Annotated in this window: 58 protein-coding genes and 3 pseudogenes (1 of these 61 running past the window's edge); 57 read left to right on the forward strand and 4 right to left on the reverse strand. The window is 40.8% G+C overall.

Annotated features, from left to right (window positions below):
• Positions 1-118: 118 nt before the first annotated feature.
• A complete protein-coding gene (locus tag B7695_RS02415; protein ID WP_033676213.1) occupies positions 119-1,750 on the reverse strand; it encodes a Na/Pi cotransporter family protein in 1,632 nt (543 codons plus the stop codon).
• 303 nt (positions 1,751-2,053) lie between these two features.
• On the opposite strand from B7695_RS02415, the pseudogene B7695_RS11770 reads away from it, so the two are divergent.
• From B7695_RS11770 to dnaJ, 14 genes and pseudogenes are all read left to right on the forward strand, one after another.
• Positions 2,054-2,116 (forward strand): annotated as a pseudogene (locus B7695_RS11770) (YSIRK-type signal peptide-containing protein); the annotation flags it as partial.
• Positions 2,117-2,407: 291 nt separating this feature from the next.
• Entirely contained in the window at positions 2,408-7,327 is a 4,920-nt protein-coding gene (locus tag B7695_RS02420) for an endo-beta-N-acetylglucosaminidase (RefSeq protein WP_419991785.1), read from the forward strand.
• An 89-nt stretch (positions 7,328-7,416) separates the two neighbouring features.
• Positions 7,417-8,613 (forward strand): phosphoglycerate kinase, encoded by a 1,197-nt coding sequence (locus tag B7695_RS02425; RefSeq protein ID WP_001096743.1) that lies wholly within the window; start codon positions 7,417-7,419, stop codon positions 8,611-8,613.
• Between the two features lie 135 nt (positions 8,614-8,748).
• The gene (locus B7695_RS02430; protein ID WP_000119915.1) at positions 8,749-9,276 is read left to right on the forward strand and encodes an FUSC family protein; all 528 of its coding nucleotides are present in this window, start codon (positions 8,749-8,751) and stop codon (positions 9,274-9,276) included.
• 76 nt (positions 9,277-9,352) lie between these two features.
• Entirely contained in the window at positions 9,353-9,709 is a 357-nt protein-coding gene (gene glnR, locus B7695_RS02435; protein ID WP_000659548.1) for a transcriptional repressor GlnR, read from the forward strand.
• Positions 9,710-9,745: 36 nt separating this feature from the next.
• Positions 9,746-11,092: a type I glutamate--ammonia ligase gene (gene glnA, locus B7695_RS02440; protein WP_084889554.1), complete on the forward strand. Its 1,347-nt coding sequence runs from the start codon at positions 9,746-9,748 to the stop codon at positions 11,090-11,092.
• 120 nt (positions 11,093-11,212) lie between these two features.
• A complete protein-coding gene (locus B7695_RS02445; RefSeq protein WP_050392678.1) occupies positions 11,213-11,533 on the forward strand; it encodes a PadR family transcriptional regulator in 321 nt (106 codons plus the stop codon).
• Positions 11,533-12,120 carry a DUF2812 domain-containing protein gene (locus tag B7695_RS11705; RefSeq protein WP_084889605.1) on the forward strand — a complete coding sequence of 196 codons (588 nt, stop codon included), beginning with the start codon at positions 11,533-11,535 and terminating at the stop codon, positions 12,118-12,120. Before B7695_RS02445 ends, B7695_RS11705 begins: the two co-directional genes overlap by 1 nt.
• A 34-nt stretch (positions 12,121-12,154) precedes the next feature.
• Entirely contained in the window at positions 12,155-12,667 is a 513-nt protein-coding gene (locus tag B7695_RS02455; RefSeq protein WP_084889555.1) for a DUF2812 domain-containing protein, read from the forward strand.
• 160 nt (positions 12,668-12,827) lie between these two features.
• Complete coding sequence (hrcA, locus tag B7695_RS02460) at positions 12,828-13,862, forward strand: heat-inducible transcriptional repressor HrcA (RefSeq protein WP_084889556.1); 1,035 nt, start codon at positions 12,828-12,830, stop codon at positions 13,860-13,862.
• A 26-nt stretch (positions 13,863-13,888) separates the two neighbouring features.
• Positions 13,889-14,413 carry a nucleotide exchange factor GrpE gene (grpE, locus tag B7695_RS02465; protein WP_084889557.1) on the forward strand — a complete coding sequence of 175 codons (525 nt, stop codon included), beginning with the start codon at positions 13,889-13,891 and terminating at the stop codon, positions 14,411-14,413.
• A gap of 368 nt (positions 14,414-14,781) precedes the next feature.
• Positions 14,782-16,605, forward strand: coding sequence for a molecular chaperone DnaK (dnaK, locus tag B7695_RS02470; protein ID WP_000034667.1), 1,824 nt, complete (start codon positions 14,782-14,784; stop codon positions 16,603-16,605).
• A 215-nt stretch (positions 16,606-16,820) separates the two neighbouring features.
• Positions 16,821-17,453 carry a DJ-1/PfpI family protein gene (locus B7695_RS02475; RefSeq protein WP_084889558.1) on the forward strand — a complete coding sequence of 211 codons (633 nt, stop codon included), beginning with the start codon at positions 16,821-16,823 and terminating at the stop codon, positions 17,451-17,453.
• A gap of 196 nt (positions 17,454-17,649) precedes the next feature.
• The gene (gene dnaJ, locus B7695_RS02480; RefSeq protein ID WP_001066289.1) at positions 17,650-18,786 is read left to right on the forward strand and encodes a molecular chaperone DnaJ; all 1,137 of its coding nucleotides are present in this window, start codon (positions 17,650-17,652) and stop codon (positions 18,784-18,786) included.
• Positions 18,787-18,811: 25 nt separating this feature from the next.
• Here dnaJ and B7695_RS02485 read toward each other — a convergent pair whose 3' ends face one another.
• Complete coding sequence (locus B7695_RS02485) at positions 18,812-19,099, reverse strand: hypothetical protein (protein WP_000777754.1); 288 nt, start codon at positions 19,097-19,099, stop codon at positions 18,812-18,814.
• Positions 19,100-19,108: 9 nt separating this feature from the next.
• Positions 19,109-19,519 (reverse strand): HIT family protein, encoded by a 411-nt coding sequence (locus B7695_RS02490; RefSeq protein WP_084889559.1) that lies wholly within the window; start codon positions 19,517-19,519, stop codon positions 19,109-19,111.
• 67 nt (positions 19,520-19,586) lie between these two features.
• On the opposite strand from B7695_RS02490, the gene B7695_RS02495 reads away from it, so the two are divergent.
• Positions 19,587-20,318, forward strand: coding sequence for an ABC transporter ATP-binding protein (locus B7695_RS02495; protein WP_084889560.1), 732 nt, complete (start codon positions 19,587-19,589; stop codon positions 20,316-20,318).
• On the forward strand, positions 20,315-21,364 hold the full coding sequence (locus B7695_RS02500; protein WP_084889561.1) for an ABC transporter permease: 1,050 nt from the start codon (positions 20,315-20,317) through the stop codon (positions 21,362-21,364). The genes B7695_RS02495 and B7695_RS02500 overlap by 4 nt, the downstream gene beginning before the upstream one ends.
• Before the next feature lie 61 nt (positions 21,365-21,425).
• Here the strand turns inward: B7695_RS02500 and B7695_RS02505 are convergent, their stop codons facing one another.
• Positions 21,426-21,755 carry a helicase BlpT gene (locus tag B7695_RS02505; RefSeq protein WP_084889562.1) on the reverse strand — a complete coding sequence of 110 codons (330 nt, stop codon included), beginning with the start codon at positions 21,753-21,755 and terminating at the stop codon, positions 21,426-21,428.
• Positions 21,756-22,050: 295 nt separating this feature from the next.
• Between B7695_RS02505 and B7695_RS02510 the strand changes: the two genes are divergently transcribed.
• The 41 genes and pseudogenes from B7695_RS02510 to B7695_RS02725 all read left to right on the forward strand — a co-directional run.
• Positions 22,051-22,788 carry a response regulator transcription factor gene (locus tag B7695_RS02510; protein ID WP_049546811.1) on the forward strand — a complete coding sequence of 246 codons (738 nt, stop codon included), beginning with the start codon at positions 22,051-22,053 and terminating at the stop codon, positions 22,786-22,788.
• A 13-nt stretch (positions 22,789-22,801) separates the two neighbouring features.
• Positions 22,802-24,151 (forward strand): sensor histidine kinase, encoded by a 1,350-nt coding sequence (locus tag B7695_RS02515; RefSeq protein ID WP_084889563.1) that lies wholly within the window; start codon positions 22,802-22,804, stop codon positions 24,149-24,151.
• Between the two features lie 128 nt (positions 24,152-24,279).
• Complete coding sequence (locus B7695_RS02520) at positions 24,280-24,576, forward strand: hypothetical protein (RefSeq protein WP_235230875.1); 297 nt, start codon at positions 24,280-24,282, stop codon at positions 24,574-24,576.
• An 850-nt stretch (positions 24,577-25,426) separates the two neighbouring features.
• Complete coding sequence (locus B7695_RS02535) at positions 25,427-25,831, forward strand: hypothetical protein (RefSeq protein ID WP_049505115.1); 405 nt, start codon at positions 25,427-25,429, stop codon at positions 25,829-25,831.
• 71 nt (positions 25,832-25,902) lie between these two features.
• Complete coding sequence (locus B7695_RS02540; RefSeq protein ID WP_192855714.1) at positions 25,903-26,286, forward strand: immunity protein; 384 nt, start codon at positions 25,903-25,905, stop codon at positions 26,284-26,286.
• A 36-nt stretch (positions 26,287-26,322) separates the two neighbouring features.
• Positions 26,323-26,533: pseudogene (blpZ, locus tag B7695_RS02545) on the forward strand (immunity protein BlpZ).
• Between the two features lie 68 nt (positions 26,534-26,601).
• The gene (locus B7695_RS02550) at positions 26,602-27,213 is read left to right on the forward strand and encodes a CPBP family intramembrane glutamic endopeptidase (RefSeq protein ID WP_084889567.1); all 612 of its coding nucleotides are present in this window, start codon (positions 26,602-26,604) and stop codon (positions 27,211-27,213) included.
• Positions 27,214-27,374: 161 nt separating this feature from the next.
• Entirely contained in the window at positions 27,375-28,169 is a 795-nt protein-coding gene (gene ccrZ / locus B7695_RS02555) for a cell cycle regulator CcrZ (protein ID WP_049524267.1), read from the forward strand.
• Complete coding sequence (gene trmB, locus B7695_RS02560) at positions 28,166-28,801, forward strand: tRNA (guanosine(46)-N7)-methyltransferase TrmB (protein ID WP_001266094.1); 636 nt, start codon at positions 28,166-28,168, stop codon at positions 28,799-28,801. Before ccrZ ends, trmB begins: the two co-directional genes overlap by 4 nt.
• Before the next feature lie 125 nt (positions 28,802-28,926).
• Entirely contained in the window at positions 28,927-29,406 is a 480-nt protein-coding gene (gene rimP, locus B7695_RS02565; RefSeq protein ID WP_001808916.1) for a ribosome maturation factor RimP, read from the forward strand.
• Between the two features lie 43 nt (positions 29,407-29,449).
• Positions 29,450-30,586, forward strand: coding sequence for a transcription termination factor NusA (nusA, locus tag B7695_RS02570; protein WP_000032285.1), 1,137 nt, complete (start codon positions 29,450-29,452; stop codon positions 30,584-30,586).
• 21 nt (positions 30,587-30,607) lie between these two features.
• Entirely contained in the window at positions 30,608-30,901 is a 294-nt protein-coding gene (gene rnpM, locus B7695_RS02575; RefSeq protein WP_000857562.1) for an RNase P modulator RnpM, read from the forward strand.
• Positions 30,894-31,193: a YlxQ-related RNA-binding protein gene (locus B7695_RS02580; protein ID WP_001041390.1), complete on the forward strand. Its 300-nt coding sequence runs from the start codon at positions 30,894-30,896 to the stop codon at positions 31,191-31,193. The genes rnpM and B7695_RS02580 overlap by 8 nt, the downstream gene beginning before the upstream one ends.
• Positions 31,194-31,209: 16 nt before the next feature.
• Positions 31,210-34,011 carry a translation initiation factor IF-2 gene (gene infB, locus B7695_RS02585; RefSeq protein ID WP_084889568.1) on the forward strand — a complete coding sequence of 934 codons (2,802 nt, stop codon included), beginning with the start codon at positions 31,210-31,212 and terminating at the stop codon, positions 34,009-34,011.
• Between the two features lie 250 nt (positions 34,012-34,261).
• Entirely contained in the window at positions 34,262-34,612 is a 351-nt protein-coding gene (gene rbfA, locus B7695_RS02590) for a 30S ribosome-binding factor RbfA (protein WP_001273601.1), read from the forward strand.
• A 147-nt stretch (positions 34,613-34,759) separates the two neighbouring features.
• On the forward strand, positions 34,760-35,539 hold the full coding sequence (locus tag B7695_RS02595) for a hypothetical protein (RefSeq protein ID WP_084889569.1): 780 nt from the start codon (positions 34,760-34,762) through the stop codon (positions 35,537-35,539).
• A gap of 1 nt (position 35,540) precedes the next feature.
• Positions 35,541-35,723 (forward strand): hypothetical protein, encoded by a 183-nt coding sequence (locus B7695_RS02600; protein ID WP_084889570.1) that lies wholly within the window; start codon positions 35,541-35,543, stop codon positions 35,721-35,723.
• 265 nt (positions 35,724-35,988) lie between these two features.
• A complete protein-coding gene (locus B7695_RS02605) occupies positions 35,989-36,222 on the forward strand; it encodes a DUF1858 domain-containing protein (RefSeq protein WP_000368739.1) in 234 nt (77 codons plus the stop codon).
• Positions 36,222-37,556 (forward strand): DUF438 domain-containing protein, encoded by a 1,335-nt coding sequence (locus B7695_RS02610; RefSeq protein WP_084889571.1) that lies wholly within the window; start codon positions 36,222-36,224, stop codon positions 37,554-37,556. The genes B7695_RS02605 and B7695_RS02610 overlap by 1 nt, the downstream gene beginning before the upstream one ends.
• A 9-nt stretch (positions 37,557-37,565) precedes the next feature.
• Positions 37,566-37,820 (forward strand): DUF1912 family protein, encoded by a 255-nt coding sequence (locus B7695_RS02615; RefSeq protein WP_000119706.1) that lies wholly within the window; start codon positions 37,566-37,568, stop codon positions 37,818-37,820.
• 95 nt (positions 37,821-37,915) lie between these two features.
• Positions 37,916-38,311, forward strand: a complete 396-nt coding sequence (locus B7695_RS02620) for a helix-hairpin-helix domain-containing protein (protein WP_000038635.1) — start codon at positions 37,916-37,918, stop codon at positions 38,309-38,311.
• A gap of 282 nt (positions 38,312-38,593) precedes the next feature.
• Positions 38,594-39,172: a flavin reductase family protein gene (locus B7695_RS02625; RefSeq protein WP_084889572.1), complete on the forward strand. Its 579-nt coding sequence runs from the start codon at positions 38,594-38,596 to the stop codon at positions 39,170-39,172.
• The gene (locus tag B7695_RS02630) at positions 39,159-39,719 is read left to right on the forward strand and encodes a GNAT family N-acetyltransferase (protein ID WP_084889573.1); all 561 of its coding nucleotides are present in this window, start codon (positions 39,159-39,161) and stop codon (positions 39,717-39,719) included. Before B7695_RS02625 ends, B7695_RS02630 begins: the two co-directional genes overlap by 14 nt.
• Positions 39,719-40,297 carry an AAA family ATPase gene (locus B7695_RS02635; RefSeq protein WP_084889574.1) on the forward strand — a complete coding sequence of 193 codons (579 nt, stop codon included), beginning with the start codon at positions 39,719-39,721 and terminating at the stop codon, positions 40,295-40,297. The genes B7695_RS02630 and B7695_RS02635 overlap by 1 nt, the downstream gene beginning before the upstream one ends.
• Positions 40,290-42,938, forward strand: coding sequence for a valine--tRNA ligase (locus B7695_RS02640; protein WP_084889575.1), 2,649 nt, complete (start codon positions 40,290-40,292; stop codon positions 42,936-42,938). Before B7695_RS02635 ends, B7695_RS02640 begins: the two co-directional genes overlap by 8 nt.
• A gap of 18 nt (positions 42,939-42,956) precedes the next feature.
• The gene (locus B7695_RS02645) at positions 42,957-44,396 is read left to right on the forward strand and encodes a deoxyguanosinetriphosphate triphosphohydrolase family protein (RefSeq protein ID WP_084889576.1); all 1,440 of its coding nucleotides are present in this window, start codon (positions 42,957-42,959) and stop codon (positions 44,394-44,396) included.
• A 120-nt stretch (positions 44,397-44,516) separates the two neighbouring features.
• Positions 44,517-44,642, forward strand: a pseudogene (locus B7695_RS02650) (DNA (cytosine-5-)-methyltransferase); the annotation flags it as partial.
• An 81-nt stretch (positions 44,643-44,723) separates the two neighbouring features.
• Positions 44,724-45,509: a Fic/DOC family protein gene (locus B7695_RS02655; protein WP_084889577.1), complete on the forward strand. Its 786-nt coding sequence runs from the start codon at positions 44,724-44,726 to the stop codon at positions 45,507-45,509.
• 253 nt (positions 45,510-45,762) lie between these two features.
• Positions 45,763-48,441, forward strand: a complete 2,679-nt coding sequence (locus tag B7695_RS02660) for a TOTE conflict system archaeo-eukaryotic primase domain-containing protein (RefSeq protein WP_084889578.1) — start codon at positions 45,763-45,765, stop codon at positions 48,439-48,441.
• A gap of 36 nt (positions 48,442-48,477) precedes the next feature.
• Complete coding sequence (locus B7695_RS02665; protein ID WP_192855718.1) at positions 48,478-48,639, forward strand: hypothetical protein; 162 nt, start codon at positions 48,478-48,480, stop codon at positions 48,637-48,639.
• Between the two features lie 199 nt (positions 48,640-48,838).
• Positions 48,839-49,426, forward strand: a complete 588-nt coding sequence (gene rpoE / locus B7695_RS02670) for a DNA-directed RNA polymerase subunit delta (protein ID WP_000418409.1) — start codon at positions 48,839-48,841, stop codon at positions 49,424-49,426.
• Between the two features lie 238 nt (positions 49,427-49,664).
• Positions 49,665-51,272, forward strand: coding sequence for a CTP synthase (locus B7695_RS02675; protein ID WP_084889580.1), 1,608 nt, complete (start codon positions 49,665-49,667; stop codon positions 51,270-51,272).
• Between the two features lie 120 nt (positions 51,273-51,392).
• Positions 51,393-52,466: an N-acetylmuramoyl-L-alanine amidase family protein gene (locus tag B7695_RS02680; protein ID WP_192855715.1), complete on the forward strand. Its 1,074-nt coding sequence runs from the start codon at positions 51,393-51,395 to the stop codon at positions 52,464-52,466.
• 204 nt (positions 52,467-52,670) lie between these two features.
• Complete coding sequence (locus tag B7695_RS02690) at positions 52,671-52,970, forward strand: DUF4651 domain-containing protein (RefSeq protein ID WP_084889581.1); 300 nt, start codon at positions 52,671-52,673, stop codon at positions 52,968-52,970.
• Positions 52,967-53,284 carry a thioredoxin family protein gene (locus B7695_RS02695; protein ID WP_084889582.1) on the forward strand — a complete coding sequence of 106 codons (318 nt, stop codon included), beginning with the start codon at positions 52,967-52,969 and terminating at the stop codon, positions 53,282-53,284. Before B7695_RS02690 ends, B7695_RS02695 begins: the two co-directional genes overlap by 4 nt.
• Positions 53,285-53,299: 15 nt before the next feature.
• The gene (gene ytpR, locus B7695_RS02700) at positions 53,300-53,926 is read left to right on the forward strand and encodes a YtpR family tRNA-binding protein (protein WP_084889583.1); all 627 of its coding nucleotides are present in this window, start codon (positions 53,300-53,302) and stop codon (positions 53,924-53,926) included.
• A 41-nt stretch (positions 53,927-53,967) separates the two neighbouring features.
• Positions 53,968-54,729, forward strand: coding sequence for an SDR family NAD(P)-dependent oxidoreductase (locus B7695_RS02705; protein ID WP_084889584.1), 762 nt, complete (start codon positions 53,968-53,970; stop codon positions 54,727-54,729).
• Positions 54,730-54,804: 75 nt separating this feature from the next.
• Positions 54,805-55,200: a single-stranded DNA-binding protein gene (locus B7695_RS02710; RefSeq protein WP_000282439.1), complete on the forward strand. Its 396-nt coding sequence runs from the start codon at positions 54,805-54,807 to the stop codon at positions 55,198-55,200.
• A gap of 155 nt (positions 55,201-55,355) precedes the next feature.
• A complete protein-coding gene (gene groES, locus B7695_RS02715; protein ID WP_000917323.1) occupies positions 55,356-55,640 on the forward strand; it encodes a co-chaperone GroES in 285 nt (94 codons plus the stop codon).
• A gap of 15 nt (positions 55,641-55,655) precedes the next feature.
• Complete coding sequence (groL, locus tag B7695_RS02720) at positions 55,656-57,278, forward strand: chaperonin GroEL (RefSeq protein WP_084889585.1); 1,623 nt, start codon at positions 55,656-55,658, stop codon at positions 57,276-57,278.
• 137 nt (positions 57,279-57,415) lie between these two features.
• On the forward strand, positions 57,416-57,671 hold the start of the coding sequence (locus B7695_RS02725) for an epoxyqueuosine reductase QueH (RefSeq protein WP_084889586.1). The gene runs 512 nt beyond the window's last position; the window shows 256 of its 768 coding nt (coding positions 1-256); it begins with the start codon at positions 57,416-57,418; its stop codon lies off the right edge, out of view.

A 57,671-nucleotide genomic window follows, 5' to 3' on the forward strand; every position in this document is an offset into this window, starting at 1 on the left:
AAACACAAAATAACCGAGGAATTCGCTCAAATTAATGAGCGATTCCTCGGTTTTCACTTTATTAAAAGTAAGAGACCTATTTTTTCAGTGGACTCTATTCAGGATAGCTTCTTGGCTCTTAGATTTGTTCAGCAATGACCTTCTCAGCTAGATTCATAGCATGGTCTGATACACGAGTGTAGTGGGAAACAATATCGATAAAGTTGACCCCAGCTTGCGTTGAACACTCGCCCTTGTTGAGGCGTTTGATGTGAGTCTTTCTGAGAACACGTTCCATATTGTTGATTTCTTTATGGCGTTCAATCAGACTTTGCGCTTTTTCGATATCATTGTTTTCCACGCTATCAAGAGCATCCTTGATAAAGCCAGTGGTTTTTTGATAGATATCAGCTAGTTCTTGCAAAGCAGCTTCAGAGAACTCAACATTTTTACGTTGAAGGTAGTCAGTCAGATTGATTAGGGCTTCTGCATGGTCCCCAATCCGTTCCAAATCACGGGATGAATCAAGAATGTTGGTCAGTACTTCACTTTCTTTCTGGCTAAGGGCTTCGCTTGAAAGAGTAATAAGGTAACGAGTCAATTTTTCATCAATGGTATTGATTGCTTCTTCTGTCTTGTGGCCTTTTTCAGCAACCTTTTCATTGAGGTCAATGATGTAGTTGTATGAAAGGTCAAAGGCTTTGGAAGCATAATTTCCCAAGTGAAGGAGTTCTTTCTTGGCATTTCCGAGAGCGATTGATGGAGCTTGTTTAATCAAATGCTCATCAAGATAAAGTGGCTCGTACTTGACAACTTCATCTTCACCAGGGATGAGCTTGGTTACAAAGTAAGCCAAGGCTCCGATGAATGGAAATTGTACAATGGTGTTACTTACGTTAAAGGCACCGTGAGAGAAGGCGATGGTCATCTCAGGTGAGAGGTGAAGGAGTGCTTGGAAGTACTCAATCATTGACGTAAATGGGCCTAATAAGATTAAGCAAAGAATAGTCCCTAAAACGTTAAAGGTAACGTGGGTTGCAGCAACACGTTTCGCAGAGACATTGGCTCCAGCTGCTGCGATGATAACTGTTAGGGTTGTCCCGATATTATCCCCGAAGAGAACTGGTAGCGAACCTTTAAGGTCAAGGAACCCACCTGCATAGAGACCTTGCAAAATCCCGATTGTCGCAGAAGAAGCTTGGATGAGAACGGTAATCACTGCACCGGCAAAAACTCCCAACACAGGATTTTGTCCCAAGGTTACCATGTATTCCTTGAATTGTGGTAAATCTTTAAGAGGGCTCATACCGGCACTGATGAGGTTGAGGGCGTAGAAGATTCCTCCTACACCAAACAGGATGCGTCCGATATTGTTTGCTGTTCTGTTTTTTGTAAAGAAGAGGAACATGGTTCCAAGGAAAATCAGGGGTAAAGCATACTCACCAAGCTTGAAACCGATGATAAAGGAAGTAACGGTGGTTCCGATGTTGGCTCCCATGATAATTCCGATAGCCTGTCTAAGAGTAAGAAGACTAGCACTGACCAGTCCAACAGTGATAACTGTAACCCCTGTACTTGACTGAATCAGGGCAGTTACGACAATCCCGACTAGAACACCTAAAAAGGGATTGCTGGTGTACTTGTCAATGTAAAAACGAAGGCGGTCTCCAGCAGCTTGTTGCAAACCGTCTCCCATGGTCTTGATACTATATAAGAATAGTCCCAGACCACCTAAAAAGTGAAATAAAATTTCCTGCCAATTAATGGACATTTCTTTTTCCTCCGAAAAATAATAACGGAATTTCTCCTATTCTATTTTAAAGGATAAAAGTAATTCTAACAAGTGTTTAGATGAAATTTTAGAAAGAAAATTCCTTAGAATGGGCCTTAATTATATTAATTTTACCGATTTCTAACCTAGATATAGGTATTTCCTTTTATATATTGACATTTAAAAGAAATATTTTAAAATGAGGGAGGAATTATCTTGGTCCCTGTGATTGGGATAAAAAATTTATAAAGAAAGTTAAGCGCTTTCTTTTATGCAATAAAATTAATCTTTTAGGAGGAGAAAATGAAGAATCCATTTTTTGAAAGACGTTGTCGTTACAGTATTCGTAAGTTATCAGTAGGAGCCTGCTCGCTGATGATTGGGGCTGTTTTATTTGCTGGTCCAGCCTTAGCAGAAGAAACTGCAGTTCCTGAAAATAATGGAGCCAATACAGAGCTTGTTTCAGGAGAGAGTGAGCATCCAACTAATGAAGCTGACAAGCAGCATGAAGGAGAACATGCTAGAGAAAATAAGCCAGAAAGGGCAGAAGGAGTAGCGACAGCATCTGAAACTGCTTCGCCAGCAAGCAATGAAGCTGCGACTACTGAAACCGCAGAAGCAGCTAGCGCAGCTAAACCAGAGGAAAAAGCAAGTGAGGTGGTTGCGGAAACACCATCTGCAGAAGCAAAACCTAAGTCTGACAAGGAAACAGAAGCAAAACCTGAAGCAACTAGCCAAGGGGATGAGTCTAAGCCAGCAGTAGAAGCTAATAAGATTGAAAAAGAAGTTCAGCCAGATGTCCCTAAAAATACAGAAAAAACATTAAAACCAAAGGAAATCAAATTTAATTCTTGGGATGAATTGTTGAAATGGGAACCTGGAGCTCGTGAAGATGATGGTATTAATCGCGGGTCTGTCGCCCTCGCTTCACGTCGGACAGGTCATTTGGTCAATGAAAAAGCTAGCAAGGAAGCAAAAGTTCAAGCCCTATCAAACACCAATTCTAAAGCAAAAGACCATGCTTCTGTTGGTGGAGAAGAGTTCAAGGCCTATGCTTTTGACTATTGGCAATATCTAGATTCAATGGTCTTCTGGGAAGGTCTCGTACCAACTCCTGACATTATTGATGCAGGTCACCGTAACGGGGTTCCTGTATATGGTACACTCTTCTTCAACTGGTCTAATAGTATTGCAGATCAAGAAAAATTCGCTGAAGCTTTGAAGCAAGACCCAGATGGTAGCTTCCCAATTGCCCGTAAATTGGTGGATATGGCCAAGTATTATGGCTATGATGGCTATTTCATCAACCAAGAAACAACTGGGGATTTGGTTGAACCTCTTGGAGAAAAGATGCGCCAGTTTATGCTCTATACCAAGGAGTATGCTGCTAAGGTAAAACATCCAATCAAGTATTCTTGGTACGATGCCATGACTTATAACTATGGACGTTACCACCAAGATGGTTTGGGAGAATACAACTACCAATTCATGCAACCAGAAGGAGATAAGGTTCCAGCAGACAACTTCTTTGCTAACTTTAACTGGGATAAGGCTAAAAATGATTACACTATTGCAACTGCCAACTGGATTGGTCGTAATCCTTATGATGTATTTGCAGGATTGGAATTGCAACAGGGTGGTTCCTACAAGACCAAGGTCAAATGGAATGACATTTTAGATGAAAATGGCAAATTACGCCTTTCTCTTGGTTTGTTCGCTCCAGATACCATTACAAGTTTAGGAAAAACTGGTGAAGATTATCATAAAAATGAAGATATCTTCTTTACAGGTTACCAAGGGGACCCTACTGGTCAAAAACCAGGTGACAAAGATTGGTATGGTATTGCTAACCTAGTTGCAGACCGCACGCCAGCAGTAGGCCATACTTTTACTACTTCCTTTAACACAGGTCATGGTAGAAAATGGTTTGTAGATGGTAAGGTTTCTAAGGATTCTGAGTGGAATTACCGTTCAGTTTCAGGTGTTCTTCCAACATGGCGCTGGTGGCAAAAATCAACTGGTGATAAGTTGAAAGCAAGCTATGATTTTGAAGATGCTTATAATGGTGGAACTTCTCTCAAATTTGCAGGGGATCTTTCAGGTGCGACCAAGCAAGATGTGAATTTGTACTCTACTCGTTTGAAGGTGACAGATACAACCAAATTGCATGTTGCCCACAAAGGAGGCAAAGGTACCAAGGTTTATGTAGAATTTGCAACCAAGAAAGATTACACCTACGGTGATGAAGCTGCCCGTAAAGAATTGACAGTTTCAGATAACTGGACTACCGATGATTTTGATTTGAGTGCCTTGGCAGGTAAAACAATTTACGGTATTAAACTCTATTTTGAAAACGACAAAGACTTAAAAGGCTATCAATTCAATCTAGGTCAATTGACCATCAGCAATAATCAAGATGCTCCTCAGGCCCCAACTACAGTAGCTGTAGCCAAACAAGTCCTTAAAAATGCCCAAGAAGCGGAAGCAGTTGTGCAATTTAAAGGCAACAAGGATGCAGATTTCTATGAAGTTTACGAAAAAGATGGAGACAGCTGGAAATTACTAACTGGTTCATCTTCTACAACGATTTATCTACCAAAAGTTAGCCGCTCAGCAAGTGCTCAAGGTACAACTCAAGAACTGAAGGTTGTAGCAGTCGGTAAAAATGGAGTTCGTTCAGAAGCTGCAACCACAACCTTTGATTGGGGCATGACTGTAAAAGATACCAGCCTACCAAAACCACTAGCTGAAAATATCGTTCCAGGGGCAACAGTTATTGATAGCACTTTCCCGAATACCGAAGGTGGAGAAGGTATTGAAGGTATGTTGAATGGTACCATTACCAGTCTTTCAGACAAGTGGTCTTCTGGACAGTTAAGTGGTAGTGTGGATATTCGTTTGACCCAGCCACGTACAGTTGTTAGATGGGTGATGGACCATGCTGGAGCTGGTGGAGAATCTGTAAACGACGGTTTGATGAACACCAAAGACTTTGACCTTTATTATAAAGATGCGGATGGTCAATGGAAATTGGCTAAGGAAGTTCGTGGCAATAAAGCCCATGTTACAGATATTACCCTTGATAAACCAATCACAGCTCAAGATTGGCGCTTGAATGTTGTCACTTCTGACAATGGAACTCCATGGAAGGCGATTCGCATCTATAACTGGAAAATGTATGAAAAGCTTGATACTGAGAGTGTCAATATTCCGATGGCCAAGGCTGCAGCCCGTTCTCTAGGCAATAACAAGGTACAAGTTGGTTTTGCGGATGTACCAGCTGGAGCAACCATTACCGTTTATGACAATCCAAATTCTCAAACTCCGCTTGCAACCTTGAAGAGCGAAGTTGGAGGAGACCTAGCAAGTGCACCATTGGATTTGACAAATCAATCTGGTCTTCTTTACTATCGTACCCAGTTGCCAGGCAAGGAAATTAGTAATTTCCTAGCTGTTTCCGTTCCAAAAGATGACAGAAGAATCAAGTCAGTCAGCCTAGAAACAGGACCTAAGAAAACAAGCTACGCCGAAGGGGAGGATTTAGACCTTAGAGGAGGTGTTCTTCGAGTTCAGTATGAAGGAGGAGCTGAGGACGAGCTTATTCGCCTAACTCACGCGGGTGTATCAGTATCAGGTTTTGATACGCATCATAAGGGAGAACAAAATCTTACTTTACAATATTTGGGGCAACCGGTACATGCTAATTTATCAGTGACTGTTACTAGTCAAGATGAAGCAAGTCCGAAAACTATTTTGGGAATTGAAGTAAGTCAGGAACCGAAAAAAGATTACCTAGTTGGTGATAGCTTAGACTTGTCTGAAGGACGCTTTGCAGTGGCTTATAGCAATGACACTATGGAAGAACATTCCTTTACTGATGAGGGAGTTGAAATTTCTGGTTACGATGCTCAAAAGACTGGTCGTCAAACCTTGACGCTTCGTTATCAAGGTCATGAAGTCAACTTTGATGTTTTGGTATCTCCAAAAGCAGCATTGAACGATGAGTACCTCAAACAAAAATTAGCAGAAGTTGAAGCAGCTAAGAACAAGGTGGTCTATAACTTTGCTTCACCAGAAGTAAAAGAAGCCTTCTTGAAAGCAATTGAAGCAGCTGAACAAGTGTTGAAAGACCATGAAACTAGCACCCAAGATCAAGTCAATGACCGACTTAATAAATTGACAGAAGCTCATAAAGCTCTGAATGGTCAAGAGAAATTTACGGAAGAAAAGACAGAACTTGATCGCTTAACAGGAGAGGCTCAAGAACTCTTGGCTGCCAAACCAAACCATCCTTCAGGTTCTGCCCTAGCTCCGCTTCTTGAGAAAAACAAGGCCTTGGTTGAAAAAGTAGATTTGAGTCCAGAAGAGCTTGCGACAGCTAAACAGAGTCTAAAAGATCTGGTTGCCCTATTGAAAGAAGACAAACCAGCAGTCTTTTCTGATAGTAAAACAGGTGTTGAAGTACACTTCTCAAATAAAGAGAAGCCTGTCATCAAGGGCTTGAAAGTAGAGCGTGTTCAAGCAAGTGCTGAAGAGAAGAAATACTTTGTTGGAGAAGATGCTCATGTCTTTGAAATAGAAGGTCTAGATGAAAAAGGTCAAGACGTTGATCTCTCTTACGCTTCTATTGTGAAAATTCCAATTGAAAAAGATAAGAAAGTGAAGAAAGTCTACTTCTTACCTGAAGGAAAAGATGCAGTAGAATTGGCTTTTGAACAAACGGATAGTCATGTCATCTTTACAGCACCACACTTTACTCATTATGCCTTTGTTTATGAATCTGCTGAAAAACCACAACCTGCTAAACCAGTAGAAAAAGTTATTTCAAGCAAGGAACCAGCTGAAGGTGTCAAGAATTTGGTTGTGGATACTCCGAAATTAGAAGTTGAAGAGACAAGTATTGCCTTCGAACACCAAGAACGTCCAAATCCAAATCTTACAGTCGGTCAACGGCAACTTGTCCAAGCAGGAGTTGAAGGACAAATTCGCCGTTTGATTGAAGTAGATAGTCAAGGCAATCGTACGCTTCGCGCTACAGAAGTTTTGAAAGAAGCAAGCCCTGAAATCGTAGAAGTAGGTACTGGTCTCATTCCTGCCAATCCAGCACCACAAAACACAGACCTTCCAAAACCTACTAATCAACCGGCTTCTGATCAACAAAAGGCTCCTAAATTGGAAGTTCAAGAGGAAAAGGTTGCCTTTGACCGTCAAGAGCATGAAAATGCCGAGATGCTAGTTGGGGAACAACGAGTCATCATACAGGGACGAGATGGTCTATTAAGACATATCTTTGAAGTTGATGAAAACGGTCAGCGTCGTCTTCGTTCAACAGAAGTCATCCAAGAGGCGATTCCAGAAATTGTTGAAATTGGAACAAAAGTAAAAACTGAACCAGCAGTAGCGCCTACACAAGAAAAACCAGCCCAAAATACAGCAGTTAAATCAGAAGAAGCAAGCAAACAATTGCCAAATACAGGAACTGCTGATGACAATAAAGGCCTAATAGCAGGATTGGCAAGCCTTGGTCTTGCTAGTTTAGCATTGACATTGAAACAGAAAAAAGAAGATGAAGATTAAATATCGAAAAATCTTGTGAAATCTTTCCTTATATTTCCAAAGTGTGATATAATAGTTTCGAATAAAATAAATAAAGGGGTTTTTGTAACATGGCAAAACTTACTGTTAAAGACGTTGACTTGAAAGGTAAAAAAGTCCTCGTTCGTGTGGACTTCAACGTACCATTGAAAGATGGCGTAATCACTAACGACAACCGTATCACAGCAGCTCTTCCAACTATCAAGTACATCATCGAACAAGGTGGACGTGCAATTCTTTTCTCTCACCTTGGACGTGTGAAAGAAGAAGCTGATAAAGCAGGTAAATCACTTGCTCCTGTAGCTGCTGATTTGGCTGCTAAATTGGGTCAAGACGTTGTTTTCCCAGGTGTCACTCGTGGTGCTGAATTGGAAGCAGCTATCAACGCTCTTGAAGATGGACAAGTTCTCTTGGTTGAAAACACTCGTTATGAAGATGTTGACGGCAAGAAAGAATCTAAAAACGATCCTGAACTTGGTAAATACTGGGCATCACTTGGAGATGGTATCTTCGTAAACGATGCATTTGGTACAGCTCACCGTGCACACGCATCTAACGTTGGTATCTCAGCAAACGTTGAAAAAGCAGTTGCTGGTTTCCTTCTTGAAAACGAAATTGCCTACATCCAAGAAGCAGTTGAAACTCCAGAACGTCCATTCGTGGCTATCCTTGGTGGTTCAAAAGTTTCAGACAAGATCGGTGTTATCGAAAACTTGCTTGAAAAAGCTGATAAAGTCCTTATCGGTGGTGGTATGACTTACACATTCTACAAAGCACAAGGTATCGAAATCGGTAACTCACTTGTAGAAGAAGACAAATTGGATGTTGCGAAAGCTCTTCTTGAAAAAGCAAATGGTAAATTGATCTTGCCAGTTGACTCAAAAGAAGCTAACGCATTTGCTGGCTACACTGAAGTGCGTGACACTGAAGGTGAAGCAGTTTCAGAAGGCTTCCTTGGTCTTGACATCGGTCCAAAATCTATCGCTAAATTTGACGAAGCTTTGACTGGTGCCAAAACAGTTGTATGGAACGGACCTATGGGTGTATTTGAAAACCCAGACTTCCAAGCTGGTACAATCGGTGTGATGGACGCTATCGTGAAACAACCAGGCGTGAAATCAATCATCGGTGGTGGTGACTCAGCTGCCGCAGCAATCAACCTTGGTCGCGCAGACAAATTCTCATGGATTAGTACGGGCGGAGGTGCATCAATGGAACTTCTCGAAGGTAAAGTTCTCCCAGGACTTGCAGCCTTGACAGAAAAATAAGATTTCATAAATAAATCAAAGATGAGAGGGATGAAAGTTCCTCTTTTCTTTTGCTTAAAATAAAAACGCTTCCTCTCAACTATTGCTCATAAAATCAGCCAATTTATGATAAAATGGAAATAGAAAGTTGAGATTATGAGTTATTTTAAAAAATATAAATTCGATAAATCCCAGTTCAAACTTGGTATGCGAACCTTTAAAACAGGTATTGCTGTTTTTCTAGTTCTCTTGATTTTTGGCTTTTTTGGCTGGAAAGGTCTTCAAATCGGTGCTTTGACAGCCGTTTTTAGCCTGAGGGAGAGTTTTGATAAGAGTGTCCATTTTGGAACTTCGCGTATTCTAGGAAATAGTATCGGTGGCCTCTATGCCCTGGTCTTCTTCCTATTAAATACCTTTTTCCACGAAGCTTTTTGGGTGACCTTGGTTGTTGTTCCCATTTGCACCATGTTAACCATTATGACAAATGTAGCCATGAATAACAAAGCAGGAGTTATTGGTGGTGTAGCAGCTATGTTAATCATTACCCTATCGATTCCGAGTGGAGAGACAATTTTGTACGTGTTTGCGCGTGTATCAGAAACTTTCATGGGAGTTTTTGTCGCAATTCTCGTAAATTACGATATTGATCGTATTCGGCTCTTTTTAGAGAAAAAAGAAAAATAATGTTACATTTTATAACATTATCAATTGACGTTTGTCTTTTTTTAGACTATAATAGACAGAAAGAAGGAAATTGTAAATGAAGGAAAAAGAATTTCGCCGAAATATGGCTGTTTTTCCTATCGGCAGTGTTATGAAGTTGACCGATCTATCGGCGCGTCAGATTCGTTATTATGAAGATCAAGAGTTGATTAAGCCTGATCGAAATGAAGGGAACCGTCGCATGTATTCCTTGAATGACATGGATCGTCTACTTGAAATCAAAGATTATATCTCTGAAGGTTATAATATCGCTGCCATTAAGAAAAAATATGCTGAACGTGAAGCGAAATCCAAGAAAGCGGTGAGTCAGACTGAGGTGCGTCGTGCACTTCATAATGAACTCCTCCAACAGGGTCGCTTTGCTTCAGTACGGTCACCTTTTGGTCGCGGTTAGGTAACCGCAAGTAGTCATACATTAAGGAGAAAACTCATGCCAATCACAGCTGCAGATATTCGTCGTGAAGTCAAGGAAAAAAATGTTACCTTTATCCGTCTCATGTTCTCAGATATTTTGGGAACCATGAAAAACGTCGAAATTCCTGCTACAGATGAACAGTTAGATAAAGTCTTGTCAAACAAGGCTATGTTTGATGGATCTTCTATTGAAGGTTTTGTGCGTATCAATGAGTCGGATATGTACTTGTACCCTGACTTGGATACATGGACAGTCTTCCCTTGGGGAGATGAAAATGGAAGTGTTGCAGGTTTGATCTGTGATGTCTATACAACAGAAGGTGAGCCATTTGCAGGGGACCCTCGTGGTAATTTGAAACGTGCTCTTCGTCACATGGAAGAAGTGGGATTCAAATCCTTCAATCTTGGGCCAGAGCCAGAATTCTTCCTATTTAAGTTGGATGAAAATGGAGACCCAACACTTGAAGTGAATGACAAGGGTGGCTACTTTGATTTGGCGCCTACTGATCTTGCGGACAATACACGTCGTGAGATTGTCAATGTCTTGACCAAAATGGGATTTGAAGTAGAAGCGAGTCACCACGAGGTTGCGGTTGGACAGCATGAGATTGACTTTAAGTACGATGAAGTTCTCCGTGCTTGTGATAAAATTCAAATCTTCAAACTTGTTGTTAAAACCATTGCTCGCAAACATGGTCTTTACGCAACCTTTATGGCAAAACCAAAATTTGGTATTGCTGGATCAGGTATGCACTGTAATATGTCCTTGTTTGATGCAGAAGGAAACAATGCCTTCTTTGATCCAAATGATCCAAAAGGAATGCAGTTGTCAGAAACGGCCTACCATTTCCTTGGCGGTTTGATTAAGCATGCCTACAACTATACTGCCATCATGAACCCAACAGTTAACTCATACAAACGTTTGGTTCCAGGTTATGAAGCACCTGTTTACATTGCTTGGGCTGGTCGTAACCGTTCGCCACTTGTACGCGTGCCTGCTTCACGTGGTATGGGAACTCGTCTTGAGTTACGTTCAGTGGATCCGATGGCAAACCCATACATCGCTATGGCGGTTCTTTTGGAAGTTGGTTTGCATGGTATTGAAAATAAAATCGAAGCACCAGCTCCTATCGAAGAAAATATCTACATCATGACAGCAGATGAGCGCAAGGAAGCTGGTATTACAGACCTTCCATCAACCCTTCACAACGCTTTGAAATCTCTGACTGAAGATGAAGTTGTCAGAGCAGCTCTTGGAGAACATATTTATACTAGTTTCCTTGAGGCCAAACGAATCGAATGGGCAAGTTATGCAACCTTCGTTTCACAATGGGAAATTGATAATTATTTAGACCTTTACTAATACTAATATAGAAGAAAGATTGCCTGAGGGTGGTCTTTTTTTCTTGTATTTTATATCGAGGTGTGATATATTTTATATAACGAAGTGCGATATATCGAACTGGATAGGAGGTGCTTATAAATGGAATTAACGGATAAGATTCGTCGAGTTTATCTTCCGATGACGGAAACAGGCTTTTATATCTTGTTCTGTCTGCAAAAGGAAGGTCATGGTTATAGTATTACGCAAAAGGTCAAGGAGATGACAGATTCGCAAGTCTTGATTAGTCCTGGGACTATGTATGGAACCTTGTCAAAGATGGAAAAGGATGGTTTGATTTCCTTTGTCCGCGAAGAGGAAAAACGGAAAATCTATCAGATTACAGACTTGGGACGAAAAGTCTTAGATATTGAATTGAAACGTATTGAACGGCTCTATAGAAACAGTCTGGAGGGAAGATGATGGAAAAGAAGGTTGTTTATAGAATTGCTACCATTGCGGATTATGATAGAGAGGCTTTATATTTTAGAAAAATGCATGCTAAGGGCTGGAAACTTAGAAAAGTAAGCTACTCTATCTTATTGTTTGCAGTTAAGTATACCTTTGAAAAGTGTCAGCCTGAGCAAGTGTCTTATCAGTTGGATTTTTACCCAATGAAAAAATCAGAGAGATCCTCCTATTTACAACTATTTAAAGACTGTGGCTGGGAGCATATTACAGACTTTAATAGTTTTTCCTATTTTAGAAAAGCGCATTCTGAAATTGAATCGGATGCAGAATTTGAAATTTATAATGATGCGTTCGGGAAGTTGGCTATGGTCAAACGGATTTTAATAATTCGGATGATTCCTATTTTGCTTCTCTTTTTGCTTATCTTTTCAGCTCTACTACCGGTTTTCTCAAAGTTTGTCAGTGGAGGTAGTTCTTTCAGTTGGGACATGTTTTTGATTGTCTTAATAGATTTTGTTTTATTGATAATTCTTGCGATTCAGATTTCTTATATTCTTTGGAGATTGTTTCAAAAGTGGAAAGAATTATCTCGCAAATGAAATCATACATGTTTTCTAATTTGGAGGTCAAACAATGAAAAGCAAACTACAATTTCGGGTCTTCACTATTCTTGATTTGGACAAGAAAGAAGAATATTTACATGAGATGCATTTGAAAGGTTGGAAATTTAAATCGAATCGTTTTGGCTTTTTCTATTTTGACCAATGTCAACCAGACGATGTCATCTACTGTATCTATGATTCTAGATTTCTTAAAAAGTATAAGCATGAACTGCAAGATTTTAGAGATAGAGGTTGGGAATTGATAGAAACAGGTTTTTGTTCAATTTTTCGTAAACCGGCTTCTGATTTACTTCCGGAGGATCAAGTCTATATGAGTAAGGGGCTTAGATGGGAAGTTATGCGGTCTAGACTTCGTTCCTGTACAGCTACTTTCTCGGGTGGTCTTGTTGTTTGTATGAGTGTATTTAAAGAAGAGCTTTCTATGTCTTTCTTCATTATTTTTCTTTTATATGCTTTTATGATTTCTTATCTAATCCATGGTTTTTTCAGACTTAAAAGGAAATACAAAATGAATGGAAGGTAAGGTTCTAGGTCTTTAGACTGATTTTTAGCACTCTTGATAAAAGAGTGCTAATTTTTTGAGTTTTTATCTTGACATTCTCTTCTAAGGGTGTATAATAGAATCATGAGTTAGCACTTGAGTGTATCGAGTGCTAATTGATCAGACAGAGAGGAGTGATGAGATGGTTACAGAGCGTCAGCAGGATATTTTAAATCTGATTATTGACATCTTTACCAAAACGCACGAACCTGTCGGATCCAAAGCCTTGCAAGAGTCTATTAACTCTAGCAGTGCAACTATTCGTAATGATATGGCGGCTTTAGAAAAGCAAGGTTTGCTTGAGAAGGCTCATACTTCAAGTGGTAGGATGCCAAGTGTTGCTGGTTTTCAGTACTATGTGAAACACTCACTGGATTTTGACCGACTGGCTGAAAATGAGGTTTATGAGATTGTCAAAGCCTTTGATCAGGAATTCTTTAAGCTAGAGGATATTCTGCAAGAGGCTGCTAATCTATTAACAGACTTGAGTGGCTGTACGGTAGTGGCACTGGATGTTGAGCCCAGCAGGCAACGTTTGACAGCCTTTGATATCGTTGTTTTGGGGCAACATACAGCCTTGGCGGTATTCACCCTAGACGAGTCTCGAACGGTTACCAGTCAGTTTCTGATTCCAAGGAACTTCTTGCAGGAAGATTTGTTGAAACTGAAGGCAATCATTCAGGAACGTTTCCTCGGTCACACCGTTCTAGATATTCACTACAAGATTCGGACGGAGATTCCGCAGATTATCCAGCGTTACTTCACAACTACGGACAATGTCATTGATCTTTTTGAACACATCTTTAAGGAAATGTTCAACGAAAACATTGTGGTGGCAGGCAAGGTCAATCTCTTGAATTTTGCCAATCTGGCAGCTTATCAGTTCTTTGACCAACCGCAAAAGGTGGCCTTGGAGATTCGTGAGGGGTTGCGTGAGGATCAGATGCAAAACGTCCGTGTTGCGGACAGTCAAGAGTCCTGTCTAGCAGATTTGGCGGTGATTAGTAGCAAGTTCCTCATTCCTTATCGGGGAGTTGGAATTCTAGCCATTATTGGTCCAGTCAATCTGGATTACCAACAGCTAATCAACCAAGTCAATGTGGTCAACCGTGTTTTGACCATGAAGTTGACAGATTTTTACCGCTATCTCAGCAGTAATCATTACGAAGTACATTAAGATTGAAATCATTAAAGGAGGCGAACATGGCCCAAGATATAAAAAATGAAGAAGTAGAAGAAGTTCAAGAAGAGGAAGTTGTTGAAACAGCTGAAGAAACAACTCCTGAGAAGTCTGAATTGGACTTGGCAAATGAACGTGCGGATGAGTTCGAAAATAAATACCTTCGTGCTCATGCAGAAATGCAAAATATCCAACGCCGTGCCAATGAAGAGCGTCAAAACTTGCAACGTTATCGTAGCCAGGACTTGGCAAAAGCAATTCTCCCTTCTTTGGATAACCTAGAGCGTGCACTCGCAGTTGAAGGTTTGACAGACGATGTCAAAAAAGGATTGGAGATGGTGCAAGAGAGCTTGATTCACGCTTTGAAAGAAGAAGGAATCGAAGAAATCTCAGCTGATGGCGAATTTGACCATAACTACCATATGGCAATCCAAACTCTCCCAGCAGACGATGAACATCCAGCAGATACCATCGCCCAAGTCTTCCAAAAAGGCTACAAACTCCATGACCGCATCCTACGCCCAGCCATGGTAGTTGTTTACAACTAGGCAATTCTGACGGTAGCTAAAGCAACTCGTCAGAAAACGGCAATCGCTATGGCGTTTGCCTAGCCTCCTTACTAACTCGTCGTCGAAATAAAATCGATTTCGACTCCTCGTGTCGTAATTTACATAATAGAAAACTTGTCCGAAACGACACTAAACTATGAAGAAAGATAAAAAAGTAGTTCAGCTTTGCAATAGTGAGCGAAGCGAACCAAAGACGATACTCTTCGCCGTGGCGCTATTTGCGCAAACTTTGAGACCTTAGGCTCAAAGTTTAGTCAAAGAGATTGACGAAGTCAAGCTCTGACGGCGCCGCCACTTAAGAAGAGTATCAAAAAGAAAAAAGAAGATAAATTTAAGGAGAAAAACACATGTCTAAAATTATCGGTATTGACTTAGGTACAACAAACTCAGCAGTTGCAGTTCTTGAAGGAACTGAAAGCAAAATCATCGCAAACCCAGAAGGAAACCGCACAACTCCATCTGTAGTATCATTCAAAAACGGCGAAATCATCGTTGGTGATGCTGCAAAACGTCAAGCGGTCACAAACCCAGATACAGTTATCTCTATCAAATCTAAGATGGGAACTTCTGAAAAAGTTTCTGCAAACGGAAAAGAATACACTCCACAAGAAATCTCAGCTATGATTCTTCAATACTTGAAAGGTTATGCTGAAGACTATCTTGGCGAAAAAGTAACTAAAGCAGTTATTACTGTTCCAGCTTACTTCAACGATGCTCAACGTCAAGCAACAAAAGATGCTGGTAAAATTGCTGGTCTTGAAGTAGAACGTATCGTCAACGAACCAACTGCAGCCGCTCTTGCTTACGGTTTGGACAAGACTGATAAAGAAGAAAAAATCTTGGTATTTGACCTTGGTGGTGGTACATTCGACGTCTCTATCCTTGAATTGGGTGATGGTGTCTTCGACGTATTGTCAACTGCAGGGGACAACAAACTTGGTGGTGATGACTTTGACCAAAAAATCATCGACCACTTGGTAGCAGAATTCAAGAAAGAAAACGGTATTGACTTGTCTACTGACAAGATGGCAATGCAACGTTTGAAAGATGCAGCTGAAAAAGCGAAGAAAGACCTTTCTGGTGTGACTTCAACTCAAATCAGCTTGCCATTTATCACTGCTGGCGAAGCTGGACCTCTTCACTTGGAAATGACCTTGACTCGTGCGAAATTTGACGATTTGACTCGTGACCTTGTAGAACGTACAAAAGTTCCGGTTCGTCAAGCCCTTTCAGATGCAGGTTTGAGCTTGTCAGAAATCGATGAAGTTATCCTTGTTGGTGGTTCAACTCGTATCCCAGCCGTTGTAGAAGCTGTTAAGGCTGAAACTGGAAAAGAACCAAACAAATCAGTAAACCCTGACGAAGTAGTTGCTATGGGTGCTGCAATCCAAGGTGGTGTCATCACTGGTGATGTCAAAGACGTTGTCCTTCTTGACGTAACACCATTGTCACTTGGTATCGAAACAATGGGTGGTGTCTTCACAAAACTCATCGACCGTAACACAACAATTCCAACATCTAAATCACAAGTCTTCTCAACTGCAGCAGACAACCAACCAGCCGTTGATATCCACGTTCTTCAAGGTGAACGCCCAATGGCAGCAGATAACAAGACTCTTGGACGTTTCCAATTGACAGATATCCCAGCTGCACCTCGTGGAATTCCTCAAATCGAAGTAACATTTGACATCGACAAGAACGGTATCGTGTCTGTTAAGGCTAAAGACCTTGGAACTCAAAAAGAACAAACTATTGTTATCCAATCTAACTCAGGTTTGACTGACGAAGAAATCGACCGCATGATGAAAGATGCAGAAGCTAACGCTGAAGCAGATAAGAAACGTAAAGAAGAAGTTGACCTTCGTAACGAAGTAGACCAAGCAATCTTTGCGACTGAAAAGACAATCAAGGAAACTGAAGGCAAAGGCTTCGACGCAGAACGCGACGCTGCCCAAGCTGCCCTTGATGACCTTAAGAAAGCGCAAGAAGACAACAACTTGGACGAAATGAAAGCAAAACTTGAAGCATTGAATGAAAAAGCTCAAGGACTTGCTGTGAAACTTTACGAACAAGCCGCAGCAGCGCAACAAGCTCAAGCAGGAGCAGAAGGCGCACAAGCAACAGGAAACGCAGGCGATGATGTCGTAGACGGAGAGTTTACGGAAAAATAAGATGCAAAGCCCGTTAAAACCTCACAGTGAAAATAGGAAATCTGACGCAGAAACTTTAGTTTCTAGAAAGATTTGTCTTTTTCACCAAGAGGTTAGGGCGTGCTCGATTTAGCATTACTAGTTTGATTTTTAAAACTCGAACGTCGTAATGATAAGAAGAAATCCAGAGGTTGCAACCCAGCCTCTGTTTTTCGGTAAAATAGAGGATGTTGCGTATGAAAAAAATACTTTGTATCATTTATCCTAATTTTTCTCTTTATGAGATAACCACTTTAACGAGTACTTTAGCTCTGTCTTTTGACATCACGATTGATTATGTAGCTTCAGAACATTCGATGGTGGTCTCTGAGGATGGTTTGTCCTGTCAACCGACGAAAACATTGGATCAGATCCGTATAGAAGATTATTCTTGTGTGATTTTGCCAGGAATGGTAAATATAGGTCCTGCTCTACAAGATGAGAAATTGATTTCGTTTTTGAAAGGTCTCGATGAGCAAGATGTCTTAATTGCCGCCATTTCTTCAGCGCCTCTTTTATTGGCGAAGGCAGGCTTGTTGAACGACACGAAATTTACAGGTGGAATTTGGCAAAACTTCTTTGATTATTTTGAATTTCTTCCACGTGAGAATTTCCAACCCAAACTGGTTGTGCAAGATAAAAATATCATTACGGCTATAGGCTTTGCGCATCAAGAGTTTGCAAGAAAAGTGATTCTCGGTTTAGGGTTGGCAGAGAATATGGACAACTATTTTAAAGAACAGAACGAGTATGCTGAAGAGGATTTGATATTTACTCTATCAGATGAAGAGTTTAATCAAGTGAAGCAGAGTATAGAAAACAGCCTCTAAAAATTTACATGAAAATTATAGAAAGGAACAAAGGTGTTCGTAACTGAACACGGGTTCCCAAATTTCTTACTTAATATAACAGAAAGGAATTGAACCCGACCTAAATTCTCGGAAAAAAGATAAATCTGCCTAGGAGCATCGCTCCAGCGTCAGATTTCCTATTTTTCAGTCGAATTTTACGGTCTTGGTATCTTGTATGAACAATACTGAATTTTATGATCGTCTGGGGGTGTCAAAAAACGCTTCGGCAGACGAGATCAAAAAGGCTTATCGTAAGCTTTCGAAAAAATATCACCCAGATATCAACAAGGAGCCTGGTGCTGAGGACAAGTACAAGGAAGTTCAGGAAGCCTATGAGACTTTGAGTGACGACCAAAAACGTGCTGCCTATGACCAATACGGTGCTGCTGGAGCCAACGGTGGTTTTGGTGGAGCTGGTGGTTTCGGCGGTTTCGATGGGGCAGGAGGCTTCGGTGGTTTTGAGGATATTTTCTCAAGTTTCTTCGGCGGAGGCGGTGCTTCACGCAATCCAAATGCTCCTCGTCAGGGGGATGATCTCCAATACCGTGTGAATTTGACCTTTGAAGAAGCTATTTTTGGAGCTGAAAAAGAGGTTAAGTACAATCGTGAAGCAAGCTGTAGTACATGTAATGGCTCCGGTGCTAAACCAGGAACAAGTCCAGTCACTTGTGGACGCTGTCATGGCGCTGGTGTTATTAACGTCGATACGCAGACTCCGCTTGGTATGATGCGTCGCCAAGTAACCTGTGATGTCTGTCATGGTCGCGGAAAAGAAATCAAAGATCCATGTACCACTTGTCACGGAACAGGGCATGAAAAACAAGCCCATAGTGTACATGTCAAAATCCCTGCTGGTGTGGAAACAGGTCAACAAATTCGCCTAGCTGGTCAAGGTGAAGCTGGCTTTAATGGTGGACCTTATGGTGACTTGTATGTAGTGGTTTCTGTGGAAGCCAGCGACAAGTTTGAACGTGAAGGAACTACTATTTTCTACAATCTCAACCTCAACTTTGTCCAAGCAGCTCTTGGTGATACAGTTGATATTCCAACGGTTCACGGTGATGTTGAATTGGTTATCCCAGAGGGAACTCAGACTGGTAAGAAATTCCGTCTACGTGGAAAAGGAGCTCCGAGCCTTCGTGGTGGTGCAGTTGGTGACCAATACGTTACCGTTAATGTCGTAACACCGACAGGGTTGAACGATCGTCAAAAAGCAGCTTTGAAAGAATTTGCAGCTGCAGGTGATTTAAAAGTCAATCCAAAGAAAAAAGGCTTCTTTGACCATATTAAAGATGCCTTTGAAGGAGAATAAAGCAAAAAGAGCCGTCGGGCTCTTTTTACTTATCTTCGATTTCCTGTGTTTCTTTGATAACAGCTAGTCTAGTCTGGATATCTTTTTCCAAGACTTTAAACTTGTAAGTCAGGTCTTCTTGGTATTCCTTGATGAGTTCTTTTTGCTGGTCAATGATTTGCAGGCTGTTTTGGATAATATCCACATCGTCCTTGATAGCTTGAACGCGGTCAGTGGTATTCAAGACTTCATCTGTGATGGTTTGGCGATTTTTTGTGACCAGATAACTTCCTGCTGCAGCTCCTGCAAATAGCAGTAGATTAGATAATTTCATGGCAACTCCTTAGGCGTTTTTGATAGTTTCAGCAACTTGAGCAAGTTTGTCAAAGTCTGGTTCGTGGGCGATAAAATCAATCTTGAGGTCATCGTCCGCACTGTAGCGAGGCACGAGGTGAACGTGGGTATGAAAGACTGTTTGTCCTGCGATTTCTTCACAGTTAGCAATGATATTCATACCAGCAGCTTTGGTAGCTGTCATGACTTTTTGAGCCACTTTTGGTACTTGGGCAAAGAGTTGGCTGGCGCTAGTAGCGTCCATTTCCAAAAGATTGCGATAGTGTTCTTTTGGCACGACCAAGGTATGCCCTGGTGTCACTTGAGAGATATCAAGAAAGGCAAGAACCTGCTCATCTTCATATACTTTTGAAGCAGGAATTTCCCCTGCAATGATTTTACAAAAAATGCAATCTGACATAAAATCTACCTCTACTGTATTGAATTTTGATATAATATAGCTACATTATACCAGATTTGGAGAAAATATGTTAGAAATTAAAAACCTGACAGGTGGCTATGTTCATGTCCCTGTCTTGAAAGATGTGTCCTTTACTGTTGAAAGTGGGCAGCTGGTCGGTTTGATCGGTCTCAATGGTGCTGGGAAATCGACGACCATCAATGAAATTATCGGTCTCTTGACACCTTATAGTGGCTCCATCAATATCAATGGTTCGACCCTGCAAGAAGATGCGACTAACTACCGCAAGCAAATTGGCTACATTCCTGAGACGCCTAGTTTGTATGAGGAATTGACCCTCAGAGAGCATATCGAAACAGTTGCCATGGCTTATGGTATCGAGCAGAAAGTGGCTTTTGATCGAGTAGAACCTTTGTTAAAAATGTTCCGTCTGGACCAGAAATTAGACTGGTTCCCTGTTCATTTTTCAAAAGGGATGAAGCAAAAGGTCATGATTATCTGTGCTTTTGTGGTGGATCCGAGTCTCTTTATCGTGGATGAGCCTTTCCTTGGTCTTGATCCGTTGGCTATTTCTGACTTGATTCAGCTTTTGGAGTTGGAAAAGCAAAAGGGTAAGTCCATTCTCATGAGTACCCACGTGCTGGATTCAGCGGAAAAGATGTGTGATGCCTTTGTCATTCTTCACAAGGGAGAGGTACGTGCTAAGGGAAATCTCCTGCAACTGCGCCAAGCCTTTGATATGCCTGAGGCTAGTTTGAATGATATTTACTTGGCTCTGACCAAAGAGGAGGAGCTATGAAAGACTTGTTTTTAAAGAGAAAGCAGGATTTTCGTAAGGAGTGTCTTGGTTATCTGCGCTATGTTCTCAATGACCACTTTGTCTTGTTCCTGCTTGTCTTGCTGGGGTTTTTAGCCTACCAGTACAGTCAACTCTTACAAGATTTTCCTGAAAATCATTGGCCTATCCTTTTATTTGTAGGAATTACGTCTGTTTTACTGTTGCTTTGGGGAGGAATTGCCACCTATATGGAGGCTCCAGACAAGCTCTTTCTCTTAGTCGGAGAAGAGGAAATCAAACTCCATCTCAAACGTCAAACTGGCATTTCCCTAGTCTTTTGGCTCTTTGTCCAGACCCTTTTCTTGCTTTTATTTGCGCCCTTATTTTTGGCGATGGGTTATGGCTTGCCTGTCTTCCTAATCTATGTGCTTTTATTTGGGGTAGGGAAATATCTGCTCTTTCGTCAAAAGGCCAGTAAATTTTACACTGAAACTGGACTGGACTGGGACTATGTTATTTCCCAAGAAAGCAAGCGTAAGCAAGTCTTGCTTCGTTTCTTTGCCCTCTTTACGCAGGTAAAGGGAATTTCAAACAGCGTCAAGCGTCGTGCCTATCTGGACTTTATCCTAAAGGCTGTTCAGAAGGTGCCTGGAAAGATTTGGCAAAATCTCTATCTGCGTTCTTATCTGCGAAATGGAGACCTCTTTGCGCTCAGTCTTCGTCTGCTCTTGCTTTCCATACTGGCGCAGGTCTTTATCGAGCAAGCTTGGATTGCGACAGCAGTGGTGGTTCTCTTTAACTACCTCTTGCTCTTCCAGTTGCTGGCCCTCTATCATGCCTTTGACTACCAGTATTTGACCCAACTCTTTCCGCTGGACAAGGGGCAAAAGGAAAAAGGCTTGCAGGCGGTAGTCCGAGGATTGACCAGTTTTGTTTTACTTGTGGAATTAGTTGTCGGATTGATTACCTTCCAAGAAAAACTAGCCCTTTTAGCCTTACTGGGAGCTGGTTTGGTTTTACTAGTCTTGTATTTACCTTATCAGGTCAAACGTCAGATGCAGGATTAATCTTGCCTATATTACACTAAAAAAGAAGTTGAGTTCAGTTTATCTCAGCTTCTTTTATTTTCTACAGGATAATGGTTGGTCCGTAGAGACTCAACTTGGTCTTGACTTGGTCAAAGTGGAAGCGGTCATAGGCCCGCCAAGCGGCGCGAGTAGGAGCATCTGGATCAAGAGCGCTGAGGCCCATGAGAAGACTGGAAGTCTGGTAAAATTTTTCCAGTTCAATCAAGACTCGATTATCCACAGTCTCAACCTTGGCTAGAAAACCAAGAATAGAGTTTAATTGCTCCTGAAAGCGGACGTCGTCAGCAGTTGCCTGTTTGCATGCTTGGTAGGCTTTGTTTAAGTCAGTAATCAAAGTCTGAGCTCTTTTGATAGGGTCTGTATCTGTCATGAGAATTCCTCCTCTAATCTAGGTGCCAGTCTTGTTTCTAGCAACTGTGTTTTGATACTGTTAGTCTATCATTTTTAGAGTTTTTTTCAGCTTCAAATCTTTAATTGTCCTTGAAATTTCCTGAATGGTACTGTTAAGATTTTATGATAAAATAGTTGTAAGATTATCATGCTTATTTGAGGGACAAGATACCTTTCAGGAGTGTTGAATGCCTGTTTAGGATTTGGTGGGCTTGTATCATAGTATTTTTGCTATTCTCTTTTTAGGAAGAAATCAAAACAAGGAGAGTAAGAAGATGAGAATATTTGTTTTAGAAGATGATTTTTCCCAACAGACTAGGATTGAAACGACGATTGAGAAACTTTTGAAGGAACATCATATTACTCCGAGTTCTTTTGAAGTTTTTGGTAAGCCAGACCAGCTGCTGGCAGAGGTGCATGAGAAGGGAGCCCATCAGCTATTCTTTTTGGATATTGAGATTCGAAATGAGGAGATGAAGGGTTTGGAAGTGGCTAGAAAGATTCGGGATCGAGACCCCTATGCCCTGATTGTCTTTGTGACGACTCACTCGGAGTTTATGCCACTGTCCTTTCGCTACCAAGTGTCTGCTTTGGACTACATTGATAAGGCCTTGTCAGCAGAGGAGTTTGAATCTCGTATCGAGACAGCCCTCCTCTATGCCAATAGTCAAGATAGTAAAAGTCTGGCGGAAGATTGCTTTTACTTTAAATCAAAATTTGCCCAATTCCAGTATCCTTTTAAAGAGGTTTATTATCTTGAAACATCGCCCAGAGCCCATCGTGTTATTCTCTATACCAAGACGGACAGGCTGGAATTTACAGCGAGTTTAGAGGAGGTTTTCAAGCAGGAGCCTCGTCTCTTGCAGTGTCATCGCTCTTTTCTCATCAATCCAGCCAATGTGGTTCGTTTGGATAAGAAAGAAAAACTCCTTTTCTTTCCCAATGGAGGAAGCTGTATGATTGCGCGTTATAAGGTCAGAGAAGTGTCTGAGGCTATCAATAACTTGCATTGAGCTAGGAGAGTTTATGAATATTGCTTGGATATTATTGTATACGCTTATTACTAATGGGCTAAAAATTGTTATTTTCTTTAAGGTAGATGGAATTGGTCTCAATTTTGAGAGAATTTTTAAGGCCTTTCTTTTTAAGCTACTTTTGGCAGTTGTTTTTGTAATGATTAGCTATATAGTAGGAAATGATTATCTATCTTATTTTATGGAACCCTTGTACGGTATAGGTTTGTCTTTCTTACTGTTAAGAGGGCTTCCTAAAAAACTCCTCTTCTTTTATGGTCTCTTTCCAATGATATTGGTGAATCTCTTTTATAGAGGGGTCTCCTATTTTGTGCTTCCATTTTGGGGACAAGAAATTGTAGATAAAGGTAGCAATCCTATCTTTTTATTGATGACGATATTCGTTTGCTTCATAGTTTTAGTCTTTTTGAAATGGTTAGACTATGATTTTACTAGTTTGAGAAGGGAGACTCTCGATAAAGGTTTTCAAAAGTCCCTGACTACGATTAACTGGATAATGGGGGCTTACTATCTAGTGATGCAAAGTCTGTCTTTCTTTGAATATGAACAAGGTATTCAATCAACGACTGTTCGCCATCTCATCCTAGTCTTTTACCTACTCTTTTTTATGGGTATTATCAAGAAGCTAGATACCTATTTGAAGGACAAACTCCATGAGAGATTGGACCAAGAACAGGCCTTGCGCTACAGAGATATGGAACGCTATAGTCGGCATATAGAGGAACTTTACAAGGAAGTACGGAGTTTTCGCCATGACTACACCAACCTCTTGACCAGCTTACGTCTGGGTATTGAAGAGGAGGATATGGAGCATATAAAAGAGGTCTATGACTCGGTCTTAAAGGATTCTAGTGAAAAATTGCAGGATAATAAATATGATCTGGGCCGATTGGTGAATATTCGTGATAAAGGCCTCAAAAGTCTTCTAGCAGGAAAATTTATAAAAGCTAGAGAAAAGGATATTGTCTTTAATGTCGAAGTTCCTGAGGAGATTCAGGTCGAGGGGATGAGACTACTTGATTTTCTAACCATTGTGTCTATCCTTTGTGACAATGCTATTGAAGCCAGTGCAGAGGCTAGTCAACCTCATGTTTCAATTGCCTTTTTAAAGAATGGAGCACAGGAGACCTTTATTATCGAAAACTCCATCAAAGAAGAGGGAATAGATATTTCTGAAATCTTCTCCTTTGGAGCAAGCTCTAAGGGGGAGGAGAGAGGAGTTGGTCTCTATACCGTCATGAAAATTGTGGAAAGCCATCCCAATACCAGTCTAAATACCACCTGTCAAAATCAAGTCTTTCGTCAGGTTTTAACGATTCACTCGATGTCAGTTGATGATTAGAAGATTTGTGGAAAGAAGTACTGCCCAAAGTCATCAATTAAAATACTATAGTATGCGAGGTATATTAAATGAATAAGAAATCCTTTTTTATCATCTGTTCTACGTTGATCATAGCATCGAATCTTCTCATGATTTCCGTGGTGAACAAGGGAGAAGAAACGGGTGGCAATCTGTTTGTGATTGCTATAGCCTGTGTTATGCTACCAGCCTTTTTATATGCAGTTGAAAACAGACTTACTTCAATGGTAAGAGTAGAATCAATACTCCTGATTCAGTTGACAGTTATATCCCTACTCCGTCTTATCAACAGAATAGGGAGTACGCCTGAAATCCTCAACATTATCATTACCCTTATCGCTTTGGCAAGTGGGACAGCTGCTATTCTTGTTGCAATCATGAGAATATATGAGAACAGACGGAAGTAAGGGTGCATAGCTTTCAATTTTAGATCTTTACGTTGTTAAGTTCCCCCAGGGCAAGTATGTTTTCCATGCTTGCTTTTTAAATTTTTTAACAATTCAAGATGTTTTGATGACCATTTATGATTTGGATGGAAAATTTTAAAAAATAGTAGTATACTAGCATTGTTAAGATTGCAATAGGACGAAAATAAAAAGAGGTATTCCTCGTGAATGCAAAAACAATGTTACAATTGGCTATTATGGTTGCTTAAAGACTTGAGTTTGTGTACTTGGAGGTAATTATGGATTTCAAAAGTTTTCTTATTGTTTTTGTTGTTAGTATGCTTATTTCTTTTGTTACTTATTTAATTAGGGAAAAATTTTTAAAATCTCCAAAGAAGAATAAAGATAGATCTAATTAGATAAAGAGATTTTTTATCGCTAGTTTAATCTACAGTTGAGTTTCTTTAATATTGTTTCGCCTGTTAAAATGATATGTGATAGCAGGATAAAAAATCTACAAATTAAGTTGGTATCAATACGGTGTAAAGGGCAAGTATGTTTTTCATGCTTGCTTTTTTTATTTTTAACAATTCAAGATGTTTTGATGACCATTTGTGATTTGAGTAATCCAAGGATAAAATGAGTGCTATACTAGCAGTGTAAAGATTCTAGCTCAACTAAGATAAAGCACACATTTAGGAGGAAATCTTATGAAGAAAAAAATATTTATCATTTTCATCTTGTATCTGATCATGTCCATCTTTCTATATCCGCTTAGGGAGAGTGCTTGGTATCATCTATTTTATACCATAGCCTATGTGATTGCAGTGATGATTTATTTTGCTTTAATGAAAAAGAAAGGAGAAAAGAAATGAAAACTTTTCTTGCTAAAAAACGGAACATCTTCCTTGCGAGATTGTTCCTAGGTCAGTTGCCCTTGCTTGTCTCTACTTATTTATTTCTATCTCGTCAGTTTTTAAATTTTTCCTTAGTTTTCCAATTTCTCTTAGTGGTTATTAACTTAGCTTCCATTTTGGTCACTGTTTACCTCACTAGGGAAATGAGGATAAGAGAGTTTGAAGATGATGATTTGGTTAGCCCTAGAACCAATCAACTCATGTATATTGGCTTGACAGGCTTTATGTCTATTATCTGTTTGTATAGAGGTATCACAGCAGGAGAATCCTACCAACAACTAATCGCTTATATTGGCGCGGTTCTCTGCTTGCTTATCATGCTGTTGCTCATTTGGGGCTTGAAGTATTATAAAAAGTAGTTTGTCTTCCTCTTCTGGATTAGAAGCTTCTATTAAAACGTTCGTGAAATAAATGAATGGAGGTATTTAATATGAAATACAGATTATTTCTTGTTATTTTCGTGAGTAGTATGTTGAATATTCTTTTAGGGACATTTTTACAAATCTCTAATGTGTCGATTGGGTGGCTTGTTCTCTACAGTGGCTTATTTGAAGCAGGCGTTTTCCTTTTTGCTAATAAAGGGGTGGCGATAAAAATCAAGGAAGTAGACATTCAAAACCGCTTTAAATTTATTTTTGGAAAAACGGTATGGTTTCAAATTCTTTTGCTTATCTTTTTGATGGTCAAACTTTATCTTGGTTTGGATGCGAAGTTGATTTTATTCTATGGACATATTTTCATTGTCTTTAATGCCTTAATGTATCTATTATCTAGTAGTCAGGTTAGCCTTAAAAAGAACAAACTGCCTTCTTAATCTTACAGAAGTAGAGCTTGAAAAGGGGAGGTCATCATGTATAAACACTTATTTTTCCTAAATTCAAAAACCTTAGACTGGTTGACTCCTTATATTCTGGTCTTGGCTTCTGACACCATTACCTTTAATGTTTTTGTGCTAACCTTTGTATCTGTTATGGCCTTTTATTTCCTAAACCCCATGCTATCTTTAATGGCTATCTTTTTAGGGGGGTGGTTATGTGGTCGGATTTTGGTTACTCAAATGATTTGTTTTGGAAAGGCTAGAACTAAAGAATGACGTGTAGGAAGTCTGTTTGTTGAGGAGGATAGTTTTATGGAGTTTTTTGATAAATTTCATGCCTTGTGTTTTGGATTTTTAGTACTAATAATCGTCATTACAGTTCCTTATACGATTAACCATGGGGATTTTTTTCAAAATGAATCTGAATTGATTATTGTAAGTCTTCTAGTAACCTCGCTGAGTGTTGCTTATGCTAGAAAGTTTGATATGATTTCTTTTGGGATGTTAAGCAAGAAACAACTTTTGCTTTTCACTGCAATCTTTCTTCTAAGTGTACTTGAGACGCTGGTTTATATTCATTTCTTCGCTGTTTCTTCTGGCGCAGGAGTTCAACACTTGGCGGAAGTCAGCAGAGGAATTTCTCTGTCTTTGATTTTGACTACCTCAGTTTTTGGCCCCATCCAGGAGGAACTCATTTTCAGAGGACTTCTTCAAGGTGCGGTTTTTGACAACTCTTGGTTAGGGCTTGTGCTAACTTCCTCTCTCTTTTCTTTCATACATGGACCTTCTAATGTCCCTTCGTTTATTTTTTATCTACTTGGGGGCTTGTTGCTGGGCTTTGCTTATAAAAAGAGCCAAAACTTATGGGTTTCTACTCTGGTCCACATGTTTTACAACAGTTGGCCACTCTTATATTATTTATAAAAATTATGAAAAGGTAAGTAGGAGATGGTGCTTACCTTTTTCTTTCTATAATGATACTCAAGCCAATCCAGAGGCTTTTCTTTGAGAATCGGGTGTGGAGCGGTTGACGAATAGGGCAAAAACTAGTAGAATAGTAAGGAAACTTTATACGGAGGAAAGAAATGGATTTGGGTGATAATGAGCTAACACTGACTCCCATACCTGGGAAAAGTGGCAAGGCTTATATGGGTAGCTATCCTGATGGAAAGCGCATCTTTGTAAAAATGAACACCTCTCCAATCCTACCTGGTCTAGCTAGAGAACAAATTGCTCCACAATTATTATGGAGTCGCCGTTTGGCAGATGGGCGTGATATGTGTGCTCAAGAATGGTTGACAGGCAAGATATTGACCCCCTATGATATGAATCGTAAACAAATCGTCAATATTTTAACCCGCCTTCATCGCTCACGTCCTTTGATGACGCAGTTGAGTCGTTTGGGCTATGCCATGGAAACACCTGTAGATTTACTACAGTCTTGGCAGGAAACGGCTCCAGATGCTTTGCGTAAAAATCATTTTATCAGTGAAGTGATGGCTGATTTACGTCAGACTATTCCAGGATTTAGAGAGGACTATGCGACCATTGTCCATGGAGATGTACGACATAGTAATTGGATTGAGACAGATAGTGGCTTGATTTATTTGGTAGATTGGGATTCGGTTCGCTTGACCGATCGCATGTTGGATGTGGCCCATATGCTCTGCCATTATATTCCAGAATATCAGTGGAAGGAATGGTTGACCTACTACGGCTATAAGTATAATCAAACGGTATTAAATAAATTGTATTGGTACGGTCAATTGTCTTACTTGAGCCAGATTTCCAAGTATTATATGAACCAAGATTTAGAAAATGTCAATCGGGAGATTCATGGCTTGCGTCACTTCCGAGACAAGTATGGAAAGAGAAGATGAGAGTTAGAAATCGTAAAGGGGCGACAGAATTACTAGAGGCAAATCCCCAGTATGTGGTCCTCAATCCCTTGGAAGCCAAGGGGAAATGGCGGGACTTGTTTGGCAATGATAATCCTATTCATGTGGAAGTTGGAAGTGGAAAGGGTGCCTTTGTTTCAGGTATGGCTAAGCAAAACCCTGACATCAACTATATCGGGATTGATATTCAAAAGTCTGTTTTGAGCTACGCTTTGGACAAGGTGCTTGAAGTTGGAGTGCCTAACATTAAGCTCTTGTGGGTAGATGGTTCTGACTTGACTGACTACTTTGAAGACGGTGAGATCGACCGCTTGTATCTGAACTTTTCAGATCCTTGGCCGAAAAAACGCCATGAAAAGCGTCGTTTGACCTACAAGACCTTCTTGGATACCTTCAAGCGCATCTTGCCTGAAAATGGAGAAATTCATTTCAAGACGGATAACCGTGGCTTGTTTGAGTACAGTTTAGTGAGCTTTTCTCAGTATGGCATGAAGCTCAATGGTGTCTGGTTAGATTTACATGCCAGTGATTTTGAAGGCAATGTCATGACAGAATACGAGCAAAAATTCTCCAACAAGGGGCAAGTTATCTACCGAGTTGAGGCAGAATTTTAAGAAATAGCCTGAAATCAGGCTGTATAGGTGCTTTTGCTTTACATAAGTTGGCAAACGTGCTATACTATGAGTAAGAATATGAAAAGTGAGGCGGGGAAATATCTTCGCCTCTTGCTTATGAGGAGGTGGACGCAATCGCAACAATCGTAGAATTAGTCAGAGAAGTTGTAGAACCTGTCATAGAAGCTCCTTTCGAACTCGTGGATATCGAGTATGGAAAGATTGGCAGTGACATGATTCTCAGTATTTTTGTAGATAAACCTGAAGGAATTACCTTGAACGACACGGCAGACTTGACAGAAATGATCAGTCCTGTCCTAGACACCATCAAGCCAGATCCCTTCCCAGAACAATATTTCCTAGAAATTACCAGTCCAGGCTTGGAACGTCCTTTGAAAACCAAGGATGCCGTCGCTGGAGCGGTTGGTAAATACATCCATGTCGGGCTCTACCAAGCCATCGATAAGCAAAAGGTCTTTGAAGGAACCTTGTTGGCCTTTGAAGAGGACGAGTTGACTATGGAATATATGGACAAGACGCGTAAGAAAACCGTCCAAATTCCATACAGTTTAGTATCAAAAGCACGTTTAGCAGTTAAATTATAGAAAAAGAAAGGATAGCTTTTGAGGATTCAAAAGTGAAGAAAACATGAGTAAAGAAATGCTAGAGGCCTTCCGCATTTTGGAAGAAGACAAGGGAATCAAAAAAGAAGACATCATCGACGCAGTAGTAGAGTCGCTTCGTTCCGCTTATCGCAGACGCTATGGTCAATCAGACAGCGTAGCTATTGATTTTAACGAAAAAACAGGTGACTTTACAGTCTATACTGTCCGTGAAGTGGTTGATGAAGTATTTGATAGCCGTTTGGAAATCAGCTTGAAAGATGCTCTTGCCATTAATTCAGCCTATGAACTTGGTGATAAGATTAAGTTTGAAGAAGCACCAGCTGAGTTCGGTCGTGTAGCAGCCCAATCTGCTAAACAAACCATCATGGAAAAAATGCGTAAGCAAACACGTGCCATCACTTACAATACTTACAAAGAACATGAGCAAGAAATCATGTCTGGTACTGTAGAACGCTTTGACAACCGTTTCATCTATGTCAACCTTGGCAGCATTGAAGCCCAATTGTCAAAACAAGACCAAATTCCTGGAGAAGTTTTTGCTTCTCATGATCGTATCGAAGTATATGTTTATAAGGTTGAAGACAACCCTCGCGGTGTGAATGTCTTTGTTAGCCGTAGCCATCCAGAAATGATCAAACGCTTGATGGAGCAAGAAATTCCAGAAGTTTATGATGGAACTGTTGAAATCATGAGCGTGGCTCGTGAAGCTGGTGACCGTACGAAGGTTGCCGTTCGTAGCCATAATCCAAACGTGGATGCTATCGGTACAATCGTTGGACGTGGTGGAGCGAATATCAAGAAGATTACTAGCAAATTCCACCCAGCTCGCTACGATGCCAAGAGCGACCGTATGGTGCCAATCGAAGAAAATATCGATGTTATCGAGTGGGTAGCAGATCCAGCTGAATTTATCTACAATGCCATTGCTCCTGCTGAAGTTGACCAAGTTATCTTTGATGAAAACGACAGCAAACGTGCCTTGGTGGTTGTTCCAGATAACAAGCTTTCTCTTGCCATCGGTCGTCGTGGACAAAACGTGCGCTTGGCAGCTCACTTGACTGGTTACCGTATTGATATCAAGTCTGCTAGCGAATTTGAAGCCATGGAAGAAGCTGGTTCGGTAGATTTGGAAGCAGAAAACGATACTGTAGAAGAATAAAAGCTGCTAGAGGAGGGAAAGATGAAAACAAGAAAAATCCCTTTGCGCAAGTCTGTCGTGTCTAACGAAGTGATTGATAAGCGTGATTTGCTCCGCATTGTCAAAAACAAAGAAGGGCAAGTCTTTATCGATCCGACAGGCAAGGCCAATGGCCGCGGCGCTTATATCAAGCTAGACAATGCAGAAGCCCTAGAGGCGAAAAAGAAGAAGGTCTTTAACCGTAGCTTTAGCATGGAAGTGGAAGAAAGCTTTTATGACGAGTTGATCGCTTATGTGGATCACAAAGTGAAAAGAAGAGAGTTAGGACTTGAATAAGCAAAAGATAAGCAATCTCTTGGGACTTGCTCAACGAGCAGGGCGTATTATATCGGGTGAAGAATTGGTGGTCAAGGCCATTCAAGACGGCAAGGCCAAGTTAGTCTTTCTAGCCCATGATGCTGGACCCAATCTGACCAAGAAGATTCAAGATAAAAGTCATTATTATCAAGTAGAAATTGTAACCGTGTTTTCAACACTGGAATTAAGCATAGCAGTCGGGAAATCAAGAAAGGTTTTGGCTGTAACAGATGCTGGATTTACAAAGAAAATGAGGTCTCTTATGGAATAGAAGAGGAGGACATGATTTGTCTAAGAAAAGATTGTACGAAATCGCAAAAGAACTTGGAAAAGAAAGTAAAGAAGTTGTAGCGCGTGCAAAAGAGTTGGGCTTGGATGTGAAAAGCCACTCATCAAGTGTGGAAGAAGCTGTCGCTGCAAAAATCGCTGCCAGCTTTAAGTCTGTAGCTGCTCCGAAAGTAGAAGCAAAACCTGCAGCACCAAAAGCAAGTGCAGAAAAGAAAGTTGAAAAATCTGAGCCAGTTAAACCAGCTGTGGCTAAGGAAGAGGCAAAACCGGCTGAGCCAGTCGCTCCTAAAACAGAAAAAGCAGCAGCTAAACCGCAAAGCCGTAATTTCAAGGCTGAGCGTGAAGCTCGTGCCAAAGAGCAGGCAGAACGACGCAAGCAAAACAAGGGCAATAACCGTGACCAACAACAAAACGGAAATCGTCAGAAAAACGACGGCCGTAATGGTGGAAAACAAGGTCAAGGCAACCGCGATAATCGTCGCTTTAATGACCAAGCTAAGAAACAGCAAGGTCAGCAAAATCGTGGTAATGAGCGCCGTCAACAAGAGGACAAACGTCCAAATCAAGCGGCTCCACGCATTGACTTTAAAGCCCGTGCAGCAGCCCTAAAAGCAGAGCAAAATGCAGAATATGCCCGCTCAAGTGAGGAACGTTTCAAGCAGACTCAGGCTGCCAAAGAAGCCTTGGCCCAAGCTAACAAACGCAAGGAACCAGAGGAAATCTTTGAAGAAGTGGCTAAGTTAGCTGAACAAGCGCAACAAGCACAGCAAGTTCAAGCAGTGGTTGAAGTCGTCCCTGAGAAAAAAGAACCTGCAGTGGATACACGTCGTAAAAAACAAGCTCGACCAGACAAAAATCGTGACGATTATGATCACGAAGAAGATGGTCCTAGAAAACAACAAAAGAATCGAAGTAGTCAAAATCAAGTGAGAAATCAAAAGAATAGTAACTGGAATAACAACAAAAAGAACAAAAAAGGTAATAACAAGAACAACCGTAATCAGACTCCAAAACCTGTTACAGAGCGTAAATTCCATGAATTGCCAACAGAATTTGAGTATACAGATGGTATGACCGTTGCGGAAATCGCAAAACGTATCAAACGTGAACCAGCTGAAATCGTTAAGAAACTTTTCATGATGGGTGTCATGGCCACACAGAACCAATCCTTGGATGGGGAAACAATTGAACTCCTCATGGTGGATTACGGTATCGAAGCCAAACAAAAGGTTGAAGTGGATAATGCCGATATCGAACGTTTCTTTGTCGAAGATGGTTATCTCAATGAAGATGAATTGGTTGAGCGTCCACCAGTTGTAACTATCATGGGACACGTTGACCATGGTAAAACAACACTCCTAGATACCCTTCGTAACTCTCGCGTTGCGACAGGTGAAGCAGGTGGTATCACTCAGCATATCGGTGCCTACCAAATCGTTGAAAATGGCAAGAAGATTACCTTCCTTGATACACCAGGACACGCGGCCTTTACCTCTATGCGTGCGCGTGGTGCGTCTGTTACCGATATTACCATCTTGGTTGTAGCGGCTGACGACGGGGTTATGCCTCAAACTATCGAAGCCATCAACCACTCAAAAGCGGCCAACGTTCCAATCATCGTAGCCATCAACAAGATTGATAAACCAGGTGCTAACCCAGAACGCGTTATCGGTGAATTGGCAGAGCATGGTGTTATGTCAACAGCTTGGGGCGGAGATTCTGAATTTGTTGAAATCTCAGCTAAATTCAACCAAAACATCGAAGAATTGTTGGAAACAGTCCTTCTTGTAGCTGAAATCCAAGAACTCAAGGCAGACCCAACAGTTCGTGCGATCGGTACAGTTATCGAAGCTCGCTTGGATAAAGGAAAAGGTGCAGTCGCAACCCTTCTTGTTCAACAAGGTACTTTGAATGTTCAAGACCCTATCGTTGTCGGAAATACCTTCGGTCGTGTCCGTGCTATGACCAATGACCTTGGCCGTCGTGTTAAATTTGCTGGACCATCAACACCAGTTTCTATTACAGGTTTGAATGAAGCGCCAATGGCGGGTGACCACTTTGCTGTTTACGAGGATGAAAAATCTGCGCGTGCAGCAGGTGAAGAGCGTGCCAAACGTGCCCTCATGAAACAACGTCAAGCTACTCAACGTGTCAGCCTTGAAAACCTCTTTGATACGCTTAAAGCTGGTGAACTCAAATCAGTTAACGTTATTATCAAGGCCGATGTACAAGGTTCAGTTGAAGCACTTTCTGCCTCACTTCAAAAAATCGATGTGGAAGGTGTTAAAGTTACCATCGTTCACTCAGCAGTCGGTGCCATCAACGAATCAGACGTGACCCTTGCCGAAGCTTCAAATGCCTTTATCGTTGGTTTCAACGTACGCCCTACACCACAAGCTCGTCAACAAGCAGAAGCTGATGATGTAGAAATCCGTCTCCACAGCATTATCTACAAGGTTATCGAAGAGATGGAAGAAGCCATGAAAGGGATGCTTGATCCAGAATTTGAAGAAAAAGTTATCGGTGAAGCAGTTATTCGTGAAACCTTCAAGGTGTCTAAAGTGGGAACTATCGGTGGATTCATGGTTATCAACGGTAAGGTTACCCGTGATTCTAAAGTCCGTGTTATCCGTGACGGTGTTGTTATCTATGATGGCGAACTCGCAAGCTTGAAACACTACAAAGACGACGTGAAAGAAGTTACAAACGGCCGCGAAGGTGGATTGATGATCGATGGCTACAATGATATCAAGATGGATGATGTGATTGAGGCTTATGTCATGGAAGAAATTAAAAGATAAGATTTTTGCTCCTTTCTTAGGTGGTGAGGGACGCAAGCAAACCGATGGTTTCATTGCTTATTTTTGAGCCTAGGGTCTCAAAAATCCCCTGTGATGGGACTGATAAATCAGTTCCATCACTTTCACCACAGCGAAAGAAGCGGATGAGTTCAAATTGAACTTCGTTTCAATTTGAACTGAAAATCAATAAGTTTAAAAATAGCTAGGTCTGCTGGCCTAGCTTTTGGTTCAAAGTAGAGAAAGGAATATCATGGCAAATCATTTCCGTACAGATCGTGTAGGCATGGAAATCAAGCGTGAAGTCAATGAGATTTTGCAAAAGAAAGTCCGTGATCCGCGTGTCCAAGGCGTGACCATCACAGATGTTCAGATGCTGGGTGACTTGTCTGTTGCCAAGGTTTACTACACCATTTTGAGTAACCTTGCTTCGGATAATCAAAAAGCCCAAATCGGGCTTGAAAAAGCAACTGGTACCATCAAACGTGAACTTGGTCGCAATTTGAAATTGTACAAAATCCCAGATTTGACCTTCGTCAAAGACGAATCCATCGAATATGGAAACAAGATTGACGAGATGCTACGCAATCTGGATAAGAACTAAGAAGAGGGGCAACCCTCTTTTTTAGTGGGGAAATGACTACAAAGCATGCTAGGGAATCTTTCTAGAGTTAAAGATTATTAAAAAGCTTTATAAAATTCAGATAGTGTGATATTATGAAAGAAAGATACAAGAAAAAGAGGTATTTATATGGCTGAACAAGACTTAGCTATGCAAGTATTGCAACAAGTGGTGAAACTACCTGTTGTTAAGGTTGATCGTTCGAAATTTTTAGTGGATAAGTTTTCCAAAGAATTGGATCCACAGGACATTCCTACCTTATTAGAACAAGGCCCAACGTCTCTCTTATCTCAAGAAACCTTAGATAGAGTGGCTAATGCCTGCATTAGGGATAATGTTTTATTGGCGAGTGGAACCTCTGTTTTGGCAGGATTACCTGGAGGGATTGCTATGGCAATTACCATTCCAGCGGATGTAGCTCAATTTTATGCTTTTTCTTTAAAATTAGCCCAAGAACTAGGTTATATTTATGGATATGAGGATCTTTGGGCTTCACGCGATGAGTTGAGTGAAGATGCTCAAAATACCCTTTTGCTTTATCTAGGCGTCATGTTGGGGGTAAATGGAACCGCTGCCTTGCTACGTGCAGGTGGTATAACAATTGCTAAACAGGTAATGAAAACAGTACCTAATAAAGCTTTAACAAAGACGCTTTGGTACCCTATTTTGAAAAAAGTCTTAAGAATATTTGGTGTGAATCTGACCAAGGGAGGGCTGGCCAAAGGAATGGGGAAATTCATACCTATCTTGGGAGGTATCATTTCAGGTGGTTTAACCTTTGCAACTATGAAACCGATGGGTGAAAGCTTGCAGAAAGAATTGTCTAAACTAGTCAACTATAGTGAAGTTCAATATCAAGAAGATGTTGAAACGATCCGAAAAGAGGCTGAAATCATCGAAGGAGAGTGATATGGGACTCATAAAAACTCTAGTTAAAACTTACGGGAATTACTTTTTGACCATGCAAGGTGTAAAAGTCATGAAAACGATAAAGAAAGATGACAATGTCGTTGTTGGTCTGGGAAAACTCTTTATTGCAGATAAGCTAATGGATACAGCTCGGTGGCTCATTAAGCCAGAGGATAAAAAATGAAATTTTTCTGGGGACTTCTTGCCATTATTTTTATCAAACCAATTTTTGGGATTGTGAAATTCTTTTGGATGATCATCTCTTTTGCAGTCCAATTGTTGTTTTACAAGATAGTATTTAAGATATTGGATTGGCTCTTTAAACTTATCTAGATGGTAATCCAAGTCGCAGAGAACTAGCAGGAACTACACTGCTAGTTTTTTAATCTCTCTCCATATGGTATAATATAAGCAGTAAAATCATTTTAGAACATACAATGGAGGTCGTCATGGACAATATCATCGATGTTTCAATTCCTGTTGCAGAAGTGGTGGACAAGCATCCAGAGGTCTTAGAGATTCTAGTGGAGTTGGGTTTTAAACCCCTTGCTAATCCTTTAATGCGTAATACAGTTGGTCGCAAAGTATCGCTTAAACAGGGTTCTAAGCTTGAAGGAACTCCTATGGACAAGATTGTCCGCACGCTGGAAGCAAACGGCTACGAAGTGATTGGATTAGACTAATGGCAGATGAACGGATTCATGTCCTACGGGATATTTTGTTAGAATTGCATAATGGCGCCTCTCCTGAATCAGTTCAGGAGCGCTTTGATGCGACCTTTACAGGTGTTTCAGCCATCGAGATTTCCCTCATGGAGCACGAGCTGATGAACTCAGACTCAGGTGTCACCTTTGAAGATGTTATGGAACTCTGTGATGTCCATGCCAATCTTTTTAAAAATGCTGTTAAGGATGTCGAAGTAGAGGATACCGAGCATCCTGGCCACCCCGTTCGGGTCTTTAAGGAAGAAAATCTGGCCCTCCGTGCGGCCTTGATTCGTATTCGGAGATTGTTAGATATCTATGAGTCTATGGAAGATGAGGAAATGCTGGCGGAGATGCGCAAGGGTTTGGTGCGTCAGATGGGACTTGTGGGGCAATTTGACATCCACTACCAGCGTAAGGAAGAGCTCTTCTTCCCCATCATGGAGAGCTATGGTCACGATTCACCTCCTAAGGTCATGTGGGGAGTGGATGATCAGATCAGGGAACTCTTTCAAACAGCTTTAGCGACAGCCAAGTCACTACCAGAAGTGTCAATTAGCAGCGTAAAAGAAGCTTTTGAAGCCTTTGCGACAGAGTTTGAAAGTATGATTTTCAAGGAAGAGTCCATCCTTCTCATGATTCTCCTCGAGTCCTTTACTCAAGATGACTGGCTTCAGATTGCGGAGGAGAGCGATGCCTATGGTTATGCTATCATCCGTCCGTCTGAGAAATGGGTGCCAGAACGCCAGAGTTTTGTTGAGGAAAAGAGTGAAGAGGAGCCTGTACAGCTAGATACGGCAGAGGGTCAAGTTCAGCAGGTTATTGATACGCCAGAAGGTCAGTTTACCATTACCTTTACCCCTAAGGAAAAGGAAGCAGTGCTGGACCGCCATAGTCAACAGGCTTTTGGTAATGGCTATCTTTCAGTCGAGCAGGCCAATCTGATCCTCAATCATCTCCCTATGGAGATTACCTTTGTCAATAAAGATGACATTTTCCAGTATTACAATGACAATACGCCAGCTGATGAGATGATTTTCAAACGGACGCCGTCCCAAGTTGGGCGCAATGTTGAACTCTGTCATCCACCTAAGTACTTGGACAAGGTCAAGACCATCATGAAGGGACTTCGTGAGGGAAGCAAAGACAAGTATGAAATGTGGTTCAAGTCTGAGTCGCGAGGTAAGTTTGTCCACATCACCTACGCTGCAGTGCACGATGAAAACGGAGAATTCCAAGGTGTGCTGGAATACGTTCAGGATATCCAGCCCTACCGTGAGATTGACACGGACTATTTCCGTGGATTAGAATAAGGAGAAAAAATGAGTTACGAACAAGAATTTATGAAGGAATTTGAAGCCTGGGTCAATACCCAAATCATGATCAACGACATGGCACATAAGGAAAGCCAAAAAGTCTACGAAGAAGACCAAGACGAGCGTGCCAAAGATGCCATGATTCGCTACGAAAGTCGCTTGGATGCTTATCAGTTCTTGCTTGGTAAGTTTGAAAACTTCAAGGCAGGCAAGGGATTCCATGATTTGCCAGATGGCTTATTCGGTGAGCGAAATTATTAAACGAGATAGATTCTTGATTTTTTACTAAAATCTTGATAGAATATTTATATTAAATCCTTGTTAGAGCAGGGGTTTTTTATTGAAAGGATTTTATCATGTCAAAGAAACTCAATCGTAAAAAACAATTACGAAATAGCCTCCGTCGTGCAGGTGCTTTTTCAAGTACTGTGACTAAGGTTGTAGAAGAGACAAAAAAAGTCGTAAAACGTGCAGAACAGTCAGCAAGCCAAGCTGGTAAGGCTGTTTCTAAAAAAGTTGAACAAGCAGTAGAAGCTACCAAAGAGCAAGCTCAAAAAGTAGCCAATTCTGTAGAAGATTTTGCAGCAAACTTGGGTGGACTTCCACTTGATCGTGCTAAGACTTTCTATGATGAAGGAATCAAGTCTGCTTCAGATTTCAAAAACTGGACTGAAAAAGAACTCCTTGCCTTGAAAGGAATCGGCCCAGCTACTATTAAGAAATTGAAAGAAAACGGCATTAAGTTCAAGTAATCTTTCTTGTCCCTTGCATTTCCGAAAAAATCTTGCTACAATAGAGCCATTAGAGGTGTTTTGAATCCCACATTTTACAGAAAGTGGCGGCGCTGAGAAGTCCACAAATGTGTCAAAACTGGTTGCTGATGGATGAAAAAATGAAATAAAAGTGTCTTTTTGTTTTAAAGACGAGAGTGGCGGGCTCTGCCCGAAATTGGGTGGTACCGCGGATAAGCACATTCGTCCCTGTCATGTAGATGACAGGGCTTTTCTTTTGTGTCTTAGTCAAAGGAGGTTGTTATGAAACAATCATTTAAAACTAATAAACTATACTATGGCTTTCCTGTTTTTATTTTAGGATATCAAGATCAGAATTTTGGCTATAACATCACGACCTGTAGTTCCTCTTATAGTCTAGGAGATTGGATTGTGATTGGAGTCGTTGCGAAAGAGAATGCCGCAGAGCAAATTAAACATTATCAAAAATTTACTGTGAATATCCCTGATGAAAATCTCATGCTCGAGATGGAGCAGGCTGGTTTTATCAGTCATCAGGAGAAATTGGAACGTTTGGGAGTGCATTATGAAATTTCTGAACGAACTCAGGCACCGATTTTAGAGGATTGTCCAGTCGTTTTGGATTGTCAGGTAGATAGGATTGTTGAGGAAGAGGGAATTTGTCATATTTTCGCTAAGATTGTTGAGAGACTTGTTGACCCAGAACTTTTGGATGAAAAGGGACATTTTAGAAATGAACTGTTTGCCCCAACCTATTTCATGGGAGATGGATATCAGCGCGTCTATCGTTATCTGGACAAGCGTGTAGATATTAAGGGGAGCTTCATCAAAAAAGCGAGGAAGAAGGATGACAAGAGCTGAGTTACCAGAACGGTTGGAAACAGAGCGTCTGGTCTTACGAGTTCGTACAGTGGCGGATGCAGAGGATATCTTTGACTATGCTAGTCGTCCAGAAGTTTCTTACCCAGCAGGTTTTCCACCTGTCAAGACCTTGGAAGATGAGATTTATTATCTAGAGCATATCCTTCCCGAGCGCAATCAAAAGGAAAATCTCCCAGCAGGCTACGGGATTGTCGTCAAAGGAACCGATAAGATCGTTGGCTCTGTCGATTTCAACCATCGCCATGAAGATGATGTGCTGGAAATCGGCTATACCTTGCACCCAGACTATTGGGGGCGAGGCTATGTGCCCGAAGCGGCGAGTGCCTTGATTAACCTGGCTTTTAAAGAATTAGGGCTTCACAAGATTGAACTCTCTTGCTTTGACTATAATGTCCAAAGTCAACGAGTCGCAGAAAAACTTGGATTTACCCTCGAAGCTCGCATAAGAGACCGAAAGGATGTTCAAGGGAACCGCTGTGACAGTCTCATATATGGCTTACTGAGGAGTGAGTGGGAGGTGATTTGATGCATCTTTTCATCATTGGTGCTCCGGCCTCAGGAAAAATGACGATTGGTCAAGAACTGTCTCGACTGACGGATTCTACCCTCTTTTATAACCATCAAGCCATCGATTTTGCACTAGAAATCTATCAGAACTTTACAGAGGAAATGTGGGAATTTGTTCGTGGAATCACTTTTTCTTTCCTTGGAGCAAGTGCAAGAAATCAGCGATCAGTAATTTTAACTGACGTAATTGATTTTTCAAATCAGTACCAGCTGATGTATTTAAAGCAAATTCAGGATTTATTGGATAACTTTCATCAAGAGATTCTTTTTGTGGAGTTGGAAACAAGTCTTGAAGAGCGTTTACGTCGAAATCGAACGGAGAACCGGTTGAAGCACAAGCCCTTGAAACGGCATATTGAGATATCTGAAAGAGAAATTTTAGAGACTACTGAAACACTTCAATTAAATTCCCAACGTCAACCTAATGAGTTGCACCACTACTTTAAAATAAATAATACGAATTTGTCTGCAGAAGAAGCTGCTAAGCAAATTCAAAATAAAATGAACAAAATAGAGAAAGGACAAACACATGTCTAAAGAACTTTCACCTAAATACAATCCAGCCGAGGTTGAGGCTGGTCGTTACCAAAAATGGCTTGATGCTGATGTTTTCAAGCCTTCAGGCGATCAAAAGGCTAAGCCTTATTCAATCGTGATTCCACCGCCAAACGTGACTGGTAAACTTCACCTTGGTCACGCTTGGGATACGACTTTGCAAGATATCATTATCCGTCAAAAACGGATGCAAGGTTTTGATACACTTTGGCTTCCAGGGATGGACCACGCGGGGATTGCGACTCAGGCTAAGGTTGAGGAGCGCTTACGTGGTGAGGGCATTACTCGTTACGACCTCGGTCGTGAAAAATTCCTAGAGAAAGTATGGGAATGGAAAGATGAATATGCGACAACCATCAAGGAACAATGGGGCAAGATGGGGCTCTCTGTAGACTACTCTCGTGAGCGTTTCACTCTTGACGAAGGTTTGTCAAAAGCTGTTCGCAAAGTCTTCGTGGACCTTTACAAGAAAGGCTGGATTTACCGTGGTGAATTCATCATCAACTGGGACCCAGCAGCTCGCACAGCTCTTTCTGATATCGAAGTTATCCACAAGGACGTCGAAGGTGCCTTCTACCACATGAACTACATGCTAGAAGATGGCTCACGCGCCCTTGAAGTTGCGACTACTCGTCCTGAGACCATGTTTGGGGACGTTGCGGTAGCGGTCAATCCAGAAGACCCACGCTACAAGGACTTGATTGGTAAAAACGTCATCCTTCCAATCGCTAATAAATTGATCCCAATCGTTGCCGATGAGCACGCAGACCCTGAGTTTGGTACAGGTGTCGTGAAAATCACACCTGCCCATGATCCAAACGATTTCTTGGTTGGTCAACGTCATAACTTGCCACAAGTAAACGTGATGAACGACGACGGAACCATGAACGACTTGGCCTTTGAATTTGCAGGCATGGACCGTTTTGAAGCTCGTAAGGCCGTCGTGGCTAAATTGGAAGAAATCGGTGCCCTTGTTAAAATCGAAAAACGTGTCCACAGTGTTGGTCACTCAGAGCGTACTGGTGTTGTGGTTGAACCACGCTTGTCTACTCAGTGGTTCGTCAAGATGGATCAATTGGCCAAAAATGCTATTGCCAACCAAGACACAGAGGACAAGGTAGAATTCTACCCACCTCGTTTCAACGATACCTTCCTCCAGTGGATGGAAAATGTCCACGACTGGGTAATCTCTCGTCAGCTCTGGTGGGGTCACCAAATCCCTGCTTGGTACAATGCTGAGGGTGAAATATATGTCGGCGAAGAAGCTCCAGAAGGCGACGGTTGGACTCAGGACGAAGACGTCTTGGATACTTGGTTCAGTTCTGCCCTTTGGCCATTCTCTACCATGGGCTGGCCGGATGTCGACTCAGAAGACTTCAAACGTTATTATCCAACATCAACTTTGGTGACTGGTTATGATATTATCCCGTTCTGGGTATCTCGAATGATTTTCCAAGGTTTGGAATTTACTGGCAAATCGCCATTCAAAAATGCATTGATTCATGGTCTGATTCGTGACGAGGAAGGCCGTAAGATGTCTAAATCACTGGGCAATGGGATTGATCCGATGGATGTTATTGATAAGTACGGAACAGATAGCCTGCGTTGGTTCCTTTCAAACGGTTCTGCACCAGGTCAAGACGTGCGCTTCTCTTACGAGAAAATGGATGCTTCATGGAACTTCATTAACAAGATCTGGAACATCTCTCGCTACATCCTCATGAACAATGAAGGCTTGACCCTTGAGCAAGCAACTGCCAATGTCGAAAAAGTTGCCAACAAGGAAGCTGGAAATGTCACAGACCGCTGGATTCTCCACAACCTCAATGAAACTATCGGAAAAGCAACTGCCAACTTTGACAAGTTTGAGTTTGGTGTGGCTGGACACATCCTCTACAACTTCATTTGGGATGAGTTTGCGGACTGGTATGTTGAATTGACCAAGGAAGTCCTTTATAGCGAAAATGAAGAAGAGAAAGTCATCACACGTTCTGTTCTCCTTTACACTTTGGACAAGATCCTTCGTCTCCTTCACCCAATCATGCCATTCGTGACAGAGGAAATCTTTGGACAAATCTCAGAAGGCTCTATTGTTACAGCAGAATACCCAACTGTCAACCCAGCCTTTGAAGACCTTGCGGCTCATACTGGTGTGGAAAGTCTCAAAGACTTGATCCGTGCCGTTCGTAATGCGCGTGCGGAAGTAAATGTAGCTCCAAGCAAGCCAATCACCATCCTTGTTAAGACAAGCGATAGTGACTTGGAAGCCTTCTTTAACAGCAATGTCAACTACATCAAACGCTTCACAAATCCAGAACACTTGGAAATCGCCTCAACCATCCCTGCACCTGAACTCGCTATGTCAAGCGTCATCACAGGAGCAGAAATCTACCTGCCACTCGCTGACCTCCTCAATGTCGAAGAAGAACTGGCTCGTCTCGACAAGGAACTGGCTAAATGGCAAAAAGAACTGGACATGGTCGGCAAGAAACTCTCTAACGAACGTTTCGTAGCCAATGCCAAACCAGAAGTCGTCCAAAAAGAACGCGACAAACAAGCCGACTACCAAGCCAAATACGACGCGACCGTTGCACGTATTGATGAGATGAAGAAGTTGGTGTAGAAAATCAAAGGTGATATTATGACAGAATTAATTACATTCCTAGAGAATCATTGGGAAAAAGTTACAGATTTAGAAGTTCGAGAGCATATTGAAGTTTCAAATCGAGATCGTGATGAATTTAAAAGAGATTATGCAAGAGTTATCTACTCAACTTCATTTAGACGTCAACAAGGGAAGATGCAATTATTCGAAGTGAATAGTAAAGCTTTTCATAGAAATCGACTAACCCATAGTTTTGAAGTTGCACAGATAGCTCGTGGAATTGTTGATGAACTCAAGATAAAAGTTAAGAAAGAAATTAAAACTAAATCTGCGAACACCAACACAAAAGAATATATTCAATATGAGAAAAATATAGAGAAGAATTTCTCAAAAATGAGCGTAGTGGTTGAAACGGGTTCCTTGATTCACGATGTTGGAAATCCTCCTTTTGGTCATCATGGGGAAAGAGTTTTGAATAAACTTGCTCCGGATGTTGGATTCGAGGGAAATGCACAAGGCATTCGTGTTCTAAGAAAAATTGAGAAGAAATCTCCTCAATATAATGGTCTTAATTTGACTTATCGTACTTTAGCAGCAATCATCAAGTACTTTGTTGCATATGATAAGGATAAGAAAAAATTTTTATATAAAGATGATTACGATGAATTATCTAATAAGTTTGAAAAAGTTTTAAAAAATGCTAACTTACCGTTTAGAACAATTGATGTCCAAATAGTTGATCTTGCAGACGAAATTGCATACTGTGCTCATGATTTAGAAGATGCATTAGCTAGCAATTATTTTACAATTGATGAATTTTATTTTAGATTAGAGAATAATGATACTCTTGAAGATGAAGTAAAAGAAAAGTTCTATAATTGGATTGAAGACGCAAAACAATTCGCAAAAAAAAGAACTTCAGAGATTTGTCAAACTGAGGACTATGATTTTTATTTTCGAAGAGAATTAATTTCAACCATAGTGAATAAACTTATCGAAGATATCAATGTTATCACAGTAGAGGAAGACTTTCAAAGAAAAACTGGAACAAAGAATAAGGAGGAACTCGGGTTTAAAAATTATAAATCTTTGGCAGAAGCACTGAAAAAAACTATATTTGATTGTGTCACTGGTTCAGATAATATCATGCTTTATGAAACGGTTGGAACAAAGGTTTTAACGAAACTTTTTGAATTATTTATGAATGACGAGTATAACAAAGATGGAATGTTAATGCCAGTCGAATATAGATGGGATAATCATACTAGTAAAAAAGAAAAAACTAGAAAAGTTTTAGACTATATATCTGGAATGATGGATACATATGCAGTAGAAGTCTATATAAAACATTTTGGCGAAGACCCCTTTAATGTAAAATATGATAGAGAAATATTTAAGGATTCTCAACAAGAACATAGTAGTATATTCTCTGGATTAAAAGACTCCTTTTTCTCTTACATAAAGAAAAGAAAATAGATACAAATAGCAACTCAGTTTATTTATTTTCATAAACATATTTATTGTTCTTGATTAGTAAATTATATGTGATTTTATGATTAAGTATCAGAATTACTAACTTAGAAAGCAGGTTACTACATGACAAATTCTGTAAGTTCGAATCGCTCTGAGAAGTACAACATTGCAGCTTTCTTCTCAGGTGTTGGGGGAATTGAGTTGGGATTTGAACAGACCAACGAGTTCAGAGTGGTGTATGCCAATGATGGTTTTTTATAATTTACGTCAATTCCATGCCTATTTCACCATTTACCTATGACACAGAAAAACAATTGAAAGGATCTTTCTATGCAATCAACTTACAATATTGATGATCCAAACTTGTCTTATGAAGCTAAGCGTGACTTATGGCGCATAGGTTTTGGTCTGCAGAAGGTTGATAATCTAGTTCCATCAGCTTATATGGAATCTTTGGCTGAGAAACAGTCCCGAGGTGAACTGACTTACGAGCAGGTTTATGAAGATGCAACGGCTTATCATCATACCATTGATGCAAGTACGGAGGAGGCAGACTTGGTTTCTCTTCGTATCGTGGAACTATTATCTCGAAGAGGCTTTAGCTTCAGTCCTGCGACCTTACTTGCTATTCATAAGGAGTTGTTTCAAGATATATTTGAATCCTCTATTCCAGTGGGGCAATTTCGTCAGACCAATATCACAAAGAATGAACCTGTTTTGAATGGTGAAAGTGTTGTGTACTCTGATTTCTCTATGATTCAAATGACCTTGGATTATGATTTTAATCAGGAAAGACAAGTTGAATATGCGACACTAACCCAGGCGGATATGGTTAAAAAAATCCAGCATTTTATTTCAGGAATCTGGCAGATTCATCCATTTCGCGAAGGAAACACTCGGACAGTAACGGTCTTTTTGATTCAGTATCTTCGTGAGTTTGGTTTTGATATTGATAATACACCATTTCAGCAACATGCCAAGTATTTTCGTGATGCCTTGGTATTAGATAATGCAAAGATTTTACAGCGACGTCCTGAGTTTTTAACAGCTTTTTTTGAAAATCTCTTGCTCGGTGGTCAAAATGATTTGTCTTCAGAAAGAATGTATCTAGATTGAGATTTCGATCTTTCAAAATCCTCATACTGAGTAAATATTGAATTTTAGGAAAAAATGAATTAAATATTTCCACAAGAAAACGCATATCATCAAAGATTTAGGTCGCTTGATAATATGTGTTTTTTAATTTTATAGATTGCTCGTTTAAACTCTATTTATCTCGTACTTTCAGTGTTATTAGGATTTTATTTTCGTGTACAATTTCAGACATTCTTGTTATAATCAGCCTATAGGAATCAAGGAGGTGATTGTTATGGCTGTTTTTGTGTCTTTGGATGGAATTGTGGTAGAAGTACTTGATGTCTTTTCTTCTTTTAATGGGGATAGTGAGTTTTTCTTGTGTAAACGTCTTAAAGACAAGAGTCAGTTTGTTATGGAACGCTCTCGGTTCGAGGAGATGTTCCAACTTCAAAGTAGTCACTTGACGACGCAAGAAAAATTACAATTGTTTACCTCCGTGTTTGCTGGCCGTTTTGATGTTTATGCTAAGAGTTTTATCAATGATCAAGGGAAAATTCAGTATTTTCCTTCCTATGATTATGGTTGGAAGCAGTTGCCGCCTGAAAAACGGAGTTTCCAGACATTGACGAACTCTGTTTTAAAATCTCATTTTCGTGGGGAGATAGCCATCGGTATCTTTCCTATGCACTTAGATGATAGCTGTTATTTTTTGGTACTGGATTTGGATGAAGGAGATTGGAAAGAAGCCGGTTTAGCCATTCATAGAATAGCCAGGGAACGCCAGATGGAAGGCCATCTAGAGATTTCTCGTTCGGGTCAAGGACTCCATATTTGGTTCTTCTTTGAGGAAGCGATTCCGTGTCGAGAGGCTCGCTTATTTGGAAAGAAACTATTAGAATTGGCTATGCAGGAAAGTATGCAACTGTCCTTTGATTCTTTTGATCGCATGTTTCCGAATCAGGATGTCCTTCCTAAAGGTGGATTTGGTAATTTGATTGCTTTACCTTTTCAAGGAGAAGCTTATCATCAAGGGCGAACGGTCTTTGTGGATGAACATTTTCAACCATATGAAGACCAATGGAGGTATCTGCAAGAAATTCATAGGATTTCAACTGCTAAAGTGGCATTGTTAATCCAAGAGGAGTTAGGCAATCAAGAATTGGACAAGGAGTTGCAGATCGTCTTATCTAATACTATCCAACTTGAAAAATCGTCTGTGACACCCAAGACACTTTTTTTCTTGAAAAATATGGCTTCGTTTTCTAATCCCGAATTTTATTTAAAGCAGGCTATGCGACAGCCAACCTATCAAATTCCTGAGAGAATGTATTTATTTGGAGAATCCGATTATTATTTATGGCTGCCAAGAGGCTTGCTATATCCATTGCAAGATAAATTTAAGCAGGTAGTTGTGGAGGATAGGAGAAAAGTACAAAGGTCTATTAGAGTGGAATTTAAGGGAGCACTCACTTTTGAGCAAGAGTTAGCCCTGTCAGATATGACTTCTAAAGAAAATGGTTTACTTCATGCGGAGACAGGTTTTGGGAAGACCGTATTAGGTGCTGCTCTCATCTCTGAACGGAAGACCAAAACAATTATCCTAGTTCATAATAGGCAACTCTTAGACCAATGGCTGGATCGTTTAAACCATTTTTTGACTTTCGAAGAGGAAGAAGCTACCCGTTATACGGCATCAGGTCGTGAAAAGGTAATAGGCTGTGTTGGGCAGTACGGTGGAACTAAGAAATGGCTGAGTAAACTGGTTGATGTTGTTATGATTCAATCTCTATTTAAGTTGGAAAATAGTCAAAGTCTTTTGGATGAGTATGAGATGATGATTGTGGATGAGTGTCATCACGTGTCTGCCTTGATGTTTGAAAAAGTTGTGGCACAGTTTAGAGGGAAGTATCTTTACGGTTTGACGGCTACGCCTGAGCGTAAGAATGGCCATGAGCCTATTGTTTTTCAGAGAATTGGTGAGATAATCCATACTGCTGATAAGAGGGAAACGGATTTTAAACGGCAATTGCAATTAAGATTCACTTCTTTTGGTCATTTGGAGATTGAAAAGACCAAAGCAAGTAATTTTATACAGCTTAGTGATTGGATTGCTACAGACTCAGCGAGGAATCAGCTGATTCTCAAGGATATTCTAGCCCAAGTGGCAGAAGGACGAAATATCTTGGTTTTAGTCAATCGAATTCAACAGATAGATGCCTTTGAAAAGTTATTGAAAGAGAAAGAGGTTGATGACTGTTATATTATTAACGGAAAAACCAAAGTTCGAGAGAGAACGAGTTTACTGGAGACGTTAGAACAGTTAGATAAAGGGTTTGTTTTGTTGTCTACTGGAAAATACATTGGCGAAGGTTTTGACTTGCCTCAGTTGGACACGCTTATCTTGGCAGCACCCTTTTCTTGGAAAAATAATTTGATTCAATATGCAGGTCGGATTCATAGAAATTACAAAGATAAGTCTTTGGTGCGTATTTTCGATTATGTGGATATTCATGTTCCTTATTTAGAAAAGATGTTTCAGAAACGACAAGTAGCTTATCGAAAGATGGATTATCGTGTCATCGAGGGTGAGGAGAAACAATTCGTTTATGTTGATAGTAGATATGAGAAGGTGTTGAGAGAGGACTTAGCAGGGGAAAGACAGGAGTGTATGCTTATTTTACCTTATGTGCACCAGACAAAACTGATGAAATTTCTAAAAGAATTTAGGATTAGTAAAATTGAGATATGTATACCAGAGACGGTTGCAAATAAAGCATGGCTAGACCAGTTGAAGAGCCAGAAAATTAAAGTATCTTTTACTCAATCGAAAATAGTCACGCCTATTCTTTTGGTAAACAAGAGCATTGTTTGGTATGGTGCAATGCCATTATTAGGGAAGGTAGATGAAATGACCATATTACGTTTGGAATCAGCCAGTATAGTTTCTGAAATAGTGGCAGGTTTACGATAGAGAAAATTTTTAAAAATTTCTATGTATGCTTTCCAGTTGAAAGAACGAGAAGTCTTGACAGGTCAACGTTTAAATGGACTGGAAATCAACGGCATTCGCTTGACTAAGTTTAAAAATGGCAAAATCGGCATTGAATTCATCTGGATTGATACCGAAAAACCACCTCACGATGCCATCGGCTGGGTAGCAAAGAAATAAAAGTCAGTTTTAGACTAATTTCCACTTTGGTCAGGCAAGTGGAAGTTACTTTGAGAAGTTACCAAGTTCAAATCAACTAACTTTCTCCCCCTTAACCTTTGACTATTCCACAAAATTATCGTAAAATAAAGAGTAAATGATAAAATGAGGTCAGAGTCTGTTCACTCTGGCGATAGTAGTATAAATGAGGAGAAACGCTTTGGAATTAGAAGTATTTGCTGGGCAAGAAAAAAGTGAACTATCTATGATTGAGGTGGCGCGTGCTATCTTGGAACTTCGTGGTCGTGATCATGAGATGCATTTTAGCGATCTTGTAAACGAAATTCAAAACTACCTTGGAACATCAAACAGCGATATCCGTGAAGCTTTGCCTTTGTTCTACACAGAGTTGAACTTTGACGGTAGCTTCATTTCACTTGGAGATAACAAATGGGGTCTTCGTTCATGGTATGGTGTGGACGAAATCGACGAAGAGATCATTGCTCTTGAAGAAAATGATGACGATGAAGTAGCACCAAAAGCTAAGAAAAAACGTGTCAATGCCTTCATGGATGGCGATTCAGATGCTATTGACTACAATGCAGATGATCCAGAAGACGAAGATGCATACGAAGCCGATCCAGCTCTTTCATATGATGATGAAAATCCAGATGATGAGAAAAATGAAGTGGAAGCTTACGATGCCGAAATCAACGAAATCGCCCCAGATGACTTGGGTGAAGACGTGGATCTCAATGAAGAAGACGACGAGTTTTCAGATGATGATACTGAAAACATCGAGGAATAAAAGGGTAAGCTATTGACAATTATCCTATTTTTAGGTATCATATTGTTCGGGCACCTCTTTTAGAGGTCGGGGCTCCCTAGTTCTTAGGGAGCTATTTTTGTTTTTTCAAGAAGTTATCTTCTTGTATTTTGGCTGTGAATCTGGTGCAGTCGTTCCAGATTATTCTTATTAGTAGGGTCTTGTTTTCTATGTCCCCTCGTAGTCAGCAAGACCTTGAGCATTTTAGAAAGAGGAATGTATGTCTACGAAATATATTTTTGTAACTGGTGGTGTGGTATCGTCTATTGGGAAAGGGATTGTGGCAGCAAGTCTGGGTCGTCTCTTGAAAAATCGTGGTCTCAAAGTAACCATTCAAAAGTTTGACCCTTATATCAATATTGATCCGGGAACCATGAGTCCTTACCAGCACGGAGAAGTTTTTGTGACAGATGATGGAGCTGAGACTGATTTGGACTTGGGTCACTATGAACGTTTCATCGATATTAATCTCAACAAATATTCCAACGTGACAACTGGTAAAATTTATAGTGAAGTTCTTCGTAAAGAACGCCGTGGAGAATACCTTGGGGCAACTGTTCAGGTTATTCCTCATATCACAGATGCTTTGAAAGAAAAAATCAAGCGTGCCGCTGTAACGACCGACTCTGATGTCATTATCACAGAGGTTGGTGGAACAGTTGGAGATATTGAGTCCTTGCCATTTCTAGAGGCCCTTCGTCAGATGAAGGCAGATGTGGGTGCAGATAATGTTATGTACATCCATACAACCTTGCTTCCATACCTCAAGGCTGCTGGTGAAATGAAAACCAAACCAACTCAACACTCTGTAAAAGAATTGCGTGGATTGGGAATTCAACCAAATATGTTGGTGATTCGTACAGAGCAACCAGCTGGTCAAGGAATTAAAAACAAGCTAGCCCAGTTCTGTGATGTGGCACCAGAAGCCGTTATCGAATCGTTGGATGTTGAACACCTTTACCAAATTCCACTGAACTTGCAGGCACAAGGTATGGATCAAATTGTCTGTGACCATTTGAAATTAGACGCACCAGTAGCGGATATGACAGAGTGGTCAGCTATGGTGGACAAGGTCATGAATCTCAAGAAACAAGTTAAGATTTCCCTTGTTGGTAAGTATGTTGAGTTGCAAGATGCCTACATTTCTGTGGTTGAAGCCTTGAAACACTCCGGTTATGCCAACGACGCAGAAGTTAAAATCAATTGGATCAATGCCAATGATGTGACAGCAGAGAATGTGGCAGAGCTTTTGTCTGATGCGAACGGAATCATCGTACCAGGTGGTTTTGGTCAACGTGGTACGGAAGGGAAAATCCAAGCCATTCGCTATGCGCGTGAGAATGATGTTCCAATGTTGGGAGTCTGTTTGGGAATGCAGTTGACTTGTATCGAGTTTGCTCGTCACGTTTTGGGTCTTGAAGGTGCCAATTCTGCAGAGCTTGCACCAGAAACAAAATACCCTATCATTGATATCATGCGTGATCAGATTGACGTTGAGGATATGGGGGGAACCCTTCGCTTGGGACTTTATCCATCTAAGTTGAAACGTGGCTCTAAGGCTGCGGCTGCTTATCACAATCAAGAAGTGGTGCAACGCCGTCACCGTCACCGTTATGAGTTTAACAACGCTTTCCGTGAGCAGTTTGAGGCAGCAGGCTTTGTCTTCTCAGGAGTTTCTCCAGATAATCGTTTGGTCGAAATCGTGGAAATTCCTGAAAATAAATTCTTTGTAGCGTGTCAGTATCATCCTGAACTGTCAAGCCGTCCAAATCGTCCAGAAGAACTCTACACTGCCTTTATTACTGCAGCAGTTAAGAACAGCAATTAGCAAAATCAGAATCTTTGAGAAGAATCTCAGAGGTTTTTTTGCTTGCATATTTAGGATATGAGTTGCAAAATAAAAACATAGTGATATAATTAACATAAAAAATCCTAAGGAGGATCTACGATGAAAAAAATCACATTATTTGGTTTGTCTCTAGCAGGTCTAGCTTTACTGGCTTTTCCACATTTAGGGCAGGCATTTGAGCTTAAAGAAGAATGGGTTGTTAAGTGTGGAGTACAGTATCAAGATGGCAAGATTCTTCGGTTTAACAATGGTCATGAAGTGGATATCAAAGTGTTGGATTTGCCAAAAACCGAGAAAATCGAGTGGACGGTTAGTCTCGATGGTCAAGATCAGACAGTCAATTTTCTAGGTCAAGAAAAGGACAAGTCTATGATTGGTATAGAAGGGCGTTACCTGAATTTCTATGTTCCATATGGCTATAGAGGAGATATCAAGGTCGAGGCTAAGAGCGGAAACGAAGTGAAGACCTGGTCCACTAAAGTGGTTGACGATGTACATCATGAAGGTGGAAAGAGAGGCTACTACCGTATTGAAGAATCAAATGATCAATACACTTACCTCGATGCTAAATGGGATTATCAAACCAAGACTTACACTGCTACCTTACCAGAGACTGTCAATGGTCAAAAAGTATATGCTTGGGCAGACTATGATAATGGCGAGTTGAAACTTGAAAAACTAAAATCTATCAGTCACAAATATGATGGAGGAGCTTTCAAAGAACTTTATCCGATTGTAAAAGCAGAAAGTTGGCTAAAATCAAACCAAAACTGGTACTATCAAAAACAAGGTCAATTAGTGCAGAAGGATTGGATTAAAGGCAAGGGAACTTGGTACTTTATGAATGATAAAGGAGTCATGTTCAATCAAACTTGGCTCTATCAAGGTAGCAACTGGTATGCCTTTAAATCATCAGGAGCCATGATTGCTAGTGATTGGCTTTACGACCAAGGCAAGTGGTACTATTTATCAACTTCAGGAGCCATGAAAGCAAGCACTTGGGTTTATGACAAGGGAGAATGGTATTATGTAAGTTCTTCTGGTGCCATGTTAGCGAATGATTGGGTCAAAGATAATGGCAAGTGGTACTATCTAGCTTCGTCAGGTAAGATGCTTCGTAATACCTACACACCTGATGGTTACTACGTTGGCAACTCAGGTGCCTGGCAATAAGAATAATACTCTTCAAAAATCTCTTCAAACCATGTCAGCTTCATCCACAATCTCAAAACGCTGTTTTGAGCAACCTGCGGCTAGCTTCCTAGTTTGCTCTTTGATTTTCATTGAGTATAAGAAGTCCTTTTCCTTAAAGGAAGAGGCTTTTTACTTGCTTTTCTGCTGCTTCCTCATTTGTCCTAAAGCCTTTTTTGTGTTAAAATGAATGGTATGAAAGCTAAAAAAATGTGGATAGCAGGTCTGGCCCTGCTTGGTATTGGGAGCCTTGCCTTTGCTACGAAAAAAGTTGCAGATGACCGTAAGCTCATGAAGACTCAGGAAGAGTTGACAGCGATTGTACGAGACCATTTTTCAGACATGGGGGAAATTGCGACCCTCTATGTTCAAGTTTATGAAAGCAGTCTAGAGAGCTTGGTTGGTGGTGTCATTTTTGAGGATGGCCGTCATTATACCTTTGTCTATGAAAATGAAGACCTAGCCTATGAGGAGGAAATCTTATGATACAACCAGCAAGTTTAGAAGAATTGGCATCTTTAGTAGAAAAAGATGGCAAGAAGGTTTTCCTTTTTGTGGCGGACTGGTGTGGCGATTGCCGTTATATTTATCCTGCCTTGCCAGAAATTGAGGAGAGTAATCCAGAGTTTACCTTTATTCGAGTGGATAGAGACCAGTATCTGGATTTGGCCAAACTCTGGGATGTATATGGAATCCCTAGCCTTGTTGTTCTAGAAAAGGACAAGGAAATTGGTCGTTTTGTTAATCGCGACCGTAAAAGCAAGCAACAAATTAACGACTTTTTAGCAGGACTGAAATAGGAGAAAATAGAAACAATGATTTTTACATATAACAAAGAACATGTCGGTGATGTCCTTATGGTCATCGTGAAAAATAGCGGAGATGCCAAACTGGATGTGGAGCGCAAAGGCAAGGTAGCCCGTGTTTTTCTCAAAGATAATGGGGAAACAGTGGCTTGGAATATTTTTGAAGTTTCAAGTTTATTTGAAATTGAAGAGCGCGGTCAAGTCTTTTTGACAGATGAGCAAGTATCTCGTTTGAACCAAGAATTACAAACGGAAGGTTTTGCAGAGGAAATTGTTAATGACAAGGAGCCTAAGTTTGTTGTTGGTGAAATTGTTGAGATGGTAGCCCATCCTGATAGTGACCACCTCAACATCTGCCAAGTTGCAGTCGCAAGTGACAAGACAGTGCAAATCGTTGCAGGGGCTCCTAATGCGCGTGTCGGGTTAAAAACCATTGTCGCTCTTCCTGGAGCTATGATGCCCAAAGGCAACCTCATTTTCCCAGGCGAGCTTCGTGGCGAAAAGAGTTTTGGAATGATGTGTAGCCCTCGTGAATTGCATTTGCCAAATGCTCCGCAAAAACGTGGTATTATTGAATTATCAGAAGACCAAGTTGTCGGAACTCCATTTGACCCAGCGAAACACTGGACTGCCTAAGAAATTGTCAGTATCTGATAGACCAGATAGAAGGAAATAAGATGGCAAAAAATGTAGTGATTACAGGAGCAACCTCAGGCATTGGTGAAGCGATTGCGCGTGCATATCTGGAGCAGGGGGAGAATGTTGTTCTAACAGGACGACGGACAGACAGATTAGAGGCTCTCAAGTCAGAGTTTGCAGCAACCTATCCAAATCAAACAGTTTGGACCTTTCCATTGGATGTGACGGATATGACTATGGTGAAGGCTGTCTGCTCCGATATTCTAGAAACGATAGGGCAGATTGATATCTTGGTCAATAATGCTGGACTGGCTCTAGGCTTGGCACCCTATCAGGACTATGAAGAGTTGGATATGCTGACCATGCTGGATACCAATGTCAAAGGTTTGATGGCAGTCACTCGCTGTTTCTTGCCAGCAATGGTAAAAGCCAATCAAGGACATATTATCAACATGGGGTCGACCGCAGGAATCTACGCCTATGCAGGTGCAGCTGTTTATTCAGCCACCAAGGCAGCGGTTAAGACCTTTTCAGATGGTCTGCGAATTGATACCATCGCAACGGATATCAAGGTGACGACCATTCAGCCTGGAATTGTCGAAACAGATTTTTCGACGGTACGTTTTCGCGGTGATAAAGAACGAGCTGCGTCCGTTTACCAAGGAATAGAAGCTTTGCAAGCTCAGGATATTGCAGACACAGTAGTCTATGTGACTAGTCAACCTCGTCGTGTTCAGATTACAGATATGACCATTATGGCCAATCAACAGGCGACAGGTTTCATGGTTCATAAAAAGTAAAAAATTTCCTCGAAAAGTTACAAATTTCTGTAACTTTTTTGATTTCCTACGAATAGATAAGTAGGAGGAAAAAATATGTATAATAAAGTTATCTTAATTGGACGTTTAACGTCTACACCAGAATTGCACAAAACTAACAATGACAAGTCAGTAGCGCGCGCAACTATCGCTGTGAACCGTCGTTACAAAGATCAAAACGGTGAACGTGAAGCCGATTTTGTAAATATGGTCCTATGGGGTAGACTAGCAGAAAGCTTGGCCAGCTACGCAACTAAAGGTAGTCTCATTTCAGTGGATGGGGAATTGCGTACTCGTCGTTTTGAGAAAAATGGTCAAATGAATTATGTGACCGAAGTCCTTGTCACAGGATTCCAACTTTTGGAAAGCCGCGCCCAACGTGCTATGCGTGAAAATAATGCAGGACAGGATTTGGCCGATTTGGTCTTGGAAGAGGAAGAATTGCCATTTTAAACATTGAAAAGTCTGAGTTGGCCTCAGGCTTTTTATCTTTCCAAAGTCAGACTTTTTCCTTGACTATTTCTGACCAAGTGATACAATAGAACTATGATTTAGCACTCAGATATAAAGAGTGCTAATAATATGTAGTTCATCATGGAGGAAAACAGATGTTGAAACCATTAGGGGACCGTGTGGTCTTAAAAATCGAAGAAAAAGAACAAACTGTTGGAGGTTTTGTCCTCGCAGGTTCAGCCCAAGAAAAAACCAAAACAGCTCAAGTTGTGGCTACTGGACAAGGTGTTCGTACCTTGAACGGTGACTTAGTTGCTCCAAGTGTTAAAGCTGGAGACCGTGTCTTGGTTGAAGCTCACGCAGGTCTTGATGTCAAAGATGGCGATGAAAAGTACATCATCGTAGGCGAAGCGAACATCTTGGCTATCATTGAAGAATAGAAGGAGAAAGTAAGTATGTCAAAAGAAATTAAATTTTCATCAGATGCCCGTTCAGCTATGGTCCGTGGTGTCGATATCCTTGCAGATACTGTTAAAGTAACCTTGGGACCAAAAGGTCGTAACGTTGTGTTGGAAAAATCATTTGGCTCACCCTTGATTACCAATGACGGTGTGACCATTGCCAAAGAAATTGAATTAGAAGATCATTTTGAAAATATGGGTGCCAAATTGGTATCAGAAGTAGCTTCAAAAACCAACGATATCGCAGGTGACGGGACTACGACTGCAACAGTCTTGACCCAAGCTATTGTCCGTGAAGGAATCAAAAACGTCACTGCAGGTGCCAATCCAATCGGAATTCGTCGTGGGATTGAAACAGCAGTTGCCACAGCTGTAGAAGCCTTGAAAAACAACGCCATCCCTGTTGCCAACAAAGAAGCCATTGCTCAGGTTGCCGCCGTCTCTTCTCGTTCCGAAAAAGTAGGTGAATACATCTCTGAAGCCATGGAAAAAGTTGGCAAAGACGGAGTCATCACTATCGAAGAGTCACGTGGTATGGAAACAGAACTTGAAGTTGTGGAAGGAATGCAGTTTGACCGTGGTTATCTTTCACAGTATATGGTAACAGATAGCGAAAAAATGGTAGCTGACCTTGAAAATCCATACATTTTGATTACTGATAAGAAGATTTCAAATATCCAAGAAATCTTGCCACTTTTGGAAAGCATTCTCCAAAGCAATCTTCCACTCTTGATTATTGCAGATGATGTGGACGGCGAAGCTCTTCCAACTCTTGTCTTGAACAAGATTCGTGGAACCTTCAACGTAGTAGCCGTTAAGGCACCTGGTTTTGGTGACCGTCGCAAAGCTATGCTTGAAGACATTGCCATCTTAACAGGCGGAACAGTTATCACAGAAGACCTTGGTCTTGAGTTGAAAGATGCTACAATTGAAGCACTTGGTCAAGCAGCGAGAGTAACTGTGGACAAAGATAGTACGGTTATCGTAGAAGGTGCTGGAAATCCTGAAGCGATTTCTCACCGTGTTGCAGTTATCAAGTCTCAAATCGAAACCACAACTTCTGAATTTGACCGTGAAAAATTGCAAGAGCGATTGGCGAAATTGTCAGGTGGTGTTGCAGTCATCAAGGTCGGAGCTGCAACTGAAACTGAGTTGAAAGAAATGAAACTCCGCATTGAAGATGCCCTCAACGCTACTCGTGCAGCTGTTGAAGAAGGAATCGTTGCAGGTGGTGGAACAGCCCTTGTAAATGTTATCCCAGCCGTGGCTGATTTGGAATTGACAGGAGACGAAGCAACAGGCCGCAATATTGTTCTCCGTGCATTGGAAGAACCAGTCCGTCAAATCGCTCACAATGCAGGATTTGAAGGCTCTATCGTCATCGATCGTTTGAAAAATGCTGAAGTTGGTACAGGCTTTAACGCAGCAACTGGCGAGTGGGTCAACATGATTGATCAAGGGATTATCGATCCAGTTAAAGTGAGTCGTTCAGCCCTTCAAAATGCAGCATCTGTAGCTAGTTTGATTTTGACAACAGAAGCAGTCGTAGCCAATAAACCAGAACCAGTGGCCCCAGCTCCAGCAATGGATCCAAGCATGATGGGCGGCATGATGTAAGCTTTCTATAGAAAACAACTTATTAAAAAACACAAAAGGAGGGAATGTCTATCCCTCTTTTTATACTATTCACTTTTAAATAGATTTGAGCTCTCCTAACTTATATGATAAAATAAGACTAGAAAAAGGAGAAGAACATGATCGATGTAGAAGAAATTCTGAGCAAGATGAACCCCAATCAGAAGATTAATTATGACCGTGTCATGCAGAAGATGGTACAAGTATGGGAGAAAAATGAGCAACGGCCAACCATTCTCATGCATGTTTGCTGTGCCCCTTGCAGTACCTATACTCTAGAATATTTGACTAAGTATGCAGACGTGACCATTTATTTTGCCAATTCTAATATCCATCCCAAGCCAGAATACCACAAGCGGGCTTACGTCACCCAAA

The sequence above is a fragment of the Streptococcus mitis genome, from assembly GCF_002096845.1.
Lineage (GTDB): Bacteria > Bacillota > Bacilli > Lactobacillales > Streptococcaceae > Streptococcus > Streptococcus mitis_A.

Bases quoted from the DNA above. Each gene is read 5' to 3' on its own strand.
- B7695_RS02415 (WP_033676213.1), bottom strand. From the start codon at position 1,750: ATGTCCATTAATTGGCAGGAAATTTTATTTCACTTTTTAGGTGGTCTG.
- B7695_RS02425 (WP_001096743.1), top strand. From the start codon at position 7,417: ATGGCAAAACTTACTGTTAAAGACGTTGACTTGAAAGGTAAAAAAGTC.
- B7695_RS02430 (WP_000119915.1), top strand. From the start codon at position 8,749: ATGAGTTATTTTAAAAAATATAAATTCGATAAATCCCAGTTCAAACTT.
- glnR (WP_000659548.1), top strand. From the start codon at position 9,353: ATGAAGGAAAAAGAATTTCGCCGAAATATGGCTGTTTTTCCTATCGGC.
- glnA (WP_084889554.1), top strand. From the start codon at position 9,746: ATGCCAATCACAGCTGCAGATATTCGTCGTGAAGTCAAGGAAAAAAAT.
- B7695_RS02445 (WP_050392678.1), top strand. From the start codon at position 11,213: ATGGAATTAACGGATAAGATTCGTCGAGTTTATCTTCCGATGACGGAA.
- B7695_RS11705 (WP_084889605.1), top strand. From the start codon at position 11,533: ATGGAAAAGAAGGTTGTTTATAGAATTGCTACCATTGCGGATTATGAT.
- B7695_RS02455 (WP_084889555.1), top strand. From the start codon at position 12,155: ATGAAAAGCAAACTACAATTTCGGGTCTTCACTATTCTTGATTTGGAC.
- hrcA (WP_084889556.1), top strand. From the start codon at position 12,828: ATGGTTACAGAGCGTCAGCAGGATATTTTAAATCTGATTATTGACATC.
- grpE (WP_084889557.1), top strand. From the start codon at position 13,889: ATGGCCCAAGATATAAAAAATGAAGAAGTAGAAGAAGTTCAAGAAGAG.
- dnaK (WP_000034667.1), top strand. From the start codon at position 14,782: ATGTCTAAAATTATCGGTATTGACTTAGGTACAACAAACTCAGCAGTT.
- B7695_RS02475 (WP_084889558.1), top strand. From the start codon at position 16,821: ATGAAAAAAATACTTTGTATCATTTATCCTAATTTTTCTCTTTATGAG.
- dnaJ (WP_001066289.1), top strand. From the start codon at position 17,650: ATGAACAATACTGAATTTTATGATCGTCTGGGGGTGTCAAAAAACGCT.
- B7695_RS02485 (WP_000777754.1), bottom strand. From the start codon at position 19,099: ATGAAATTATCTAATCTACTGCTATTTGCAGGAGCTGCAGCAGGAAGT.
- B7695_RS02490 (WP_084889559.1), bottom strand. From the start codon at position 19,519: ATGTCAGATTGCATTTTTTGTAAAATCATTGCAGGGGAAATTCCTGCT.
- B7695_RS02495 (WP_084889560.1), top strand. From the start codon at position 19,587: ATGTTAGAAATTAAAAACCTGACAGGTGGCTATGTTCATGTCCCTGTC.
- B7695_RS02500 (WP_084889561.1), top strand. From the start codon at position 20,315: ATGAAAGACTTGTTTTTAAAGAGAAAGCAGGATTTTCGTAAGGAGTGT.
- B7695_RS02505 (WP_084889562.1), bottom strand. From the start codon at position 21,755: ATGACAGATACAGACCCTATCAAAAGAGCTCAGACTTTGATTACTGAC.
- B7695_RS02510 (WP_049546811.1), top strand. From the start codon at position 22,051: ATGAGAATATTTGTTTTAGAAGATGATTTTTCCCAACAGACTAGGATT.
- B7695_RS02515 (WP_084889563.1), top strand. From the start codon at position 22,802: ATGAATATTGCTTGGATATTATTGTATACGCTTATTACTAATGGGCTA.
- B7695_RS02520 (WP_235230875.1), top strand. From the start codon at position 24,280: ATGATTTCCGTGGTGAACAAGGGAGAAGAAACGGGTGGCAATCTGTTT.
- B7695_RS02535 (WP_049505115.1), top strand. From the start codon at position 25,427: ATGAAAACTTTTCTTGCTAAAAAACGGAACATCTTCCTTGCGAGATTG.
- B7695_RS02540 (WP_192855714.1), top strand. From the start codon at position 25,903: ATGAAATACAGATTATTTCTTGTTATTTTCGTGAGTAGTATGTTGAAT.
- B7695_RS02550 (WP_084889567.1), top strand. From the start codon at position 26,602: ATGGAGTTTTTTGATAAATTTCATGCCTTGTGTTTTGGATTTTTAGTA.
- ccrZ (WP_049524267.1), top strand. From the start codon at position 27,375: ATGGATTTGGGTGATAATGAGCTAACACTGACTCCCATACCTGGGAAA.
- trmB (WP_001266094.1), top strand. From the start codon at position 28,166: ATGAGAGTTAGAAATCGTAAAGGGGCGACAGAATTACTAGAGGCAAAT.
- nusA (WP_000032285.1), top strand. From the start codon at position 29,450: ATGAGTAAAGAAATGCTAGAGGCCTTCCGCATTTTGGAAGAAGACAAG.
- rnpM (WP_000857562.1), top strand. From the start codon at position 30,608: ATGAAAACAAGAAAAATCCCTTTGCGCAAGTCTGTCGTGTCTAACGAA.
- rbfA (WP_001273601.1), top strand. From the start codon at position 34,262: ATGGCAAATCATTTCCGTACAGATCGTGTAGGCATGGAAATCAAGCGT.
- B7695_RS02595 (WP_084889569.1), top strand. From the start codon at position 34,760: ATGGCTGAACAAGACTTAGCTATGCAAGTATTGCAACAAGTGGTGAAA.
- B7695_RS02600 (WP_084889570.1), top strand. From the start codon at position 35,541: ATGGGACTCATAAAAACTCTAGTTAAAACTTACGGGAATTACTTTTTG.
- B7695_RS02605 (WP_000368739.1), top strand. From the start codon at position 35,989: ATGGACAATATCATCGATGTTTCAATTCCTGTTGCAGAAGTGGTGGAC.
- B7695_RS02610 (WP_084889571.1), top strand. From the start codon at position 36,222: ATGGCAGATGAACGGATTCATGTCCTACGGGATATTTTGTTAGAATTG.
- B7695_RS02615 (WP_000119706.1), top strand. From the start codon at position 37,566: ATGAGTTACGAACAAGAATTTATGAAGGAATTTGAAGCCTGGGTCAAT.
- B7695_RS02620 (WP_000038635.1), top strand. From the start codon at position 37,916: ATGTCAAAGAAACTCAATCGTAAAAAACAATTACGAAATAGCCTCCGT.
- B7695_RS02625 (WP_084889572.1), top strand. From the start codon at position 38,594: ATGAAACAATCATTTAAAACTAATAAACTATACTATGGCTTTCCTGTT.
- B7695_RS02630 (WP_084889573.1), top strand. From the start codon at position 39,159: ATGACAAGAGCTGAGTTACCAGAACGGTTGGAAACAGAGCGTCTGGTC.
- B7695_RS02635 (WP_084889574.1), top strand. From the start codon at position 39,719: ATGCATCTTTTCATCATTGGTGCTCCGGCCTCAGGAAAAATGACGATT.
- B7695_RS02640 (WP_084889575.1), top strand. From the start codon at position 40,290: ATGTCTAAAGAACTTTCACCTAAATACAATCCAGCCGAGGTTGAGGCT.
- B7695_RS02645 (WP_084889576.1), top strand. From the start codon at position 42,957: ATGACAGAATTAATTACATTCCTAGAGAATCATTGGGAAAAAGTTACA.
- B7695_RS02655 (WP_084889577.1), top strand. From the start codon at position 44,724: ATGCAATCAACTTACAATATTGATGATCCAAACTTGTCTTATGAAGCT.
- B7695_RS02660 (WP_084889578.1), top strand. From the start codon at position 45,763: ATGGCTGTTTTTGTGTCTTTGGATGGAATTGTGGTAGAAGTACTTGAT.
- B7695_RS02675 (WP_084889580.1), top strand. From the start codon at position 49,665: ATGTCTACGAAATATATTTTTGTAACTGGTGGTGTGGTATCGTCTATT.
- B7695_RS02680 (WP_192855715.1), top strand. From the start codon at position 51,393: ATGAAAAAAATCACATTATTTGGTTTGTCTCTAGCAGGTCTAGCTTTA.
- B7695_RS02690 (WP_084889581.1), top strand. From the start codon at position 52,671: ATGAATGGTATGAAAGCTAAAAAAATGTGGATAGCAGGTCTGGCCCTG.
- B7695_RS02695 (WP_084889582.1), top strand. From the start codon at position 52,967: ATGATACAACCAGCAAGTTTAGAAGAATTGGCATCTTTAGTAGAAAAA.
- ytpR (WP_084889583.1), top strand. From the start codon at position 53,300: ATGATTTTTACATATAACAAAGAACATGTCGGTGATGTCCTTATGGTC.
- B7695_RS02705 (WP_084889584.1), top strand. From the start codon at position 53,968: ATGGCAAAAAATGTAGTGATTACAGGAGCAACCTCAGGCATTGGTGAA.
- B7695_RS02710 (WP_000282439.1), top strand. From the start codon at position 54,805: ATGTATAATAAAGTTATCTTAATTGGACGTTTAACGTCTACACCAGAA.
- groES (WP_000917323.1), top strand. From the start codon at position 55,356: ATGTTGAAACCATTAGGGGACCGTGTGGTCTTAAAAATCGAAGAAAAA.
- groL (WP_084889585.1), top strand. From the start codon at position 55,656: ATGTCAAAAGAAATTAAATTTTCATCAGATGCCCGTTCAGCTATGGTC.